The sequence below is a fragment of the Streptomyces luteolifulvus genome, from assembly GCF_008806595.1.
In the GTDB taxonomy this organism is placed as follows: domain Bacteria; phylum Actinomycetota; class Actinomycetes; order Streptomycetales; family Streptomycetaceae; genus Streptomyces; species Streptomyces luteolifulvus.
In genome coordinates this window covers 203,836-261,506 of sequence record NZ_VZRB01000005.1, presented here as the reverse complement: position 1 = coordinate 261,506, position 57,671 = coordinate 203,836, and the positions used below count along the sequence as shown (strand labels likewise).

47 protein-coding genes and 3 pseudogenes (1 of these 50 running past the window's edge) are annotated in these 57,671 nt (G+C 71.7%); 38 read left to right on the top strand and 12 right to left on the bottom strand.

Annotated elements, in window-relative coordinates; all coding sequences use genetic code 11:
• Positions 1-91, top strand: the 3' end of a protein-coding gene (locus tag F7R91_RS10015; protein WP_150946702.1) for a TerD family protein. It extends 1,265 nt beyond the left edge of the window; only the last 91 of its 1,356 coding nucleotides appear in the window; its start codon lies off the left edge, out of view; it ends in the stop codon at positions 89-91.
• Positions 92-95: 4 nt separating this feature from the next.
• Here the strand turns inward: F7R91_RS10015 and F7R91_RS10010 are convergent, their stop codons facing one another.
• Entirely contained in the window at positions 96-1,274 is a 1,179-nt protein-coding gene (locus F7R91_RS10010; protein ID WP_225320587.1) for a glycosyltransferase, read from the bottom strand.
• Between the two features lie 57 nt (positions 1,275-1,331).
• Here F7R91_RS10010 and F7R91_RS10005 point away from each other — a divergent pair, with 57 nt between their 5' ends.
• Entirely contained in the window at positions 1,332-2,117 is a 786-nt protein-coding gene (locus tag F7R91_RS10005; RefSeq protein ID WP_150946700.1) for a glutamate racemase, read from the top strand.
• Between the two features lie 115 nt (positions 2,118-2,232).
• Positions 2,233-2,778 (top strand): hypothetical protein, encoded by a 546-nt coding sequence (locus tag F7R91_RS10000; RefSeq protein ID WP_150946698.1) that lies wholly within the window; start codon positions 2,233-2,235, stop codon positions 2,776-2,778.
• A 285-nt stretch (positions 2,779-3,063) separates the two neighbouring features.
• Here the strand turns inward: F7R91_RS10000 and F7R91_RS09995 are convergent, their stop codons facing one another.
• Positions 3,064-4,131 carry an O-antigen ligase family protein gene (locus F7R91_RS09995; protein ID WP_408056022.1) on the bottom strand — a complete coding sequence of 356 codons (1,068 nt, stop codon included), beginning with the start codon at positions 4,129-4,131 and terminating at the stop codon, positions 3,064-3,066.
• A gap of 301 nt (positions 4,132-4,432) precedes the next feature.
• Here F7R91_RS09995 and lnt point away from each other — a divergent pair, with 301 nt between their 5' ends.
• From lnt to F7R91_RS09885, 22 genes and pseudogenes are all read left to right on the top strand, one after another.
• Positions 4,433-6,043, top strand: a complete 1,611-nt coding sequence (gene lnt / locus F7R91_RS09990; protein ID WP_150946694.1) for an apolipoprotein N-acyltransferase — start codon at positions 4,433-4,435, stop codon at positions 6,041-6,043.
• A gap of 69 nt (positions 6,044-6,112) precedes the next feature.
• Complete coding sequence (locus tag F7R91_RS09985; protein ID WP_150946692.1) at positions 6,113-6,592, top strand: NUDIX hydrolase; 480 nt, start codon at positions 6,113-6,115, stop codon at positions 6,590-6,592.
• A gap of 20 nt (positions 6,593-6,612) precedes the next feature.
• Positions 6,613-6,984: pseudogene (locus tag F7R91_RS09980) on the top strand (SDR family NAD(P)-dependent oxidoreductase); the annotation flags it as partial.
• A 160-nt stretch (positions 6,985-7,144) separates the two neighbouring features.
• Positions 7,145-8,185, top strand: coding sequence for an AfsR/SARP family transcriptional regulator (locus F7R91_RS09975; protein ID WP_191971421.1), 1,041 nt, complete (start codon positions 7,145-7,147; stop codon positions 8,183-8,185).
• Between the two features lie 125 nt (positions 8,186-8,310).
• Positions 8,311-8,850, top strand: a complete 540-nt coding sequence (locus F7R91_RS09970; protein ID WP_150946688.1) for a DUF4255 domain-containing protein — start codon at positions 8,311-8,313, stop codon at positions 8,848-8,850.
• Positions 8,847-9,425 carry a hypothetical protein gene (locus F7R91_RS09965; protein WP_150946686.1) on the top strand — a complete coding sequence of 193 codons (579 nt, stop codon included), beginning with the start codon at positions 8,847-8,849 and terminating at the stop codon, positions 9,423-9,425. The genes F7R91_RS09970 and F7R91_RS09965 overlap by 4 nt, the downstream gene beginning before the upstream one ends.
• A 19-nt stretch (positions 9,426-9,444) precedes the next feature.
• Positions 9,445-12,042 carry a phage tail sheath subtilisin-like domain-containing protein gene (locus F7R91_RS09960; protein ID WP_150946684.1) on the top strand — a complete coding sequence of 866 codons (2,598 nt, stop codon included), beginning with the start codon at positions 9,445-9,447 and terminating at the stop codon, positions 12,040-12,042.
• 46 nt (positions 12,043-12,088) lie between these two features.
• Positions 12,089-12,520 carry a phage tail protein gene (locus F7R91_RS09955; protein ID WP_150946683.1) on the top strand — a complete coding sequence of 144 codons (432 nt, stop codon included), beginning with the start codon at positions 12,089-12,091 and terminating at the stop codon, positions 12,518-12,520.
• 3 nt (positions 12,521-12,523) lie between these two features.
• Positions 12,524-12,976, top strand: coding sequence for a phage tail protein (locus F7R91_RS09950; protein WP_150946681.1), 453 nt, complete (start codon positions 12,524-12,526; stop codon positions 12,974-12,976).
• A 67-nt stretch (positions 12,977-13,043) separates the two neighbouring features.
• Entirely contained in the window at positions 13,044-13,229 is a 186-nt protein-coding gene (locus tag F7R91_RS09945; RefSeq protein WP_150946679.1) for a hypothetical protein, read from the top strand.
• Between the two features lies 1 nt (position 13,230).
• Positions 13,231-13,896 carry a CIS tube protein gene (locus tag F7R91_RS09940; RefSeq protein ID WP_150946677.1) on the top strand — a complete coding sequence of 222 codons (666 nt, stop codon included), beginning with the start codon at positions 13,231-13,233 and terminating at the stop codon, positions 13,894-13,896.
• 3 nt (positions 13,897-13,899) lie between these two features.
• Positions 13,900-15,666: a phage baseplate assembly protein V gene (locus tag F7R91_RS09935; protein ID WP_150946675.1), complete on the top strand. Its 1,767-nt coding sequence runs from the start codon at positions 13,900-13,902 to the stop codon at positions 15,664-15,666.
• Positions 15,667-15,745: 79 nt separating this feature from the next.
• The gene (locus F7R91_RS09930) at positions 15,746-16,018 is read left to right on the top strand and encodes a PAAR domain-containing protein (RefSeq protein WP_150946673.1); all 273 of its coding nucleotides are present in this window, start codon (positions 15,746-15,748) and stop codon (positions 16,016-16,018) included.
• Complete coding sequence (locus tag F7R91_RS09925; protein WP_150946671.1) at positions 16,015-16,428, top strand: GPW/gp25 family protein; 414 nt, start codon at positions 16,015-16,017, stop codon at positions 16,426-16,428. Before F7R91_RS09930 ends, F7R91_RS09925 begins: the two co-directional genes overlap by 4 nt.
• The gene (locus F7R91_RS09920; RefSeq protein ID WP_150946670.1) at positions 16,425-19,181 is read left to right on the top strand and encodes a baseplate J/gp47 family protein; all 2,757 of its coding nucleotides are present in this window, start codon (positions 16,425-16,427) and stop codon (positions 19,179-19,181) included. The genes F7R91_RS09925 and F7R91_RS09920 overlap by 4 nt, the downstream gene beginning before the upstream one ends.
• A complete protein-coding gene (locus F7R91_RS09915; RefSeq protein WP_150946668.1) occupies positions 19,178-20,911 on the top strand; it encodes a hypothetical protein in 1,734 nt (577 codons plus the stop codon). Before F7R91_RS09920 ends, F7R91_RS09915 begins: the two co-directional genes overlap by 4 nt.
• On the top strand, positions 20,901-21,752 hold the full coding sequence (locus F7R91_RS09910) for a hypothetical protein (RefSeq protein ID WP_150946666.1): 852 nt from the start codon (positions 20,901-20,903) through the stop codon (positions 21,750-21,752). Before F7R91_RS09915 ends, F7R91_RS09910 begins: the two co-directional genes overlap by 11 nt.
• 52 nt (positions 21,753-21,804) lie before the next feature.
• Positions 21,805-24,099 carry a hypothetical protein gene (locus F7R91_RS09905; protein WP_150946664.1) on the top strand — a complete coding sequence of 765 codons (2,295 nt, stop codon included), beginning with the start codon at positions 21,805-21,807 and terminating at the stop codon, positions 24,097-24,099.
• Complete coding sequence (locus F7R91_RS09900) at positions 24,096-25,499, top strand: contractile injection system tape measure protein (RefSeq protein WP_150946663.1); 1,404 nt, start codon at positions 24,096-24,098, stop codon at positions 25,497-25,499. Before F7R91_RS09905 ends, F7R91_RS09900 begins: the two co-directional genes overlap by 4 nt.
• The gene (locus F7R91_RS09895) at positions 25,496-26,863 is read left to right on the top strand and encodes an ATP-binding protein (RefSeq protein WP_150946661.1); all 1,368 of its coding nucleotides are present in this window, start codon (positions 25,496-25,498) and stop codon (positions 26,861-26,863) included. The genes F7R91_RS09900 and F7R91_RS09895 overlap by 4 nt, the downstream gene beginning before the upstream one ends.
• Positions 26,864-26,872: 9 nt before the next feature.
• Positions 26,873-31,960: a hypothetical protein gene (locus F7R91_RS09890; RefSeq protein WP_150946659.1), complete on the top strand. Its 5,088-nt coding sequence runs from the start codon at positions 26,873-26,875 to the stop codon at positions 31,958-31,960.
• Positions 31,961-32,178: 218 nt separating this feature from the next.
• Complete coding sequence (locus F7R91_RS09885) at positions 32,179-33,813, top strand: sigma-70 family RNA polymerase sigma factor (RefSeq protein ID WP_150946657.1); 1,635 nt, start codon at positions 32,179-32,181, stop codon at positions 33,811-33,813.
• Between the two features lie 47 nt (positions 33,814-33,860).
• Here the strand turns inward: F7R91_RS09885 and F7R91_RS09880 are convergent, their stop codons facing one another.
• Complete coding sequence (locus tag F7R91_RS09880) at positions 33,861-34,616, bottom strand: aldehyde dehydrogenase family protein (protein ID WP_230989790.1); 756 nt, start codon at positions 34,614-34,616, stop codon at positions 33,861-33,863.
• A 20-nt stretch (positions 34,617-34,636) separates the two neighbouring features.
• On the opposite strand from F7R91_RS09880, the pseudogene F7R91_RS09875 reads away from it, so the two are divergent.
• Together F7R91_RS09875 and F7R91_RS09870 are read left to right on the top strand one after the other, a co-directional pair.
• Positions 34,637-35,040, top strand: a pseudogene (locus F7R91_RS09875) (3-hydroxyacyl-CoA dehydrogenase family protein); the annotation flags it as partial.
• A gap of 47 nt (positions 35,041-35,087) precedes the next feature.
• Positions 35,088-35,699, top strand: a complete 612-nt coding sequence (locus F7R91_RS09870; RefSeq protein ID WP_150946653.1) for a TetR/AcrR family transcriptional regulator — start codon at positions 35,088-35,090, stop codon at positions 35,697-35,699.
• A 2-nt stretch (positions 35,700-35,701) separates the two neighbouring features.
• Here the strand turns inward: F7R91_RS09870 and F7R91_RS41950 are convergent.
• Together F7R91_RS41950 and F7R91_RS09860 are read right to left on the bottom strand one after the other, a co-directional pair.
• Positions 35,702-35,839 (bottom strand): annotated as a pseudogene (locus tag F7R91_RS41950) (BBE domain-containing protein); the annotation flags it as partial.
• Between the two features lie 418 nt (positions 35,840-36,257).
• A complete protein-coding gene (locus F7R91_RS09860) occupies positions 36,258-38,351 on the bottom strand; it encodes a SpoIIE family protein phosphatase (protein ID WP_225320585.1) in 2,094 nt (697 codons plus the stop codon).
• Positions 38,352-38,544: 193 nt separating this feature from the next.
• On the opposite strand from F7R91_RS09860, the gene F7R91_RS09855 reads away from it, so the two are divergent.
• From F7R91_RS09855 to F7R91_RS09845, 3 genes are all read left to right on the top strand, one after another.
• The gene (locus F7R91_RS09855) at positions 38,545-41,223 is read left to right on the top strand and encodes a LuxR C-terminal-related transcriptional regulator (RefSeq protein WP_150946650.1); all 2,679 of its coding nucleotides are present in this window, start codon (positions 38,545-38,547) and stop codon (positions 41,221-41,223) included.
• Positions 41,220-41,741, top strand: coding sequence for a hypothetical protein (locus F7R91_RS09850; protein ID WP_408056021.1), 522 nt, complete (start codon positions 41,220-41,222; stop codon positions 41,739-41,741). Before F7R91_RS09855 ends, F7R91_RS09850 begins: the two co-directional genes overlap by 4 nt.
• Before the next feature lie 145 nt (positions 41,742-41,886).
• Positions 41,887-42,090, top strand: coding sequence for a hypothetical protein (locus F7R91_RS09845; RefSeq protein WP_150946877.1), 204 nt, complete (start codon positions 41,887-41,889; stop codon positions 42,088-42,090).
• 56 nt (positions 42,091-42,146) lie between these two features.
• Here the strand turns inward: F7R91_RS09845 and F7R91_RS09840 are convergent, their stop codons facing one another.
• Together F7R91_RS09840 and F7R91_RS09835 are read right to left on the bottom strand one after the other, a co-directional pair.
• Positions 42,147-43,556 carry a DUF2252 domain-containing protein gene (locus F7R91_RS09840; RefSeq protein ID WP_150946648.1) on the bottom strand — a complete coding sequence of 470 codons (1,410 nt, stop codon included), beginning with the start codon at positions 43,554-43,556 and terminating at the stop codon, positions 42,147-42,149.
• Between the two features lie 42 nt (positions 43,557-43,598).
• A complete protein-coding gene (locus tag F7R91_RS09835; protein WP_150946646.1) occupies positions 43,599-44,171 on the bottom strand; it encodes a potassium channel family protein in 573 nt (190 codons plus the stop codon).
• Positions 44,172-44,324: 153 nt separating this feature from the next.
• Between F7R91_RS09835 and F7R91_RS09830 the strand changes: the two genes are divergently transcribed.
• The 5 genes from F7R91_RS09830 to F7R91_RS09810 all read left to right on the top strand — a co-directional run bounded on the left by F7R91_RS09830 (position 44,325) and on the right by F7R91_RS09810 (position 48,956).
• A complete protein-coding gene (locus F7R91_RS09830) occupies positions 44,325-44,981 on the top strand; it encodes an HdeD family acid-resistance protein (protein WP_150946644.1) in 657 nt (218 codons plus the stop codon).
• A gap of 103 nt (positions 44,982-45,084) precedes the next feature.
• Complete coding sequence (locus tag F7R91_RS09825; RefSeq protein ID WP_150946642.1) at positions 45,085-45,549, top strand: SHOCT domain-containing protein; 465 nt, start codon at positions 45,085-45,087, stop codon at positions 45,547-45,549.
• A gap of 31 nt (positions 45,550-45,580) precedes the next feature.
• The gene (locus F7R91_RS09820; protein WP_150946641.1) at positions 45,581-46,027 is read left to right on the top strand and encodes a DUF7144 family membrane protein; all 447 of its coding nucleotides are present in this window, start codon (positions 45,581-45,583) and stop codon (positions 46,025-46,027) included.
• A gap of 22 nt (positions 46,028-46,049) precedes the next feature.
• The gene (locus F7R91_RS09815; RefSeq protein ID WP_150946639.1) at positions 46,050-47,429 is read left to right on the top strand and encodes a diacylglycerol/lipid kinase family protein; all 1,380 of its coding nucleotides are present in this window, start codon (positions 46,050-46,052) and stop codon (positions 47,427-47,429) included.
• Positions 47,430-48,122: 693 nt separating this feature from the next.
• Positions 48,123-48,956 carry a class II glutamine amidotransferase gene (locus F7R91_RS09810; RefSeq protein ID WP_150946637.1) on the top strand — a complete coding sequence of 278 codons (834 nt, stop codon included), beginning with the start codon at positions 48,123-48,125 and terminating at the stop codon, positions 48,954-48,956.
• Positions 48,957-48,981: 25 nt separating this feature from the next.
• Here the strand turns inward: F7R91_RS09810 and F7R91_RS09805 are convergent, their stop codons facing one another.
• The 4 genes from F7R91_RS09805 to F7R91_RS09790 form a co-directional block, all read right to left on the bottom strand.
• A complete protein-coding gene (locus F7R91_RS09805) occupies positions 48,982-50,553 on the bottom strand; it encodes an oleate hydratase (protein ID WP_150946635.1) in 1,572 nt (523 codons plus the stop codon).
• 124 nt (positions 50,554-50,677) lie between these two features.
• Positions 50,678-51,097 (bottom strand): hypothetical protein, encoded by a 420-nt coding sequence (locus tag F7R91_RS09800; protein ID WP_191971420.1) that lies wholly within the window; start codon positions 51,095-51,097, stop codon positions 50,678-50,680.
• 32 nt (positions 51,098-51,129) lie between these two features.
• The gene (locus F7R91_RS09795; RefSeq protein WP_150946633.1) at positions 51,130-52,344 is read right to left on the bottom strand and encodes a globin domain-containing protein; all 1,215 of its coding nucleotides are present in this window, start codon (positions 52,342-52,344) and stop codon (positions 51,130-51,132) included.
• A 205-nt stretch (positions 52,345-52,549) separates the two neighbouring features.
• Positions 52,550-54,259: a SulP family inorganic anion transporter gene (locus F7R91_RS09790; RefSeq protein ID WP_150946631.1), complete on the bottom strand. Its 1,710-nt coding sequence runs from the start codon at positions 54,257-54,259 to the stop codon at positions 52,550-52,552.
• A 273-nt stretch (positions 54,260-54,532) separates the two neighbouring features.
• On the opposite strand from F7R91_RS09790, the gene F7R91_RS09785 reads away from it, so the two are divergent.
• Positions 54,533-55,438 (top strand): universal stress protein, encoded by a 906-nt coding sequence (locus tag F7R91_RS09785; RefSeq protein WP_150946630.1) that lies wholly within the window; start codon positions 54,533-54,535, stop codon positions 55,436-55,438.
• 18 nt (positions 55,439-55,456) lie between these two features.
• Here F7R91_RS09785 and ppk2 read toward each other — a convergent pair whose 3' ends face one another.
• Positions 55,457-56,260 carry a polyphosphate kinase 2 gene (gene ppk2 / locus F7R91_RS09780; protein WP_150946628.1) on the bottom strand — a complete coding sequence of 268 codons (804 nt, stop codon included), beginning with the start codon at positions 56,258-56,260 and terminating at the stop codon, positions 55,457-55,459.
• A 287-nt stretch (positions 56,261-56,547) separates the two neighbouring features.
• Between ppk2 and F7R91_RS09775 the strand changes: the two genes are divergently transcribed.
• Positions 56,548-57,000, top strand: coding sequence for an ATP-binding protein (locus tag F7R91_RS09775; protein ID WP_150946626.1), 453 nt, complete (start codon positions 56,548-56,550; stop codon positions 56,998-57,000).
• A gap of 118 nt (positions 57,001-57,118) precedes the next feature.
• Positions 57,119-57,475 (top strand): ArsR/SmtB family transcription factor, encoded by a 357-nt coding sequence (locus F7R91_RS09770; protein WP_150946624.1) that lies wholly within the window; start codon positions 57,119-57,121, stop codon positions 57,473-57,475.
• Positions 57,476-57,671 lie beyond the last annotated feature (196 nt).

The window sequence follows — 57,671 nt, the reverse complement described above, 5'->3', positions numbered from 1 at the left end:
TTACCTCGTGCCCGAGCGCGGGGTGAGCCCGCAGCGGACCGTCGACCACGCCTACGGCTGGGGCATGAACTGGACTCCCGGCAGGAAGTGAGCGCTCAGGGCTCGTCGCCGACGACGGCGTCGGGACGTGCGTAGGTGCGGCCCTTCCAGGCCGCGCCGCGCCCCCTGTAGTGCTGCACCGCGGAATCGACCGTCATGAGGAGATAGAGGAACGCGGTGAACGGCAGCAGCGGCGCGAGCCACAGCGGCTGACGGTAGTAGTGGAGCACCGGCACGTACGTCGCCGTCATCACGAGCCACGCGAGCCCCCCGACGACGGCCGCCGCCGCATGCCCCGTGACCGGGCCGGCCACCACGGCCGTCGGCGGCACCAGGTAGACGAGCGTGAGACCGGCGACCGTTCCGGCCAGCAGCAAGGGGTTGTGCCGCAGCTGTGCGTACGCGGTGCGCGAGACCATCCGCCACAGATCGTGCAGCCGGGGATAGGGGCGCACGCTGTCCACTCCCTCGGCCAGGCCCAGCCAGATGTGGCCGCCGCCGCGCTTGACGGCCCGGGCGAGCGCCACGTCGTCGATCACGGCATGCCGGATGGCGTCCGGGATCAGCGCCCGCTCGGCGGCCTCGGCACGCAGCAGTACGCAGCCGCCCGCGGCCGCCGCCGTCCGCGCGCCCCTCCTGCCGATCCTGCGGAACGGATAGAGCTGGGCGAAGAAGTAGACGAACGCCGGCACGACCAGCCGTTCCCACAGGGTCTCCACGCGCAGCCGGGCCATCTGGGAGACGACGTCGAAGCCTCCGGTGCGCGCCGCGGCGACGAGCCGGCGCAGACTGTCCGGCGCATGCGCGATGTCGGCGTCCGTCAGCAGCAGATATGCGGGCTCACGCGCGCGTGCCAGGCCGATGCCGTGCCGCACCGCCCATAGTTTGCCCGTCCAGCCCGCGGGTGGCTCGCCGGGCGAGTCCACGGTCAGCGGCAGCCCGCCGAGCCGCCGCGCGAGCTCGTGCGCCAGCTCCCCGGTGCCGTCCGTACTGCCGTCGTCGACGAGGAAGACCTCCGCCCGGCCCGGGTAGTCCTGGGCGAGGAGCGAGGGCAGGGCGGCCGGCAGTACGGCCGCCTCGTCGCGCGCGGGGACGACGACGCAGACGGACGGCCACTCCTCCGGTTCCCGCCGGGGCGGCAGCCTGACGTCCGTACGCCAGAAGAAGCCCTGACCGAGCAGCAGCCACAGCCAGGCGGCGAGTGATCCGGCGGCGGTCCACACAATCGCGCTCACGGGCGCAGTCTGCCCCACCGGACCGGCCGGCAAGGAGGCATCGTCTATCGTGGCCGGGTGAAGATCGCGCTCATGGACTCCGGAATCGGTCTGCTCGCGGCCACCGCGGCGGTACGGCGCCTGCGACCCGACGCCGATCTCGTACTCTCCCTGGACCCCGACGGCATGCCCTGGGGACCACGGACTCCGGAGGATCTGACAGGTCGTGCCCTCGCCGTCGCCGAGGCCGCCGCCGCGTACCGTCCCGACGCCCTGATTGTCGGCTGCAACACCGCGTCCGTGCACGCCCTGCCCGCCCTGCGCGCCCGCCTCGAACCCGGTCTGCCGGTCATCGGCACGGTCCCGGCGATCAAGCCGGCCGCGGCCGGCGGCGGCCCCGTCGCGATCTGGGCGACGCCCGCGACCACCGGCAGCGCATACCAGCGGGGCCTCATCGAGGAGTTCGCCGACGGGGTGCCGGTGACCGAGGTGCCGTGCCACGGGCTCGCCGAGGCCGTGGAACACGCGGACCAGGCGGCCATCGACGCCGCCGTCGCCGCGGCCGCCGCGCTGACCCCCGAGGACGTGACGACCGTGGTCCTCGGCTGCACCCACTACGAACTGGTCGCCGCCCGCATCCGGGCCGCCGTGCAGCGCCCTGGCCTGCCTCCGCTCGTCCTGCACGGCTCTGCGGGTGCCGTCGCCGCCCAGGCCCTGCGCCGGCTCGGCGAGCAGCCCGCCCCGGGGGCGGTGGCCGAGGGGACGCTGACCGTCCTGCTCAGCGGGCGTGAGGGCGCGCTGCCGGTGCCTGCCCTGACGTATCAGGAAGGGCAGCTCCTCCAGGCGGTCACCCCCGCCGGGTGACCCGCTGACCCGCGGTCACCGACCGGACGCTCTCGGTCCACCGCACGGGAAACCGGACGCTGTCACTCTGCGCGACGCGGTACACGCGCAGCGAAAGCTGAGTAATCTCAAAGGCATGAGGGACCACGGCCACGGCGGGCACACCCCGCCCCCTGACGTTTGGACCGGACGCGCCACCAACCGTTTCCAGTGGCTGCTCGCGCTCGTCGGAGCCGGCTGCATGGCACTGGGCATCGAACTCGCCGTCGACTCCGCCTGGACGTCCGGCACGGCTGCCCTCGTCATGTCCGTCGTCGGCTGCATTGCCGCCGGCCTCCTGGTCCTCTTCGGCACTCTCGCGTTCGTGCACGTCGCCCTGAAGGTCGACGAGGACGCCCTCGAAGTGCGCTGCGGCCACATCGGTGTGCCGCGCCGCCGCATCCCGCTCGCACATGTCGCGGGTGCCGAATTCGTCGCGGACGTCACCCCCCGCCACTGGGGCGGCTGGGGCTACCGCTGGCGCCCCGACAAGGGCACCGCGGTCGTGGTCCGCCGGGGCGAGGGCCTGGTGCTGCGCCTGTGGGACGGACATACCTTCACGATCACCGTGGACAACGCGGAGGCCGCGGTACGCGTCATCAAGGATCGCCTGCGGCCGACGACGCCCAGCGCTTCCCACTGACACCCTGTGTCACACCCGCGGCTCGATCGGCGCCGGTCGGCATGGGTCCCCGCCCGAGCGGCGCCGCGCCTGGGGGAGCGTGCGATCGCGGGGCGCCGGAGCAGCCTCACCGGGGTGACCCTGCCCGAGCCCAGTCGGGACGGGGGACAGGCTCGTGGGCCATTCGCCAACGGGGCAGGCGTGCGTGCCGAGCGGCGGGTGCCCAGACGTCCTTCCCGGGCGCGGGCGTGGCCCGGTCGTGGAGAGAGGGCGGGACACACGATCTGAGGTCCCGGCACGGGCGGTTCACGGTGCCGGCCGGTCACCGTACGCCCGTAGGTCCGTCTCCGTCCGGGACGGCTCCACGGGGAGGGGCCGGGCCGTGGCCAGGCCCGCGAGCAGTCCCGCGCCCACCGACACCGTCGTGAAGCTCAGTGCGTTGCCGACCGAGGCGATCGCCGCCAGTGCCGTCAGGGCAGCGCCCGCGGTGAGCGCCACCGGGGTGGGACGCCGGGACCGCCACAGTGCGTACAGCACCCAGCAGAAGGCGGCAGCCAGCAGGGCCACTCCGACGACGCCCTGTTCGGCCGCCTGCTGGAGCAAGGCCGAGTGAGGTTTGCCGTCCGAGGGCGTCGTCCCGGCCGCGGTCGGGCTGAGCTCCCCGAAGCGGCCCGGACTCACGCCCAGAACGGCGTCCCGGCGCGCCATGTCCAGGGCGTCCTGCCACAGCCCGACCCGGTGCGGCGTGAGCTGACCCTCCAGGGACACGAAGAGCCCGTGCGGCACCGCCTTCGCGGCGACCGCCCAGGTCAGACCGGTCACCGCGGCCGCGGCGAGCGCCAGCCCGGCGATCCCCGCGCCCCGGCGACGGACACGGCCCGCGGCCAGCGAGCACAGCAGCACCGCGGCGCAGGCGATGAACCCGGAGACCGAGCCGAGGACGGCCGCGGTCACCGCCGCCACGACCGCCAGCGCCCGCAGCAGGAGCCGGGGGAGCGCCGCCCCGGCGGCCCAGGCCGCACAGCAGGCCGCTCCGGCGGACAGGGTCAGCAGGGCGGGGGTGGCGCCGGCGTGACCCATCGGCACGGCGAGCTGGGGCGCCGGCGTGAGATGGGGGAGTGCGACTGCGGTACCGAGCCCGGCGAGGGCCCCGGCGCAGGGCGCCGCGACCGGCAGGAGCGCTCCGCAGATCCGCCCGACGGCATAGCCGGCGGCCACGGCCAGCACTGCGAGCAGCATGCCCTCGGGGCGGCCGTCGTGCACGGCCGCCGTGATCAGGGACCAGGCGGCAGAGGCCGCGAGCACCACCATGCCCGTCGCGTCAGAAACGTTTCGTCTGTCGCCGTCCTCATCCCGGCCGGCCACAGACGTCATCCCCGTGGAACCCAACCCGCTCCCCCCGACCCCGGTCCCCCGACCTTGTCACCGCCCCGGCCGCCCGGACCGGCACCGGCCCGGCGACTGAGGCTCCGGCACACCGTAACGGCTGATGGACGGTTTGTGGATGAGCCGGACCGAGTTGCGTGGGATCGGGGAGGCAGGTGCGGGGCCGGCGCTCACCGCCTCGCCGCGCCCCGCCCCGCTGGCCGCCGGGCAACGCCTCGTCGGCCGCCGTGGGCCCGGTGGGCGGCGACCGCGCTGTCCGTGCCAAGGTCACCCGCCGTACACTCCCGGAGTGACCGTCACCGCAACCACCGTGGGCGAATCGGACCAGCTGGAGCCGCAGAACGTGCCCGTAACGCGCAGGGCACGGCTCGTGCGCCTGGTCCCGGCCGCCGTCGCGGCGCTCTCCGGAGTGCTGCTCTACGTCAGTTTCCCGCCGCGCACCCTGTGGTGGCTGGCCCTGCCGGCCTTCGCCGCCTTCGCGTGGGTGCTGCGCGGCCGAAGCTGGAAGGCGGGTCTCGGTCTCGGCTATCTCTTCGGCCTCGGCTTCCTGCTGCCGCTGCTGGTGTGGACCGGTGTGGAGGTCGGCTCCGGCCCCTGGCTCGCGCTGGTCGCGGTCGAGGCGGTCTTCGTCGCGCTGGTCGGCGCGGGCGTCGCCGCGGTGTCGAAGCTGCCCGGCTGGCCGGTGTGGGCGGCCGCGGTGTGGATCGCCGGCGAGGCGGCACGCGCACGTGCGCCCTTCCACGGCTTCCCCTGGGGCAAGATCGCGTTCGGGCAGGCCGACGGCGCGTTCCTGCCGCTCGCCGCGGTGGGCGGCACCCCGGTGCTCGGCTTCGCGGTCGTCCTGTGCGGCTTCGGCCTGTACGAGATCGTCCGGCTGATCGTCGAAGGGCGCCGTACGCGCGCGGTACGGCGGTCGGCCGCCGCCGTGGCCCTGCTGAGCGTGGCGGTACCGGTCGCGGGCGCCGTGGCCGCGCGTCCGCTGATGAGCGACAAGGCCGAGGACGGCACCGTGACCGTCGCGGCGATCCAGGGCAACGTGCCCCGCGCCGGTCTGGACTTCAACGCCCAGCGGCGGGCCGTGCTCGACTTCCACGCGCGCGAGACCCGGCGACTGGCCGCCGAGGTCAAGGCGGGCAAGGCCGCCCAGCCCGACATCGTGCTGTGGCCCGAGAACTCCTCCGACATCGACCCGTTCGCCAACGCCGACGCGTACGCGGTCATCGACGGTGCGGCCAAGGCGATCGGGGCGCCCATCTCGGTCGGCGGTGTCGTCGCGAAGGACGGCAGGCTGCTCAACGAGCAGATCCTGTGGGACCCGGTGAAGGGCCCCACCGACAGTTACGACAAGCGGCAGATCCAGCCGTTCGGCGAGTACCTCCCGCTGCGCTCGCTCCTCGGGGCGATCAACAAGGACTGGACCTCGATGGTCAGCCAGGACTTCAGCCGCGGCTCCGAGCCGGGCGTGTTCGACATGGACGGCGCCAAGGTCGGACTCGTCACCTGCTACGAGGCCGCCTTCGACTGGGCCGTGCGCTCCGAGGTCACCGACGGCGCGCAGATGATCTCCGTGCCGAGCAACAATGCGACCTTCGACCGCAGCGAGATGACCTACCAGCAGCTCGCCATGTCCCGAGTCCGCGCCGTCGAACACAGCCGCACCGTCGTGGTGCCGGTGACCAGCGGCGTCAGCGCGGTCATCATGCCGGACGGGAAGATCACACAGCGCACCGGCATGTTCGTGGCCGACTCGCTGGTCCAGAAGGTGCCGCTGCGGTCCTCCGAGACACCGGCCACCCGGCTCGGCATCATGCCGGAGATCGCCCTGGTGCTGGTCGCGGCCGGCGGGCTGGGCTGGGCGATCGGGGCCGGGGTGCGCGGTCGGCGCGCCCGTGCGGTGTAGCCGTACGCCGGTCACACGCCCCTGGGAATGCTCGGGAGCGACCCGACCGGCCCGTTAGGGTCGGGGGCCATGGCTACTCCTGACTTCATCCGCACCCTCCGCGCCTCCGTCGGCCACGACCTGCTGTGGCTCCCCGGCGTGAGCGCCGTCGTCCTCGACGACGAGGGTCGCGTGCTGCTCAACCGCCGCTCGGACAACGGCAAGTGGTCGCTGATCGGCGGCATTCCGGAGCCGGGGGAGCAGCCGGCGGCCTGCGCCGTGCGGGAGATCCACGAGGAGACGGGGGTGCGGGCCGTGGTCGAGCGGCTGATCGTCGTCCAGGCGCTGCACCCCGTGCGGTACGACAACGGCGACATCTGCCAGTACATGGACATCTCGTTCCGCTGCCGGTCCGTCGGCGGCGAGGCGCGGGTCAACGACGACGAGTCGCTGGATGTGGGCTGGTTCGCGGTGGACGCGCTGCCCGACCTCAACGAGTTCGCGCTGCTGCGGATCAAGCAGGCGCTGTCCGACGCACCCACATGGTTCGACCCTGCGACTTCCAACTGAAGTATGGGCGGTGACCACATGTGGCGGGGCGGGGGCGCTGCCCAGGGTCGAGGCATGCCCCCAGCAGTGCGTCTGCGGCCTCCCGCACCCTCCCGCTCGACCTCGGCGGACCGCACCGCCCCGGTCACCGGCGCCGCCGACGGCATCGGCCGCACCTGCGCACTGCGACTCGCGGCCGCCGGGGCCGAGGTGAGAGCGGCCGACCGGTAGGCCGCGGGCCTGGCGGAGCGGCCCCGAGGGGTCCCGGGGCCTCGCGGTCACCGTCGAACCGCACGTTCTCGATCTCACCGACCTGGACGCCGCCGAACTCGCCGCCGCGGGCACCCCGTCTCGTCAACAACGCGGGACTGCAACTGGTGCGGCCCATCGAGCAGTTCCCGCCCGAAGTCTTCCCTTGCTGCGGAGGCCATGTGGTGCTGAAACGTCTGCGGAACCGCTCGTGTCCCGGATAGCCTGAGACGGCACAATCTAGGATGGAACGGACGGATCAGTGGGCAGAGGCCGGGCTGGAACGGCAGTTCCGACATGCGGCCTGAACTACGGGGGTTCCGCATGCTCGAAATCACGCTGTTCGGCCCGCGCCGGACCTCCGGCGGGACGCGCCGTGTCACGGCCGAGGGTCATGTGTCCACCCTGCCGCTGCCGCCGGCTGCGGCCGACCTGCTCGCGTATCTGGTGCTGAACCGCAGCCTTCCGCGGCCCAGGGAGGAAATCGCCTCCACCTTCTGGGGGGAACTCCCCACATCGCAGGCCCGTCGACGGCTGAACACCGCCCTGTGGCGGCTACGCCAGGCGATCGAACCGCCTGACACGCCCCGCGGTACCTATCTGGTCATCGAGGCCGCCGAGACCCTGGGTTTCAACCCCGACAGTGATGCGGTCATCGATGTGGAACGGTTCGAGACCACGGTCGCCCCGCTCTCCCGCGGGTGTGGCCGCCCCCTGCCGGGTACGGCACGCAGGCCAGGAACGGTCCAGGAGCTCGACGAGGAAGCCGCCGCACAACTCGCCGACGCGGTACTGCTCTACCGAGGCGACTTACTCGAAGGCACCTATCACGACTGGATCATCACGGAACGTGAGAGGCTGCTGCGTCTCTATCTCTCCGCGCTGTCCCGACTGGTCGGCTGGCACCGGCGCACGGGCGACGACGACAGCGCGCTGCACTACGCGCACCTCATCCTCGACAGGGACCCGCTGTGCGAGGACGCCCATCGGGCCGTCATTCAGATCCATGCCGCCGCCGGACGCCGCACCCACGCTGTGCGCCAGTACCAGATGTGCCGTCAGCTGCTCGCGGACGAGCTGGGCGTCGATCCCATGCCGGAGACGCTCGCGGCCGCGCATGCGGCCACGGGGCAGGAGGATCGGCGGCAGCCCGGGAACAGGGCTCAGGGTAACCAGGTGGAGGCTTTGACCGAGCGGCTGTCGAAGGCGCAGCGCGAACTGCACGACCTCACCGGGGTGCTGACCCAGCTCGTCACCGAACTGCGCGAGATGGCCGAGTCGGCAGCTCGCCGCGAAGCACGGCTCATGCGGGGACCGGGCGTCCCGCCGGGTCCCCGCAGGGCGACGAACATCGCCCGGAGATAGCGCGGCGACGGCGTCGAGACAGTCTCCCCCTACAACGGTCGGCGAACCTCACCACCGTCACCATGCCTGCCCACCGAGGTGCGGGAGACGGGATCGATCCGGGTCGCTGACGGGAGAGCCATTACGTGATCGACGACGTGACCTCCACCCTCAAGGACGTGATCGAGAACCGTTCCGGTTTCCCCGCGGGCTGGGTCGAGGTGACCTCGCTGGACTCCGGAACCAATCTCACCGTGGGGAAGCTGCACATCTGCTTGTATGCCGTCGAGGAACACGGTCATGTGCGCAACGCCCCCTTGGTCAGCACGCCCGCCGGATACGAGCGGCCGCCGCTCGGACTGGTGCTGTCCTATGTGATGACCTACACCGGGGAGCACCTGGAGTGCCAGAAACGCCTCGCCCGGGTCGCGCAGGTCTTCCACTCGACACCACGGCTCGGCGCCGCCGACATCGACCCGGCGCTCCAGCCACGGATCCAGCAACTCACGGTGAGGCTGCTCTCTCCCACGCCGGAGGAGCGGACCGGCCTGTGGACCGCGTACGGCCGGGACTTCCGCCTTTCCCTGTACTACGGCGTCGAAACGGTCCCGTTGCCCCTGCTCGAATCCGCAGGCATCGACCGGGTCAGGGAGCACCGCATCACCTACGGGGAGGTCCGGGGGTGAGCGCCGTCAGGCCGGTCGGTGAGTCCGCCCGCCGAGTGCTCCGGCACGAAGTGCGCGCCGTGCACGGGACATCCGGGGCGCCGGTTCCCGTTGCGGCGGCCTTTGTCGACCGGCCACCGAGGGGCTGGGAGTTGCGCATCGCCTCGGGCGGCGCCGTCGTCCTCACAGGGCCGGACCCCGGGAATCCGGTGGCCCCCGTCAGGCTGCGGCTCACCGTCGTCGATGCGGCTGCGGCGATGCATCTGGCGGCACCCGAAGCGGTGATCGCGCTCGACCAGGGCGTGGTGACACATCGCTTCGTCCCCCTGCCGACGACTCTGGAACTCCTGCTTGTCACAGCGCAGGGGCCCAGCTCGGGTCGCACCGTCGCCGCGCACCCGACCAGGGACGGCGGCCCGGGCGTACCCCTGCCCGAACAGCCCGACGAACCGGGGTGTTACCGCTCGGCGCCCACGGTCTGGACGGAGGACTTCCACCGGTTCGAGATCCGCGTCGACGGCAACCTGCTGCGCAGGGCCTTCATCGACACCGGACGCCGGACCACCCGTATCCGGCTCATCGACACCACAGGGTGAGCAACGCTGGAGGCCAGTCGTGATCAGCTATCAGTCACCCGGCGTCTACATCGAAGAGGTTGCCGCCGGCCCCCAACCCGTCACGGCCGCGCCGACGAGCGTGGTCGCGATCGTCGGCGCGACGCGGCGAGGGCCCGTCCAGGAGCCGACACGGATCACCGGATGGTCCGAATTCCAGACGGTCTTCGGCTCACGTCCGGTGGCCGGCGGATACACGGCACAGGCCGTGTACGGGTTCTTCGAGAACGGGGGTCCCGCAGCCTACGTCGTGCGGGCCGACGACTCGGTACGCGCCACCTGGGAGGTGCTCCGCGCCGACGACACGACGGTCGAGTTCGGTGTCGAGGCGACGTCCCCCGGGAGCTGGGCCAACGAACTCGGTGTCGCCGTCACGCTCGACACCACCGCCGGCAGCGGTGTGCTCTACGCGAGCGGTGTGGTGCTCGCGACGGACGGCACCCTCACTGCCGGGGAGCAGCAGAAGACCCTGACGGTGCAATCGGTCGTCGGCGTGGCTGCGGGTGACCCGGTCCAGATCGTGACCGTGGCCGGCGCGCCCCGGCCGGCCACGGTCGACTCGGTGGACACCCCGGGTTCCAGGCTCACCCTTTCCGTGCCCGCCGGCGAAGAGCTTGCCCTGCCCGCGAAGGCAACGTGGGTCGTGGCCGCCGTGCCGTCGACGGCCCTTACCCTGCGGCTGGCCGCGGGCGCGGGGTTCCAGCGCGGCGACGTCCTGAGTGCGGTGACCCCCTCGATGGCCAGGGTCTCCGCGGTCGTCGACGGTATGACGGCCGGCGCGCCCGGCCTGACGCTCACCTTGGCGTCGCAGGTGAACCAGGTGGTGCCCGGTGGCGAGTTCGCGGTGCGGGTCGTCCGCCTCACCGCCGATCTGCCCCAGCCCACCTCACCGGACCCGAAGGTGGTGCCGCTGAGCGCACTGTCATGGAAGGACACTCCGGTACCGGAGACCGGCGACCTGGAGACCGGCCACCAGGCGGTCGCGGCCGGGGGGTTGACCGGCGCCTGGGAGAAGGCCCGAACCCGCCTGGAGTTCCCGGCGGCGGTACCGGCCGGGCCCGTCGAGATCGATGTACGGCTGGCGGCCAGGCAGTTCCGGGAGACGGTGACGCTGGACCATCCCTCGCGCGCGTCGCTCGCCGAGAGGTACTCGTTCGTGCCGAACGGCACAGTCCTGAAACTCTCCGGCGCGGGGGGCGCCACGCTGTCCCTCACCCGTGACTCCGCCGCGGCCGACGGCTGGGCCACCGCAGCGAGCGACCCGGAGGACAAGGTCTGGACCGAGGTCGAGGTCCTGAAACCGGCCGACGCGACCAAGGGCATCGTGGTGCGGTGCGTACGGCCCCCGGAGCCGGGCAGTGACTTCATCGAGCTCGCACCGGGCAAACGGCACGCCATCGCCCGCGCCGAACACCAGGGCGGAAACGTCCATGTCATCGCCGTCGAGGGGACGTCACCCGTCACGGTGGGGGACACGGGCCGCTACCCGCTGTTCGCGTTCCGGACCACCACGCTCAGTCCCCTGCGTTTCGCCCTGAAGGTCACGGAGCGCGGCACGGAGGTGGAGAGCTACACCCAGCTGGCCGTGCACCCCGACCATCCCCGCTTCTACCAGAAGGACGGGTTCGTCAACGGGGTGTCGCCGCGGATCACGGTGGGGCCGCCGACCGGTGGGGCCCTGACACCCCAGGTACTTCCCCGATTCGTCCGGCCCAAGGTCGCCGGTTCCGACCGCCCGATCACCACCGCCGGACTCAAGAAGGGTTTCGACCAGCTCGAGCGCGTCGCCGAGCCGGCGATGGTGATCTGCCCCGATGTGCTGACCTTCACCGACACCCTGCTCCAGGCCGATGTGGTGGGGGCGATGACCCGGCACTGCGAGGAGTTTCGCCGGTTCGCGATCATCGACGCACCCGCGTACCGCGACGAAGCACTGGCCGAGTGGCGCAGCTCGGTCGTCAACAGCGTCCAGGCCGCCACCTATGCCCCCCATCTGAAGATGGTCAACCTCGAAGCGGATTCCGTCGAGCGCATCGTCACGGTGCCGCCCAGCGGGTTCGTCGCGGGCGTGTTCGCCCGTACCGACCGGGAGCGGGGAGTGCACAAGGCCCCGGCCAACGAGCGGGTCAGCGGCATCGTGGGGTCGGTCGAGGACTACACACAGCGGCGTCAGGACCTGCTGAACCCGGCGGGCGTGAACCTGATCCGGGCCTTCCCGGGCCGGGGAACGCGCGTCTGGGGTGCCCGGACCTCCTCCGACGACGTGCTGTGGCGGTACGTCAATGTCCGGAGGCTGTTCAACCTGATCGAGACGTCCGTCGAGCGCAGTACCAACTGGGTCGTCTTCGAACCGAACACCCAGGACACCTGGCTGCGCATCAGGGTCTCCGTGGAGAACTTCCTGGACCAGCTCTTCCGCAGCGGGGCGCTCGCCGGCACGAGTCCGGAGCAGGCGTACCGGGTGCGGGTCGGGCTCGGCGAGACGATGACCGAGACCGATGTCGACCTGGGGCTGGTGATCACCGAGGTGGCTGTGGCCCCGGCCAAGCCCGCGGAGTTCGTGATCTTCCGGTTCAGCCACAAGAGGCTGACGGAGTGACCCCCCGTGCCCTGCGAACCGATCGGCGTACAGAGGAGGACAGGCCATGGGCTACCCGATGACAGCCCTCAACTTCAAGGTGGGATGGGGGGATGCCACGTCGAGTTTCTCCGAGGTGAGCGGCCTCACCCTGGAGACGGAGACGGTCGAGTACCGCGGCGGCGCACATCCCGAGCAGACGGTGCAGAAGATGCCCGGGCTTCGCAAGTACGGCAGCGTGACGCTCAAACGCGGGATCGTACCGACGGACGGCAACGGACTGTTCGCCTGGTTCAACCAGGTTCAGGCGGGCGGGGAGTTCCGGCGCGTGGTGACCGTGAGTCTCTGCAACGAACAGCAGGAGATCGTGATGACCTGGACCATGAAGAGCGCCTGGCCGGTCAAGCTCGAAGGTCCCGGCCTCAAGGCGACAGGCACCGAAGTGGCCATCGAGTCACTGGAGTTCGCCCACGAAGGCATCACGGTCACGATCCCCTGACCCATGGACGTCATCGGACACCCCTACACCACCGCCTGCTTCCGGCTGCGGATCGACGGTCTGACGATGGCCGACTTCAGCGAGTGCACCGGGCTGGCGGCGGAGACCGGGGTCGAGGAGTACGCCGAGGGCGGTGAGAACCGCTTCACGCACCGCTTCCCGTCCCGGGGTTCGGCACCCAACCTGGTGCTCAAGCGGGGCTCCACCGCGGACCAGGGGCTGTGGGACTGGTACTCCGAGTACCAGCGCCTCGGCCGGGTCGGCCCTCGTGACGGCCAGGTGCAGTTGCTCGGCACCGTGCGTGGCCGGCCCACGCCCGTGCGCGTGTGGTCGTTCCGGCGCGGCTGGCCGGTGAAGATCGCCGGCCCCGACCTCAACGCGATGTCCGCCGCCGTGGCCATCGAGTCCGTCGAGATCGCCCACCACGGACTGACCCTGGTCACCCTGCCCGGCTGATCGCCGCCCCGCTCCGCCCACGGGCCGGAGCGCCCGCCCCGCAAACACAGATGACCAAGGAGGTCCGATGGCTGTGGTGATCGGCGAGATCGTGAGCGAGGTGACGCTCACCGGCTCGCCCGCCGTCGCGGGCCCGTCCGCTGGTACCACCGGTGGCGTCGCCGGTCCGCCGGAGGAGGAACTGGTCGAGCGGGTGGTACGCCGGGCCACCGAGCGTGTGCTCGAACAACTGCGCCGCGACTGGGAGGCCTGAGGTGATCCTCGAGGAGAACCAACTCGCCAAACTCACCCTCGACGTCTTCCGCGACCAGCGGTTCACACAGCCGGTCGGCAGGTGGCAGGCCCAGTTCAACCCGACCGAGCTGTCCTTCGGCCTCAAGAACCGCTACACCAATGAGCAGCCCGCCGGCGCCAGCAAGCCCGCCACCTCGTACGCGGGCGGCGAACCCGACGAACTCACCGTCGAGTTCTTCTTCGACGGCACGGGCGTGGTGGAGGCCGCCGAGACCGTCCGCGCCCGCCTTCAGGCGCTGCTCGCACTGACCCGGTTCCAGCCCGAGAGCCACGCCCCCTACTACGTGCGGCTGCACTGGGGAGACTTCGTCTTCCCCGGCGTCATGCTGAGCGCCGATGTCACCTACCACCTCTTCGACCGCCAGGGCGAGCCGGTCCGGGCCCGGGTCAAGGCGACGTTCCAGGAGGTCGTCGAGCCGGACGACCTCGCCAAGACAGAACGACGGGAATCCTCGGACCTGTACCAGACCTGGCTCGTACGCGCGGGCGACACCATCGACGGCATCGCCCACCGGGTGTACGGCGCCGTGGAGTTCTGGCGGCCGGTGGCCGAAGCGAACCGCCTGGCCAACCCGCGTTCCCTGGTCCCGGGCACCGTACTGGTGCTGCCTCCGAAGGCGGGGTGAGGCATGGCCGCCACCGCGACCGACCTCGTCGGCGGCATCCCCGACGTGCCGGACTTCGCGCTGAAGCTGGACGGGCGGGACGTCGATGCCCAGGTGCGTCTCGACGTGCTCGAGATCGACGTCAGCGCAGAGGTCCTGCGCCACGGGCGGGCCGAACTGCTCGTCCGGAACTGGAACACCGACAGCCGGCAGGTCCGCTACTCCGACGCGGACCTCTTCGCGCCGGGCACCGCGGTGGAGATCGCGCTCGGGTGGCGCGGGATGCTGCATCCGGTGTTCTCGGGTGTCGTCACCGGTGTGACGGCCCGATTCGGTGCGGCCTCGGGTCCCGTGCTGGAGCTCGCCTGCCGTACCCGCAGCGCGCTCCTGGCAGTCGTGCCCCGCGCGCGTGTGTACGAGGACTCGACCGACGGGGACGTCGTCGCCGACATCGCGGCCGCCTACGGGCTCACGGCCGATGCGGCCGACGGCGTCCCCCAGCCGCTGGTGGCCTTCTCCGCAGCCTCCGACTGGGACTGGCTGGCCGGGCGTGCCGCCGAACTGGGCTATGTGGCATACGTCGAGGGCGATCGTCTCGTCTTCCGGCCCCCCGCCGAACCGGCCGAGGACGACCTCGTGCTCGAGTACGGCTCCACATTGCGCGAACTGAAGCTCACCCGGGAGCTGTCCGGCCGGGCCGATCCGGTCTCGGTCACCGGGTTCGACTCCTCGACTCTGGAGGCCGTGGTGTCGGAGGCCGGGAGCGACCGTGCCGAGCCGGGAACGCAGGGCCGCGCGACACCGGCCGAGGACCTCGGGAAGGCCGGTTGGCCGCTGCGCGAGGCCCACCTCGGCACATCCGCCGGAATCTCCCCCGAGGAGGCGGATCGACGGGCCGTCGCCGTCGTCTCCGGAGAAGTGCTGCGTCACTTCCACGGCAACGGCAGCACGGTGGGGCTGCCACGGCTGCGTGCCGACTCCTGGCTGACGTTCACGGGGATCGGCTCCGCGTTCGGCGGCCGCCACTACGTCAGCGCCGTACGCCATCGGCTGGGCCGGCGAGGCTACACCACGGAGTTCCAGCTCGGCTCGCCCCCTGCGTTGCGACCGCCTGCGCACAGGGCCACGGTCGGCGGCAGGTGCGCGCAGGACGACGGACTGCTGCTCGGCATCGTGGAGGACCTGGACGACGACCAGGGTCTGGGCCAGGTGAAGGTGGCGTTCCCCTGGCTGGCGCCCGCGCTCGAACCTGTCTGGGCGAGACTGAGCACACTGTCGGCCGGTGCGGACCACGGCACCTGGTTCGTCCCTGACGTCGGTCAGGAGGTGCTGGTCGGGTTCGTCGACCACGACCGCAGGTTCCCGGTCGTGCTCGGTGCCCTGTGGAACGGCAAGGCGGCGCCACCCGAGCAGATGGACCCCGAGACCAACGCGGTCCGGTCCGTCGTCACCCCTGCCGGTCACCGGCTCGGCTTCGACGACTCCGAGGGGGGCCGGATCAGCCTGACCACTGCGGCGGGACACCGGATCGAACTGGACGACGGCAACGGGGAGATCGTGCTGGCCGAGCAGTCCGGGGGCTGCTCGCTCACGCTTTCCGCGGACGGAGTGTCGATCGTCGCGCGGCAGGGCGATGTCGTCCTGTCCGCCCCGGCCGGGACGGTGAAGGTGGAGGCCGCGACCCTCACCGCCAAGGCCACCGGGTCCTCGACCGTGGAGAGCACGGCCGGCCTGGAACTCAAGGCGGCGGGCTCGCTGACCGTCTCCGGTGCACTGGTAAAGATCAACTAGGGGGTACGGCTGTGATGACGGTTGCCCGGCGCTCGTCCGGCCCGCGGGGTGCCGCGGATTCCCGGAACGGAGGCCGCTGATGCCTTCCGCGGCCAGGGTCACCGATCTCACCGTGCACGGCGGCACGGTGGCCGGGCCGGGCGTGGCCACCGTACTCGTCGCCGGGCTTCCCGCAGCCGTTCTCGGGGACCTGCACGCCTGCCCCGTCCAGCCGGGCCACCCGCCGAGCACCCCTTTCACCTCCGGCAGTCCCACCGTGCTCATCGGGGGACGCCCCGCCCTGCGTGTGGGGGACTTGGCCGGCTGCGGGGCATCGGTCGGCGTGGGTGCTCCCACGGTGGTGATCGGATGAGGGACCACCCACACCTCGGCACCGGCTGGGAGTTCCCCGTCCGCTGGCACCAGGACGCGGACGGCGGCGGCCGCGTGGCGACCGCCGACGGTGAGCAGGCCGTGGCGCAGTCGATCCGTCTCATCGTGCGCACCGCCTTCGGCGAGCGGGTGATGAGGCCGGAATTCGGATCGACCGCCGAGGACCAGGTGTTCGGGACACGGGAGGCGGCGTCCTGCCACCGGCTCGCCCACGAACTGCGCACAGCACTGCTGCGTTTCGAGCCACGGGCCATCGTGGACCGGGTCGAAGCGGTCGCGGCCGGTGATGACCAGGACAACCGGGTGGACGTGACAGTGGAGTTCAGGATCGATCCGCACCGCCGCCCCACCAGTCTTGTGCTCCCCTTCTATCTGGAGGGCAACGCGTGAGCGGCACCGCCGGGGCAGAACCCGGTTCGAACGGTGTCTCCTCGGAAGAGGTCATCACCGAGATGGCGCGATCGGCGGCCGCGGCCAGGCCGGTACCTCATCTGCCGCCCGCTGCCGCGGGTCCGCCGGCGACCTGGGCCGATCTGCTGTTCCACGACCCGCCGTCGCCGCGTCGGCCGTCGGCGGTGCTGCGCTCCCCGGACGACCCCTCGCAGGCAGTGCTGCTGGCCGTCGCGGCCCTGCACGAGGGCCTCGCACAGCATTTCGCGGAGCTGCCGCGCCGGGCCCGGCTCGACTGGCTCTCCGAGCGGCTCGGCATCCCACGCCGCCCCATGGAACCCGACGAGGTGGTGGCCGCCTTCACCGTCGCCCGGCCACGGCGCGCCGAACCCGCAGGGCCACTGATCGTCCTGCCGACGGGCACGGAACTGCGCGGAGGCCGCACCGCCGCTGGGACCGAACGGCTTTACGCGACGACCGACACCCTCACCCTCCAGGGCGCCGAGATCTCCGGCATCATGGGCACCCTGGCCACACCGGACGGCGACTGGACGGCCGTCCGGCGCGACCGGGACGCGTCCTTCGCGCCCTTCACACGGCAGGCGGCCGTCCACCGGCTCGACATCGTCACCGACGTGCTCGCGTTCACCGCAGGTGCCGCGACCGTGACCGTCACCTTCCCCGGCCAGGACGCCACCGCGCTGGCGGGGTCGACCTGGCAGTGGTCGACCCCCGACGGTCTGGCCACGGTGCTGCCGGGCTCGGCGGTGTACGAGAACGAGAGCGTGACGCTCGCCCTCACAGGCACATGCGGCCCCCTGATGGTCGACGGTGAGCCCCTGACGTTCCTGCGCGTCTCCTTCGACGGGGACAGCGCCCCGGCCCGCGCCTTTGTCTTCGAGACCGGCGCGGTGCAGGTGCGGATGGAACGTGACGGCGTCCTGCCGGACGGCGGCGCCACCGGGAACGGCTCGGTCGACATCACCCGCGAGTTCCAGCCCTTCGGGCCCACACCACGACGCGGTGACAGCTTCTATCTGCGTTCGGACGAAACCTTCGGGAAGCCGCTGGACCGGCTGACCCTCACCTTCGAGCTGCTTGACGACAGCGGCAACGGCCTCATGGCCGTGGACTACGCCGCGCCGCTCCAGCAGTGGTACGCGGAAGGGCTGCTCGCCAAGGGCATCGACGTCATCGGCAAGATCCCGTACAAGGAACCCGACCCCGGCATCCAGTGGCAGCGTCGGGCCGGCGGCGCCTGGCAGACCTTCAGCACGGCCGGCAGGAAGCTCCACGGCAGCAGGACCGCCGACATCGCGGTCGGCGGCACACCGCTGTCCGATCCCGCCGACATCGCGGGCACCGTGGGGCGTTTCGTCCGGCTGTTCCTGAGCGGCGGCGACTTCGGCTGGGAAGATCATCTTCGCCGGGTCGCCCGGTTCGCCGAGGAAGTCGCAACGGCCAAGAAACCGCGGGCGGGTGACCTCATCGCCCCCACCCCGCCCACCGCTTCACGGCTGACGATCGGGTATCGCACCCTGACGGTCACGGTGCGGGACCTGCGCACCCGCAACGGCCACGCCGTCCGGCGGCTGGATCTGCCCGGACCGGTGGCACGGCCCTTCCGGCAGCCCCTGGACACGTCCGCCGGAGCACAGGGCACTGTGGCTCTCGGCTTCGCGAAGCTCCGCCCGGACGCCGTCGGCGGACTCTCCTTCCATGTGCGCGTCACTCAGGCGCCCGCCTGTGCCTCCTTGGGCCGGGTCCACAACGTGACCTGGGAGTACTGGAGCCGGGCTGATTCCTGGATGCCGCTGGCCGTACTCGACGGCACCAAGGGGCTGCGGCAGAGCGGGGTCGTCAGGACGCTTGTGCCGGCCGACTGGGCGGAGGGCTGCGCGGACCAGGGAACAGAGACGGACCGCTGGCTCCGGCTGCGCACCTCGACGCCCCAACTGGTGGGCGAGGTCCTGGACATCCGGACGGATGCGGTGACCGCCACGTACCGCAGCACAACCGATCCAACGGTGGACCGCGGCCCCCTGACGCCGCCGGCGGCGGGAGAGCTCAAGGGACTTCTCCGGCCCGTCCCGGGTGTGAAGGTGTCGAACCCCGTCGCGGGAACGCCGGGCCGCGCCGCGGAGACGGACGAGGAGTATCTGCACCGTGCCACGGGCCTGGTGCGGCATCGGGGCCGGGCGATCCAGCCGTGGGACTACGAGCGGATCGTCAAGGACACATTCCCCGAAGTCGCCGCCGTACGTTGCCTTCCGCACACCGGCGCGGAAAGCTGCGCCGAACCCGGCTCGGTCGCCCTGGTGGTCGTGCCTCGCAGCGGCGAGCGGCTGCCGTATCCGGGTGTGACGCTGGCCGAGCGCATCCTCGCCCGCCTGGACTCCGTTCGATCGGCACATGCCCGGCCGGTGGTGCTGTGTCCGCTGTACGAACAGGTGGGGGTGCACGCGCGGATTGCCCTGGCTTCAGGCGTCGCCGCCGCCGAAGCCCGGGAGAGCCTGACCGCCGCGCTTGATGCCCGTCTGCACCCGGGCAGTCGCGGCTTCGCCGATTTCGGCCGTGCGCTCTATCCCTCGTCGCTGACCGTCTTCCTGGAAGAGCGACCCGAAGTGGATCACGTGCGGGATCTGCGGCTGCTCCCCCCGCACGCAGAGCTGCCCAGGGTCGTCACCGACGCATGTCGTGGCCTGATCGCGTCGGCCGGGAACCATGAACTCGTCCTCGAGGAGGTCCTGTGACGCAGCCGAATCCCGGCGCGGCCCCGTCCGCGGTGCCGTCCGCAGCGCCGTCCCTCCCCGAGCCGCTGCGAGCCACCACCGCCGCCGCTCCCGACGGTGACTTCGCCGGGCTTCTCGAGCGGGCGATGAAGACCGTCCGGGAGTACGCCGTCGGCTGGACCGACCACAACCCGAGCGACCCCGGCATCACCTTGCTCGAATCCGTGGTCTGGTCGATCGCCGACCTGCACTACCGCACCGGGAACCGTCCGTTGTCCGGATGGTCGGCCGAAACGGGACTCTTCCGTGACGTCGACGAGCTCCACTGGAGCCGCATTCCGATGCCGAACAGCCCTGACCGCCTCAAGGCCCTGGGCGACCTGCTGGCCGAGCTGACGGCGGACGACCGCCAGGCCGTGCGGGCGGCGCCGACGCGGCAAGCCGCGGACAAACACCTCAGCGGCGTAAGGGCTCCCGATGACGATCCGGTCGCCGAACGGGCCCTGCGTGCGGCGGCCATCCGCCTGCTGCGTGCTCCGCTCGTACAGCAGACGATGCTGGACGCGCCCGAACCACGGGAAGACCCACCGGGCCCCGGAGTGGTGCTCTTCGCCGAGGAACAGGCCGCCATCGAGGAGCGTCATCGGCGCACGAGCGCGGCGGAACGCCTGCGCTCCGCCGAGGACCGGGTCCGCGAGCTGGTGTCCCGAGCGGCTGACCGTGCTTCCGCTCAAGCCGCGCTGGCCGAGGAGTTCGGCCTTGACGCGGCGGTCGCGGCGGATGCCGTGGGCGTCCACCCCGCGCCTCCTGGTACCGGTCCGGAGGACTGGGAGCGAGCCGACGGCAGCACCATGTCCTGGCCGCCGCACCCCCTCCAGACCCGTACGGTCGAGCCCGTCACCACCGGCGACTACGCCCGCCTCGCCGTCGGCCTGTCACACGATGTCACCGGTGCTCCGGACGGCAGCGGGATGGTGACCGTGAGCCGGGCGTGGGCGGTGCCCGGAGTACTGCCCGGGATCGGGTTCGACGGCCGTGAGACCGACGACGAGGCGAACGGCGCAGCGGCGACGCGACCGGGAGCGATCACGCTGCTGGTGGAGCCCGACAGGCCGGACGTACTGACCACCCGGGCCGAGCGCCGCGGATTCCTGCACCGGGTGCTGGCCCTTGCCCTGTCCGGGCCGGGCGAGACGGCCGAGATCGACGCGCCGTACGAGAACGTCCACCACGACCTCGGCCGGCTCGCACCCCGCCGCCTCATCGGTGACGAGATCGGTGCGGCCCTGCTGGGGACCTGCTCGGTGATCCTGCGCGGTGTCGTGTACGTGCCGGTGACGGCATCCCGGGAGCGCGTTCTGCGTGATGCGCTGACGCGGGTCGGGGCGCTGCTGAGGACCGGTCGCAAGGAGAATGCGGACCTCGCCGCCGAGCAGGTCCATCCCCGCGACACGGACGGTCCCTGGCCGCGCCCGGACCGCCTCGCGGCCGCACCCGCCGCAGGATGGCGTCCCGGCGAGCCGGTCCGGCTGGCCGAGCTGGTCCAGGTGATCTCGGACGACCCCGAGGTGCTCGGAGTGGAGGACCTGGCGGCGGCAGTGGTGCCGGACGCCGCGGGCGGTGGCCCGCGCGCATGGCACGTGGGTGAACTGCCCCTTCCCCGGCACTGCGTGCCCATGACGGCCCCGGACGAGCAGCACTGTCTGACCGTCCGCCTGGAAGTGCGCGAGGGGTGCGCCGATGGCAGCTGAGTACACGCGGATCGCCGCGCATCTGCCGGCCGTGTTCGCCGCCGACCGGGAGAGCTTCGAACAGGTGGAGGGGTTCCTCGCGCTCGCGGACGAGCTGAACCGGACGTATCTGGAGCGGCTGTCGGAACTCCCCGCCTGGTACAGCCCGGCCGGCTCGGCCTGGCCACCGGGGCTGCCCACCGACGCCGGCGGCGACGCCTTGCTGGCCCGCATCTCCGCGCTCCACGACGAACTGGCCGACTGGTACGGCTTCGTCTTCCCGGGTTCATGGCGGATCCCCGAAGGGCTCACTCGCAAACGGGAGTTTCTGCTGCGGGCCGCCCGGCTGTGGCGGCGCCGCGGTACACCCCGCGGATTCGTCGACTGGTTCTGCCTCTGGTTCGGCATCAGCGAACCCTCGCAACGGCCGGTGCTGGTGGAACATTTCAAGTACGCCACGGCCGGCGAGCGCGCAGGGACGCCCCAGACCGATGACGACGGGCGCCCCCGCCCGCTTCCCTGGCTTCGCGCCACGCTGTTCGTACCGGTCTCGGCCGCGTTCCCCGACGCGGCCGCCCGGACGGAGGCATCCCTGGTCGTCGAACGCTATGCGCCTGCCCACCTGTTGGTACGGCTGTGCTGGGTCCCCGGTGACTTCGTCCTGGAGCGGCGGCAGGGTCCGGACGAGGACGACCCCGAGACCGAGGAACAGTTCCTGGCGAGGGTGCGCGTGCTGTTGTGCGAACTGGTCGATCTCATCGAGCACAAGGACGGTCTGCGGCTGGGGAACTGCATCGACGAGGGCGCGGCCACCGACCGGCTGGACGTCGGGCGGCTGCCCACCGACGTGACGGAGGGATGAGAGCGGATGACCAGGAACGACCACGACCGCGCCCGGCCGGGAAGGAACGGCGATGGCTGACCGCCGCTATCCGCTGTTCACCGGCGGACAGACTCTCACCAGGGACGACCTCAATCTGCTGCGCGACTTCCTCGACGGGCAGGACCAGGTCCTCGCTCGGGCGATCGGCTTCGGGATCGTCGCCGGCCTCACCGGCACACTGGGCGCTCCGGACGACGCGGGCCGGAGAAAACTTACCGTCGCCCACGGGCTGGCTGTCGACCAGCCGGGCCGGATGCTGATGCTGGAGGCCGACTCGGTCATCGAGGACGCGGCCAACGCGACCGGCACAGCCTCGTTCGACTTCGTCGACCCCGCCCAAGGCGGTGTCACACCGGTACTGGTGTTCTTCGAAGGAGAACCACAGGCGCCGCAGTGCGACGAGACCGGATGTGCCGGACACTCGGCCATCCGCACCCGCAGCGCCACGGTGGTGCTCGCGGCGGGCCGGCTGAAGACCCCGCAGACGGACTTCGCCACCGAGCCGCTGCTCCGCGACGAGTCCCCGCTGACCATCGATGCCGACGGAAGCGTGCAGGGGAACTTCGACCGCCTGCGCGACGCGATCCGCGCCCGGCTCGCGGCGGCCGGAGTGACCCTCTCCCAGCCGTCGGCCGAGCGACTGGCGCAGCTCACCATCAGCGGCGCCCTGCTGCCGGCCATCAGGCAGTACCGGGCGGCGTTCCTCAACCACGTGCTCTTCGCGGCCCTCGACCTGCTGCGGGTCCTGGCGCTCAGCACACCGTCGCCCCGCGATGCCACCGCCCCCGGGGTCGCGCTGGGCTGGATCACGGTGGAAGCGGGCACGCCCACGTGGAGGCCGGAATACCGGCACGACTTCGAGCCACCCGAAGGGCTGTCCAACGCACTGTTCGGTTCCGGCGCCCTCGACCCGCCGACGCTGATGCTCAACCGGCTGGAGTCGCTCGTCCGCAGCTACGCCGAACCCGCCGTCCCCGCACCGCAGGACCCGCCGAAACCCGCCCCCGACAAGGACGACTTCCACAAGTGCCCCAAGGGGAAGAAGGCACTCGCCAGGCTCAGGATGAACCTGGGGCTGAAGGTGGACTGCATCGACCTCGTCTACCCACCCGCCCAGATCCGCGACGACTGGCGGAACATCTACCTGGAGGAAGCCCCCGTCCTCAAAGGCCCCGGCCACGGGGTGATCGACCCCGTGGAGATCGACGTCCTCTATGACATCGACCCGCTCGACTTCGCGCAGGCGGGGGTGTTCTCGCTCCATCCCGCCCTGGGCGGCAAGGCGGACACCACCCGGGCCTCGATCGAACAGTTCATCAGGGACCGTGGGGTGAGGCCGGATGTGCTGGTGCGCACGCAGGCGGAGGCGCACGGCATCGAGGGGTTCCGCGTCCAGGGCGCGATCAGCCTCGGCGACACCCTCGTACTGGTCAAGGATCAGCACGGCAAGATCGTCGAGATCGGGCGGGTACCCAACCAGCAGGCGCTCAAGAGCGCCGGAGGCGTCCTCGCGGAGGTGGGCACCGAGGCGAAGAACGCCGCCGCCAGCGCGCTGAAGGCCGAACAGGCGGCCGGCGGCGCGATGAGCAAGGTGCAGATTCTGGAGACGAGCCTCACCCACCTCAAGAGCGGTGAGCTGACGGAGTTTCCCGCACTGGGCGGCCTGGCCCAGCAGGTGGCGAACATGGTCACCAGGAGCGACGTCGACGTCGTGCGCAAGGACCTGCGGGCCGAGTTCGACCTCAAGCTGGCCGCACAGGACACCAAGGTCGTCAGCAAGGTCCAAGCGCTGGAGGACAGGACGCAGGACCTTCAGGGCGACATCCGTCGCACGGGCGAGCACGTCGAGAAGTTCCAGCAGAGCATCCTCGATTCCGTCGCCAAGGTCACCGCTGTGGAGGAGGTGAACCGTGAGCTCACCCGCAACGTCGACAAGGCACTGGAGATGGTCAAGATCTCCCACCAGCGGGTGGACGACATCCTCCGGCCACGGGCCGTCACCCCGCGCTCCGTGGAGGCATCGCGGCTCAACGCGAGCATGGTCGACTTCCTGGGGACGATGCGCCGCTCTCTCGTGGAATCGGCGCCCGTGGACCGTCGCGATGCCGTGCGGGCGGAACTGGCCGGAGGCGAAGAGGCGTTCGACGAGCTGAGCAGGCACATCGAGCGGGATCAGCCGCTGACGGTGTCCCACGGCGCGGAGCTCTCCGCCCTGGTGGAGTCCCTGGTGGCAGCGGCGGAGGCGGCCCGTCTGCCCGCAGGGGAGCTCGCTCGGCTCCGGGGCGCGGCCGATGCCCTCACCGAGCGGCTGCGCGGGCCGTCATGACGGGGCCGGTCGGGGTGGATCTGCGGCTGGAACGCTTCACCATCCGGTGCCGCACGACCCCGCAGGACCAGGAGCGGGCTCTTGCCGTACGGGGCCGGCTCGCCCGACTCGCCACCGAGCGGCTGCCCGCGGCACTGGCCCGTGCTCTGGGTGCGCCGCCCGGATCGGAGTCCGGCGACGGTGGGCCGGACATCCGGGTGGACCGGCTGGTCGTACCCCTCGGTTTTGATCCCGCGGACCACGACGACGAAACCGTTGTGCTGCTGTGGGCCGAACACATCCGCGCCGCACTCGCCGCGCGGCTGCCCGTTGCGCACCCGGCACCGACGGGCGAACCGCCTGCAGAGGCGCCCGCAGAACCGCCGGGCACCGCGGCAGGCCACGGCTCCCGGCCGCTCGATGCCGCACAGCAGAAGGCTGTCGCAGGCCTTCCGGCAGATCTGGTCCACCGGCTGATGGGCCTCTCGCCTGCCGCGCTCAGCAGGGTTGCGCGCAGGCCGGCAACACGCCCGGACGCGCTTGCCGCACTGTGGTCGGCCCTCGACCCGGACGAGCGGCAGGCCGTACGCACCGCCTTGGCGGGCACGCCCGCCGACTGCTTCGGCGCGCCACCTGCCGGACAACTCCCGGCGCAGCCCGATCCATCCGAGGGACCCGCCGCTTCGGGCACCACACCCGTCCCCGGCAGCCCCCATGTCGACACCGCCTCCGTCTCCCCGGCCGACCGGGTTGCCGGCCGACGGGCCCACGCCGCCGAGGACACAGCCGGTACCCGCGCGGACGCCGCAGACGTCGAGGCTCTCCTCGCATCGCTCCTGGCATCGACCGGGTCCCCGGCTTCCGGCCGTCCGCTCCTGTCCAGGGCGGGCGGGCTCGTCCTTCTGTATCCGTGGCTTGCCGACTACCTCGACGAGGCGGCGAGGGCACTCGGCCGCGACGCGTCCCGTGCTCTCGGGGACGCCACAGAGGCAGATCTGCGCCGTGTCGCCCTCGCCGTGCTCGCCGACCCGGCCGACACAGATCTCCAGTGCGACCCGCTGGTCATGGTGCTGGCCGGCCGGAATCCGGCCGCGCAGGCGCCACTGATGCCCGACGGGGCTGCCGCGGCTCGCCCGGCAGAGGCGGCTCTGCGCCGATTCGCCGCCTCACTGCCCGGGTTCGCCCGGTCGAGTGCCGCATACCTGAGGACCGGCTTCCTGCTGCGCCCGGCCCTGCTGGAGGAAGACACGGACGGCCTGGGCACGGTAGGGGTGGAGCTGGGAGAGCTGCCGCTCGACATCGCACTGGCCAGGCTGCCCTACCCGCTGGGCCTGTTCACGCTTCCCTGGTCGCCACCGGTCCGCATGCGGTTCGCGGCAGGTTCCCTCGCCCCGCCGCCCTCACCCGAGCGCGGGGCATGATGCTGACACCAGGCCATATGGGGGAACTGCAACGGGCGCTGACCGCACTCGAGGCCGTGATCGGGTTGCGACTGGAGGAGCGGCGCGCGTTCGCCGTCCACGCGGGACCGGGTACCGAGCCCGAGCGCGCCGTCGCCGCCCTCATGGCCAGGCCGTTGGGCCTGGAAGGGACGGAGGGGCTGCCCGGCACGGCCACCTACTCGGGTGACGGGCCCCTGGCCCGTGTGGTCAGGGACTGCGCGCTCGATCCGGCCGAGGCGCTCACCGTGGTGGCCGCTGTCGCCCCGGAGATCGACGAGAAGTTCGGCCTGTACTACGGGCTGCTGAGCGACCGTCCCGGTGTCCTGCATCTCACCGGGGAAGTGGTGCGCAACCTGTGCGGCCGTACCTTCACGGGCCGGCTGGCCGCCCGGGACCTGCTGGCCGCGCACGGACGGTTGCGCGGCGCCCGCCTGCTCGACCTCCAGCCGGCCGAGACGACCGCGCTCGCCGGAAGGGTGACCCCGCACCGCAGCCTGGTCGCCTTCCTCACCGGCGGGTCGGTCGCCGGCGGTCCGTCGGCAGACCTGCCGGTCGACCGCATGGACACGGTCCACACCCTGGACGACATCGTCGTACCCGGCCAGGTACGACGACAGCTGGGGACCGTTCTGGAACGCGTCCGGCACAAGCACACCGTGCTGGAGGAGTGGGGCTTCGCCCGGAAGCACGACGGGGTGCGCGGCACCCTGGTGCTGTTCCACGGGCCGCCCGGCACGGGCAAGTCGATGACCGCGGCGGTGCTGGGCCGCACGGTGGGCGTACCCGCGTACCGGGTCGATGTCTCGGCCCTGGTCAGCAAGTACATCGGTGAGACGGAGAAAAATCTCGCGCGGCTGTTCGACTGGGCCGAGGAAGAGGAGTGCTTTCTCGTCTTCGACGAGGCGGACGCCGTCTTCGGCCGCCGCACCGAGGTGTCCGACGCACGCGACCGCTACGCCAACCAGGAAGTGAGCTATCTCCTCCAACGGGTGGAACGCCATCCGGGTGTGGTGGTGCTGACGACCAATCTGCTGGGCAACCTCGACGATGCCTTCTCCCGCCGGATCGACCTGCGCGTCGAGTTCCCGCCCCCCGGGGTCGCGGAGCGGCTGGCCATCTGGCGCGGTGTGCTGCCCGCCGCCGTGCCCGTCGCCCCGGACATCGACCTCGTCGGCCTGGCCGAGCGTTATCAGCTGACCGGGGCGGAGATCCGGGACGCCGCACTCGCCGCCGCCTACGCCGCGGCGGCGAACGGGCGGACGGTGACAACGGAGCATCTGGCGTCCGGCATCCATGCGGCCTTCGCCAAGAGCGGGCGTACGCCTCCACCGGCATCGGGCTGAGGAGCAGGTGTGGAACGTACACGGGCCGGCCACGAGCAGCGGGCGAGCGCCGCCGAGCACGCGGCCCGGGCGGTCGGCCCCGCGCGGCGTCGCTCCACCGGGCAGGCCCCTGGCGGGGAGCCGCTCCGCCGCACGCCGGGCGCGGTCCGGGACACGGCGGCCGGGGGCCGCGCGGCAGGGCGGTTCTCCCCGCAGGACGGCTCGGGTGCGGGCCGGGGATGGGTGGCCGAGCCTGTCGAGTCCCCGTTCGTACGCGGTACGGCGCACTTCGAGGTGACCGAGGACGGCACCCCCACCGGGCGCATCTCGGTGGAGGCCACCGTGACCGTCCTCGGCACCGTCCTCGCGCGGTTGAGCTACACGGACGATGCCTGGCGGGGACGTACGGCGCTGGACGGAGCACGGACCGGTACCGGCGCCCTGGGCCTCGCAGGCGGCAACACAACGGTGCCGCTGCCGTCGGTGGCCGTGGACGAGGGCGTGGTGGGCATCAGGCTGGACGCCGGGATCAACCCGGGCCGGCTGGCGGTCGACACGGGCGACGGGGCCCGGCCCATGGACGTTCTGTCTCTGACGATGCCGGTCCCGGGGCCGAAGACCGCGGCCGGAGCGACCGGTGCCGCGACTGCCGGACGGGACAACGGCCTTCCGCCCGGGCCCCCGGCCACCGTGCCGGTCGTACCGCAGCCGGTGGAGTCCGCCGACGGGCAGGTCACGACCACCGACGACCGGGCCGCGGACCACCTCGTCATCAGCCCTGACGTGTCCTACGGCGAGCCCGAACTCCCCCTCACCGCGGGGGAGACCGGTGCTGTCGGGACAGCGCCGGCTCCCGCGTCCCCCGTCCTCGAACAGGCCCCGGCGGAGGAGGCCCCGGGCCGGGCAGCACCGGGCGAGCCTGCCCCTGCCCCGACCGGCGAGCCACCCGGCGGGCTCCCGGCGGAGGAGGCCCCGGGTGCCCTGCCGGAGGTCGCGCTCCGCATTCCGCCCGCGCCCGACGCTCCTTCCCCCGCTCAGCAGGAGCGCATCACCGCAGTGGCCAAGGGCGCCCGGCGGGCGGCCCGTTCCGCCGGCTCCCTCCCGGATGCGCAGTCCACCACCGCGGCAGCCCGCGGAGCCGTGACAGAGCCGCCGGTGGAAACCGCCGCACGGGCCGGTGCGGCGCTCGCGGACGCCCTCGGTACGCAGCCGGCCCCGCGCCCGCAGATCCTTCAGCTGTGCGACGACATCCGCCGCGCCATCCGCAGCAAGCGCCCGCTCGACGAGAAACACCTCGTCGAAGCCGATCCGAAGGCCATGGCCAAGGACGCCGGGCAATCGCTCAGCACCTCGGTCGAAGGCGACGCCGCGCGGGCCGCGGGGGGCTACGACGGCCTCCAGGAGCAGCCCACCGGCACACCGGAGACCACCCCGCAGCCGCTCGTAGCGCCGACGGGCCAAGTGACCGACCCGGGAATCGGGGCGCCCGGTGCTGCTCCCGACCCGATCCCGCCGCAGAACGTGTCCCTGGACGCCGACAAGGCGGACCTGGACAAGAAGGTCGCCGATGCGAGGATCGACCGGCCCTCGTCCGCTCCCATCCCGCAGCCGCCGTTCTCCACGGTGCGTGAGGGGCAGCAAGAACTCGGTGAGTTGGCGGCGACGCGACCGGCCGACGTACTGGCCAAGCAGGACGAGGCGCTGGCGCAGGCCCGGACCGGCATGGCCGATCTCCAGACCAAGGCGCTGGAGGCGCTCAACTCCTCACGAGCGGCCGCCGTCACCGATGTCACGGGGCGGCAGAGCGCGATGGTCGGCACCGAGCAGCAGACACGGGAGTCCGTCAGCCGCCGGGCCCAGCAGATCTTCACCGAGACGCAGACCCGGGTGGACGGCCTGCTCACACCGCTCACACGGACGGCGATGGAGAAGTGGGGCGCCGGGGTGGAGCGTCACTCCACGGAGTTCCGGCAGTCGCTGGACCGGGTGGCGCGGTGGATCGAGGAGCGTCACTCGGGAGCCGGCGGTCTGCTCCTGGAGGGATGGGATGCCGTCGCGGGGCTGCCGGCCTGGGTGACCGAGGAATACGACAGTGCGGAGCGGCTGTTCGGCGACCGCGTCTGTGACCTGCTGCTGGAGATCTCGGCCGACGTCGAATCGGTGATCGCGGCCGCCAAAGCCGTCATCGACGACGCCCGGCGACAGCTCGGCCTGCTGTTCGGCGACCTCCCCGCCGAGTTGCGCGCCTGGGCGGCGACGGAGCAGGCGGCGTTCACCGAGAAGCTCAACGGCCTCGACGCCAAGGTGGACCGGACCCGTGACGACTTCACCAAGGACCTCACCCAGCAGGCGGTGACGGCGGTCGCGCAGGTGCAGCGGGAAGTCGAACAGCTCCGCGAGGCGGCAGGCGGGCTCATCGGCAAAGTCCTGAGCGCGGTCGAGCAGTTCCTCGACGATCCGGTCAAGGCCATCATCGAGGGGCTGCTGCTGCTCGTCGGTATTCCGCCGCCCGCGTTCTGGGCGCTGGTGGACCGTGTCCAGCAGGTCGTGGCGGGCATCGCCGATGACCCGCAGAAGTTCGGCAACAACCTCGTCGCGGCCCTGGCCCAGGGGTTTCAGCAGTTCTTCGACCATTTCCCCGACCACCTGCTCAAGGGGTTCTTCAACTGGCTGTTCCGGGGACTGGGTTCGGTGGGTGTCCAGATTCCCACCGACTTCGGCATTCCGAGCATCATCACCTTCGCCCTCCAGCTCATGGGCCTCACCTGGGCGCGGATGAGAGGGATCCTGGTCAAGCACATCGGCGAGAAGGACGTCGCGCTGATCGAGAAGGCCTGGGACCTGGTCTCGGCGCTGATCAAGAAAGGGCCCCAGGGCATCCTCGAGATGCTCAAGGAGAAACTCGATCCCGGAGCCCTGTTCCAGCAGATCCTCGACGCCGCCATCGCCTATGTCACCGAGACGCTGGTCAAGCAGGTGGCCCTGCGCATCCTCGGCATGCTCAACCCCGTCGGTGCCGTTCTGCAGGCCATCGAGCTGATCTACAAGGTGCTGCGCTGGATCTTCGAGAACGCGGCCTCGATCTTCAAGTTGGTCGAAACCGTGGTCAACGGTGCCGCCGACATCCTGGCCGGCAACATCGGCGGGATGGCCAAGGCGGTCGAGGGCGCCCTGTCGCAGCTGCTGCCGATCGTGATCGACCTCTTGGCGGGCATGGTGGGACTGGGCGACCTGCCCGAGCAGGTGGTCGCCGTCATCAAGCGACTTCAGGACTACGTCTTCGGTATTGCCGAGGCCGTGATCGGCTGGTTGGTGACCAAGGGCCGTGCGCTCCTCGCCACCCTCGGATTCGGTGGGGCGGACGGGAAGCAGACAACCGCCAAGGGCGCCGACGCAGAGATCGGCCAGACCGTCACGTTCAGCGCGGCCGGTGAGTCGCACCGGCACTGGATCAAGATCACCGGCGCGACGGCCGACCTGATGGTCGCCAGCACGCCCACTCTCCTCGAAACGAAGCTGACCGAGTGGGAGCAGGCCGCACCGACGAAGTTCACGAACAACCAACAGAGGGCTGAGGTACTCGCGAACATCGCCACGCTGCGCACCCTGGTGTCGAATGCCGACATCGAGGCGGACCGGCTGGCGCGACAGCAGGCGGCCGAAGCCGCCGCACAGCGCCCGGGGGGTCCGGGAGCACAGCCCGCACCTCGCTCCGACGACGAGGCGCTCGAACAGCGGCAGAGAGACATCGCCCGCGTCCTGGGGCTGCTCTTCAAGGCGTTCGGTGAATCGCGGGACGCGGACCTGGAGACTCTGCTCGTCGAGATCTCCGCCCAACTTCCGCTCCATGGACGACGCTTCGCCGCACGTGTGCACCAGGCGTGGTGGGAACGGCAGATCAGAAAGCCGGTGATCTACGTACCGTCGGCCGGAGCGGAGGAGCGCATCTGGTGGGAGGGTGTGACCAACGGGACCGAGGACGAGGCCATCGCGTTCCTCGGCCACCCCGACATTCCCAGGCTGGTGCGGTCCTACTTCTACGGGGAGGACCCCACGAGCGGGTCGTCCAAGGGCCCGGTCAGCAAGCGGCAGCCCAGCGCCCAGGCCTTCGGCGACTACCTGTTCACCCTGCCGAGGACGCGGCCCCCCTCGATGGTGAGGGCTGCCTTCCTGACCAGGCTCGGCGAACCGGCCGCCAAAAAACTCAGGCTGGCGGGCGAAGCGCGCCTCGCGCCGGACGCGGATGCCCATGTCCGCGCGGAGATCGGGACGATCGCCTTCAGGCATTCTCTCACCGCGGAAGGCGAAGCCCAGTACGGCCGGTTCGACCCCTTCGTCGGCTCCAGTCTTCACCCGGGCCTGGCGGCGGCCGTACGCGCCTACGGCAAGGGCGATCCGACCGTCGGCGTGGTGCCGTTCCTCGCTGCCCTGGTCGTGCAGCCGAAGGCGGGCGGACTCACCTTCGAGCAGTTCAGCGCCCTGTGGAACACAGGGGGTGCCACGCGGTCGTGGATCAAAGACTGCTTCCGCGACGCGACCCCCAGTCACCACGAGTGGCTGCCCGTCGACCGCATCCGCGACGTCATGGTCACCGCCGTCGACAGAGCGCGCAAAAAGGACATCGCCCGCGCCAACGATTGGATGAGGGTGCTGCACGAGCTGAGGACTCCCACCCATCACGTGGTGTGGTCGATCGGCGAGATCGTGGGATTCCGGTACGCACCCGGCGAGGAGCCGAAGCCGATCGTAGAGATCAGGGCAGGCCTTCACGTGGGGGGTGGTTCTGTCCCGGGAGAGCCGACACGCCCGGCGGGCACCGCCAACTCCGCCGCTTTCCACGACCTGCTGCGTCAGTTCCTCGCCGACTACATGTCCTTCGGCGCAACGCCCCGCGAGTTCGTCACCGACCTGCGCGCAAACATCGACCAGTTCGTCTGGGACGGCAGTACCGCACACCTCGAAGAGTGGCAGCTGGGCCTGCGCCTCGGCATCGACATCCGCGTGGACGGCGTCGGCTGGCGCCAGGGGATGACGGTCGGGGAACTGGCGGAGGTGCAGAGGAAGCGGTTCCAGCAGATTCTGAAGGATTTCGACGCACTTGCGCAGACATTGCCGTAACCGCGGAATTGTCCTGCCATGACCACGGATTGCCCGTGAGGCCGAGGCGGTCCGCCTCGGCTCAGTGACCCAGATGTGACGTCCTCCATTGCGCCGCCGGGCCGGTCCGTGAAGGCTCTCGTCGAGCGAATGTCCGAAGAACTGTTATCCGAGCCTCATCGAGAGATCTCCCATGCATCGGACAGCACCGTTCGACGTCGAGGACAGGGAAGCTTTTGATGAGCACACAGCACGGGGTGGAGTCGGCGGCACTGGTGACCGCCGCCCGGGAAGGCGACCCGCAGGCGCAGGACGCCCTGGTCAGTGCCTATCTCCCGCTCGTCTACAACATCGTGGGACGGGCGCTGAACGGCTCCGTCGACGTCGACGACGTCGTGCAGGACACCATGCTCCGTGCCCTCGACTCGCTGGGCGGTCTGCGGACGCCCGAGAGCTTCCGCTCCTGGCTCGTGGCGATCGCGATGAACCAGGTCCGCAGGCACTGGCAGGACCGGCAGGTCTCCTCGGGCGCGGTGGAGCAGGCCGAGGACCTCGCCGATCCGGGCGCCGACTTCGTGGATCTGACCATGGTGCAGCTGCAGCTGTCCGGCCAGCGCCAGGAGACCGTGCGGGCGACGCGCTGGCTGGAGCCGGACGACCGGGGGCTGCTGTCGCTGTGGTGGCTGGAGTGCGCCGGTGAGCTGACGCGGGCCGAGGTCGCCGCGGCCCTGGAGCTGTCGCCCGAGCACACGGCCGTCCGGGTGCAGCGGATGAAGGCCCAACTGGAGGCGGCGCGCGTGGTGGTGCGGGCGCTCGACGCGCGGCCGCGCTGCGAGGAACTGCGCGATGTGCTGGCGTCCTGGGACGGCCGGCCCTCGGCGCTGTGGCGCAAGCGAATAGCCCGGCACGCCCGTGGCTGCACCCGCTGCTCCGGCCTGTGGAGCGGACTGATGCCCGCGGAGGGGCTGCTGGCGGGTCTGGCGCTGGTCGCGGCGTCGCCCGCGCTGCTCGCGAGCGTGCGCTCCGCCTCCGGGTGGATGGCCCCGGCCGACTCGGCGTCCCGGCCCGGCGATTCGGCAGGCCACACCGGATCGGGCCCGGGAGCCGGACATCGTGCCTCGGGCGGACGGGCGACCTCCCGCGGCGAGGCCCGTCGACGACGGCGCATCCGGCGCCGGGCCGTCGGCGGTGCCGTCGTGGCGGCCTGTGTGGTGGGCGGCGGCCTCTGGTACTTCGGCACCGACCCGGGGACCGGCACCGAGGAGGCGACCGCCGCACGCACCGCCGGCGCACCCGTCGTGGATCTGTCGGAATCCGGTCCCCTCGAGTCGCCCTCGGCCTCCCCGTCTCCGTCGCCGTCCGCGTCGAAGTCGAAGAAGGCGACGGCTTCCAAGAGCCCGCGCGCCACGAAGACGAGCGAGCCGGCTCCCCGGCCGTCCCCTCGGCCGACCCGGACCGCGACCGCCGCACCGCAGTCGCAGCCGGCCCCGTCGGGCACCGTCGGGCAGGTGGTCGCGCTGGTGAACAAGGAGCGGGCGGCCGCCGGCTGCGGTCCGCTCACCGAGGACGCACAGCTGAACAAGGCCGCACAGGGCCACTCCGACGACATGGCCGCCCGCGACTTCTTCGACCACACCAACCCCGACGGCGCCGACCCCGGCCAGCGCATCACCGCGGCCGGTTACCGCTGGTCCACGTACGGGGAGAACATCGCCATGGGCCAGCAGACGCCGGAATCGGTAATGGACTCCTGGATGAACAGCCCCGGCCACCGCGCCAACATCCTCAACTGCTCGTTCAAGAACATCGGCGTGGGCGTCCACAACGGTGGGGGCGGCCCGTGGTGGACGCAGGCCTTCGGTGCCAAACTCTGAGGTGAGCGCCGCTGCGAGGTGTGCGGCGCTTGGACGTCGGCGGCACCTCAGAGCATGACGTGCTTGACCTGTGTGTAGTCCAGCAGGCCGGTGAGGGAGAGGTCGCTGCCGTAGCCGGAGTGGCGTACACCGCCGTGCGGCATCTCCGACACCGTCGTGCCGTGGGTGTTGACCCAGACGATGCCCGTGTGCAGCGCACGGCTCGCGCGCATGGCGCGGTCGTGGTCCCGCGTCCAGACACTCGCCGCGAGTCCCTGGGGGACGGAGTTCGCCATCTCGAAGGCCTCGGACTCGTCCGTGAACGGCTGGACGGTGACGACCGGCCCGAACACCTCGCTGCGGACGATCTCGTCGCCCTGCCGCGCCCCGGCGACCACCGTGGTCTGGTGGAAGTAGCCGGGACGGTCCAGTGCCATGCCCCCGGTGACGACCTCGGTGTGCCCGGGCAGGCGCTCCAGCAGACCGCGTACGGTGGCGAGTTGGCCCGCGTTGGCGAGCGGGCCGAAGTCGGCGTCGGCGTCGTCGAAGGCTCCGGGCCGCAGCCGGGCGGCGCGGTCGGCGAAGGCGTCCAGGAAGGCGTCGTGGATCCGGTGGTGCACCAGGATTCTGGTGGCGGCCGTGCAGTCCTGACCCGCGTTGTAGAAGGCCAGCGACGACAACTGCTCCACCGCTTCGTCGAGATCGGCGTCCTCGTGGATCAACACCGGCGCGTTGCCGCCGAGTTCCAGGTGCAGCCGCTTCAGGTCGGCGGCCGCCGCGGCGGCGATCTCCTGTCCGGCGCGGACACTGCCGGTGACGGCCACCAGCCGCACCTGCGGGTGGGCGGGCCGAGGACTTCGTGACCGGCACCCTCGGCAAGGAGGTCGTGCGCACCCGGGGCAAGGCAGGCTTCGTCGTCAACGCGCTGCTCGTCCCGTATCTCCTCGCCGCGATCCGCATGGTGGAGTCGGGCAGCGCCTCCGTCGAGGACGTCGACCGGGGCATGGTCCTCGGCTGCGCGCACCCGCTCGGCCCGCTGGCGCTGACGGACCTGATCGGCCTGGACACCACGCGGGCCATCGCCGAGTCGCTGTACACCGAGTTCCGCGAACCCCAGTACTCGCCGCCCCCGCTGCTGTCCAGGATGGTGGAGGCGGGCCTGCTGGGACGGAAGTCCGGGCGGGCGGCTTCCACAGCTACGACAGTCGGCCGCGGGGCGAGGGGGCGACACCGGTGAGGCAGCGGTGAGGGAAGATGGTCACGGCGTACGACCACCGAACGAGGGGAGCCGCAGGGTGTCCACCAAGGTGCGCACGGCCGACACACGCGAGCGCATCCTGACCGCGGCGTGCGAGGTCATCGCCGAGATCGGTTTCGAGAAGATCCGGATGCGCATGGTCGCCGAGCGGGCCGGTGTGTCGACGGCGCTGCTGCACTACCACTTCGACACGCGCGAGAAGCTGTTCACCGAGGCGATGACCCACTCCTTCGCCAACACCGCCGTCGACGTCGAACGCGACGCGGGAACAGCGTCGGCGGCGGTCATCCTGGCCCGCATCGTGCGCAATCTGCTGCCGACCGATCCGCAACTGCACCAGGACTGGAGGCTGTGGCAGGAGCTGTGGGTCCGGGCGCTGCGCGACGAGACCACCCGGGTCTTCGCCGTGGACCTGTACGCGCAACTGCACGCCTGGGTGGCCGGCGCACTGCGGCGCGGCATCGCGTCCGGCGAGTTCACGCCCACCGATGTGGACGACCTCAGCACCCTCGTCCTGTCCCTGAGCGACGGCTACGGCATCCGTCTGATGCTGCGCGATCCGACGGTCACCCTGGAGACGGCGCTCATGTCCGTCTGGCGCCCCGTGTCCGCGGCGCTCGGCCTGCCGGACACGGTGCCGACGGGCTGAGGTCACGGCACGATGTTGTGGTTGAGGCGGAACAGGTTCCCCGGGTCGTGGCGCCGCTTCAGCGCCGTCAGACGAGCGTGGTTCCCGCGGTAGTTGGCCCGTACGCGGTGCTGGTCGTCGGCGTCCATGAAGTTCACATAGGCCACGGCATCTCGTCCTGCCGGCTGGTGCTCGGAGAAGAGCATCCACGCGCAGTACACGGCCCGCCGGGCGGCGCCCGCCGCCGCATACCCGGAGTACGCCCTCGTCCGCTGGACGATCGACTCCTCGATGCGGCTCGTCCACCAGGCGGCATCGGCGAACCCGGCGCAGTCGTCGGGGGTGAGACGAGCGGCGTCCAGACCGCGCAAGAGGCCGTACGCGTCGGCCCATGCCTCCCGGGTCACGGCGTCCCGGGCCTGCCTGAGCGGGACGGCCCGCTCGGCTGCCGGTGCCGGCTGCCGGCCGGTGCCGATGCTCCACTCGGTCACACGCCGCTCCCTTCTCGTTCCGGGCGAGCGGGAGGACCCTTCCTCAGGATAGGTACCGGGCGCGGCGTCGGCGCCGCCTTGCTCGCACTCAGGGCGGCGGGTGGTCGGGCAGGGCCTGCTCGGTCCAGAGCGTCTTGCCGGGAGGCGTGAAGCGGGTGCCCCAGGCCCGCGACAGCTGCGCGGTGATGAAAAGGCCCCGTCCGCCCTCGTCGGCCGTGGCCGCGTGCCGCAGATGCGGCGCGGCAGCGCCGGCGTCCCGCACCTCGCAGGTCAGGGTGCGGTCATGGATCAGGCGGAGTTCGAGCGGGGGGCTGCCGTAGCGGACGGCGTTGGTGACGAGTTCGCTGACGATGAGCTCGGTGTTGGATGCGGTCTCCTCGTCCACGCCCCATGCTTCGAGCTGAGCGCGGGCGCGGCGCCGGGCGAGGGCCACGGCCGCGGGTTCGCAGTCGAGCGGCCACACGGCGATCCGGTCGGCGGGAAAGGACCGGGTACGCGCGACGATCACCGCGGCGTCACCGGCGCCCAGACCCTCCGGGAGGGCGTAGACGAGAGCGTCGCAGAGCTCCTGCAGCGGACGTTCGCGGAAATCGCCCGCCGGCGGCAGCAGCTCAGGGGATCCGGCGAGATACGACGTGACCAGCGGATCACTGGTGAACACCAGCACGCTGCCGTCCGGCACCTCCACGTCGACGGCCGCGAAGGGCGTGCCCTCCGTGGCGCCCAGCCGGGGGCCGGCCAGGGTGGGGGGGACGGTGACGGCGCGGTCCGGGCACACGACGAGCGGGGCCAGATGGCCGGCCGCCGCCATCGCGCATCTGCCGGTCAGGGGGTCGTGCACCGCGAACACGCAATCGGCTTCGAGCGGTTCGCGGCGCAGCGGATCGCCCTGCGGGAGGCGCTCCCGTTCGGCGGCGAGCTGACTCGCCGTGTCGTGCAGCCGGGCGAGGAGCTCGTCGGGGGCGAGATCGAACGCCGACAGGGAGCGTACGGCGGTGCGCAGCTGCCCCATGGTCGCGGCCGCGTTCAGTCCGCGCCCCGACACCCTGCCCACGACGAGGGCGGTGCGGGCGCTGGACAGCGGGATGGTGTCGTACCAGGCGCCGGGCTCGGCACCGGTGACGGAGAGGTAGGCGGTCTCCAGCGACGCATGCGTCTCCGGGCGGCGGGGCAGCAGCTGGCGCTGGACCGTGGCGGCGATGGTGTGCTCCCGGGTGTAGCGCCGCGCGTTGTCGATGCACAGCGCCGTGTGTGCGGCCAGCTCCACCGCGAGCTCCCGGTCGTCCTCGTCGAAGGGAGCCGCGTCCTCGGTGCGGTACAGACTCACGATGCCGAGGGCGGCGTCGCGCAGCGCCAGGGGAACCACGAGGAGGGAATGGGCCCGGGACGAGCGGATCGCCGCCGCGCGCGGGGCATCGACGGACAGCCAGGGAGCGTCCGCTCGCAGCGGGACCACCCGGGGCCGCAGGTCGGTCAGGGCCTGGGTGTAGGGGGTCGGAGCCGGCAGCCGGCGGACGTCGCCCACCGGATGGGCCTGCGGCAGCCGGTCACGGGCGCCGCGGAACGCGGTGCGCATGAGGGGCGTGCCCGTGGGCAGCGGGGCCGGCGGCGGCTCGTCGCCGCGCAGCACGGCGTCCACCACCTCGACGATCGCGACATCGGCGAACGCGGGGACCACGGCCCCGACGAGTTCCTCGCCCGTCACGACCGGATCCAGCGTGCGCCCCACATGCCGTCGTACGGCGTCCAGCACCAGGGTGCGGCTACGGGCCCGTTCCCGTTCGGTGACGTCCACCGCGGTGACCGCCACTCCCAGCACCGAGCCGCTCGGGCTCTCCAGGCGCAGCGCACTGACCTCGAAGTGCCGTACCTGCCGCTCCTGCGGCGGATCCCCGGGGACGCGCGCCCTGATGATGCGCCGCAGCAGGGGCGCTCCGGTGTCCAGCACCTTGCGCAGGAGCACATCCACGTCGTCCTCAAGGGGTTCGTAGACGTCGCGGGCCCGGCGCCCTCTCAAGTCCTCCCACCGACGCCCTCGCATTCCGGGCGCGCCGGTGTTGACGCGGACCACCCGCAGATCCGTGTCCAGCAGATGGAGCCCGACCGGTGACTGCGTGAACAGCGCCTCCAGCATCGAGGCCGCCCGCTCGTCAACGCCCCGGCCGGGATCGCTGTGCGCCACACGGACCACCTCCGAGCTCCGTCCTGTGCCTGCTCCGGCGCACGGCTGCCCCGCTTCCGGGCATGCCTCAAGCGTGCTCCGGGGTCGCCGTGAGCGCACCCGCAGAGCGTCTCGCAGAGCAGATCCGCCGGAACGCTGGGATGCTGAGGAAGGAGCGCTACCCATGACCTGACGACGTGTGGCGGTGAGCGCCATGGCCGGGCTCGACGACAACGGTCCGCGATCGAAGGGACCGGAGGCTGATCCCCAAGGGGATCCCTTTCTGCGCACCCGGTTCGCCGTCCCCACGCGCCCGGCGACGTTCCTGAGGCGCAACCGGCTGGTCAGGCATCTCGACCAGGCCCTGCGGACACCGCTGACGATGGTCAACGGCGCAGCCGGCGCGGGCAAGACCCTGCTGGTCGCCGACTGGGCCGCGCGGCGGGAGCCCGTCGCCTGGCTCACCACCGACGCCGGAATCCAGGGCCCCGGGATGTTCTGGGCGTACCTGCTCCAGGCCCTGCGGGTGTCCGGACTGCCGCTGTCGGAGGGGGTCGGCTCCCCGGCGGAGGCCGGCCGTGTGGACCGGACGCTGCTGACGCGGCTCGCGACCGATCTGAGCACCCGGGACCGGCCGGTGATCGTGGTCCTCGACGAGTTCGACCGGGTCACCGACCCGGAGATCGCGGAGCAGCTGGAGTTCGTCCTGCACCACACGGGACGCGGCATGCGCCTGATCCTCGTCACCCGCACCGAACCCCTGCTGCCCCTGCACCGGTACCGGGCGGTGGGCGACATGACGGAGATCAGGGACGCCGAGCTGGCCTTCACCCCCGAGGAGGCGGCCGCACTGATGGAACGGCACGGGCTGCACCTCCCGGTGCCCGCCGCGCGCACGCTCGTCGAGCGCACCCGGGGATGGGCCGCCGGTCTGCGGCTGTGCGCCCTGGCCGCGCAGGAGAGCCCGGATCCGGCGACGTATCTGAAGGAGTTCGAGGCCGACCGCACCACCGTCGCCGACTTCCTGCTCGCGGAGGTCCTCAAGCGGCAGACCCCGGAGACACAGGACCTCCTGCTGCGGGTGAGTGTCCTGGAGCGCTTCAGTCCGGAGCTGGCGAACGCGCTGACGGAGCGCGCCGACGCCGAGCCCATCCTCGCGGGGCTGCACCGCGAGAACGCGTTCGTCGAGCACCTCGGGCACGGCTGGTACCGCCTTCACCCCCTGTTCAGGGAGATCCTTCAAGCCCATCTGCGGGTGCGCTCCCCCGGCCTGGAGCCAGAACTCCACCGACGGGCCGCCGCATGGCTACGGCGCTCCGGTTCCCTCGCGGAGACCCTCGGCCACGGTGCCGCCGCGGGGGACTGGGAGTTCACCGCGGCCGCACTCGTCGACGACCTCGCCATCGGCCAGCTCTTCACCGGCCTGCGCTCCGACGACCTCGCCGAGCTGTTCTCCCGTATGGGGCCCGAGGCCACGAGCCCGGCCACGGACCTCGTCCGCGCGGCCCGTGAGCTGTCCCGCAGCGACCTCGACCGCGGCCTGACCCATCTGCAGCATGCGAAGCAGAGCCTGGCGGGGGAGGAGCGCGCGGCGGGCGACACACCCGGCCTGGCGGCGGCCAGGCTGAGCTGTGCCCTGCTGGAAGCCCTGGCGGCCCGGCTGGCCGGATCGCCGGAACAGGCGGAGAGGGCGGCGGCCGAGGCCGAGAGACTGCGGGAGAAGGTCCCGGCCCACCTCCTGGACAAGCATCCCGAACTGACCGCCCTGCTGCTGGTGCATCTGGGCTCCGCACGACTGTGGGCCGGACGCTTCGACGACGCGCGCACCGCCCTGACCGCGGTCGCCGACTGCTCCGGCGGAGCGTCCACGGCGCTGCCGCGCGAGGACTCGCTGGGCCGCCTGGCGCTGATCGACTATCTGAACGGCTGGCTGGACAGGGCGGAGCGCAAGGCCCGGGCGGCGATCGCCGAGACGGAGCGGTTCGGCCTGTCGCAGCCGTCGGGCTCCGGTGTCGGGCGACTGGTCCTGGCCGCGGTGGCCGTGGACCGCAACGAACTGGACCAGGCCCAGGCCCTCCTCGACGTGGCGGCCGACGACCCCGCGATGCGGGACCCGGTGACGGAAGCGGGCCGGGCCATCGCCACCGCACGTCTGCTGCTGGCCCGCGGTGACACCCGGGCCGCGCTCCAGGCGGTGGAACCGGATCTCGGCGCCGACGTCGTCTCCCCCTGGGCGCAGGGGCACACGGCGCTGGTCGCCTCCGCCGCCCATCTGGCCGAAGGCCGGCCGGAGACCGCCGTCGAACTGCTGGATGCCGTGTCCGAGGGGCAGGTGGCGTGCGCCGTGGAAGCCGCGCGCGCCCGGCTCGCCGCGGGCAGGCCCGCGGAAGCCATCGACCTCCTCGACAGGGTGCACCCCGACGGCCGCAGCGGCCCCGCGGTCACCGTCCGGGCCGCTCTGGTGAGAGCGCAGGCCGCGGACCGGGCCGGGGACGCCGTCACCTCACGCAGGCTCGTCGCCCAGGCGCTCCACGAGGCACGGCGGGAGCGGCTGCGCCGTCCCTTCGTCGAGGCGGGACCGTGGATCCGGCCGTTCCTGGGCATGGCTCCGCTGCGGGGGCTGGCGGCCGGCTGGCTCACCCCCGGCCCGCCGTCGCACGGTGCGGCGCCCCGGCCGGCCGACCAGCCGCCGCCGGTCGTGGAGGAGCTGAGCGAGCGGGAGCGCGATGTGCTGCAACGGCTGGCGCAGATGATGTCGACGGAGGAGATAGCCGCCGATCTGTACGTGTCGGTGAACACGGTCAAGACCCACCTCAAGAGCGTCTACCGGAAGCTGGCGGTCAACCGGCGCAACGACGCGGTGCGCCGCGCACGCGAATTGCGGCTGCTGTGACCACGCCGGCCTCCCGCGGATCCGGGAGCACCGGCATCGCCGAACGCCGGGTCCATACCGACTACACCGGCGGCGTCTACGGATCCATGCTCGCCGCCTCGGTGGTCGTCGGCGCGGGCACCCTGGAGTCGTTCGACCGGCTGCACCTGGTGCTGCTCCTGCTGGTCACCGGCCTGGTGTTCTGGATCGCGCATGTACACGCCCAGCTGTTCGGAGCGCGCCTTGCGCAGCGGGCGCTGGACCGGCGGATCGTGTTCGACGTGTGCCGTGACGAGTGGCCGATCGTCAAGGCGGCCGTCCCGCCTGCCGCCGCCGTGGCCGTCAGCCCCCTCCTGGGCCTCGATGTGCCGGGCACCCTCTGGCTGGCGCTGTCGGTCGCCGTGGCGGGCCAGGTGGGCTGGTCGGCGGCCGCGGCACGACGGGCGGGTGCCTCGTGGGGTCTGGTGGCCATGACCGCGTCGGTGAACGTGGTGCTGGGTCTGCTGATCATCGCGTTCAAGCTCTATCTGACGCATTGAGGCTCTGTCTGGCGCATGGAGACCGGCGGCGCGTGCACGGGCGACGTTTCACCTCTGCCGGGTGAGGCCGGGCGGCGTGCCGCGACGGATGATCGCAGACAAGGGTGCATCCCGCCTGTCCCAGGACATCGGGGGAGAGCAGTTCATGCGCTACGAGATCCGCGTCGACGGACATATGTCGGAGACGCTGACGAGAGCCTTTCCGGAGCTGGACCATGTGCTGATGGCCGGCCAGACGGTTCTGTTCGGCACCGTCCTCGACGAGGCGCACCTGTACGGGCTGCTGGCGCGCTGCCAGTCGCTGGGACTGCGGGTCCTGGAGATGCGCCAGCTGCCCGAGACGGGCTGAACCCCCCGGCCGATCCCCCCCCGGCCGATCCCCCCACGCGAGACCGGCTGCTGTTCTCAGAGGCTCTCGGCCCGGACCCGGCCGGTGCGCACGGCGGCCGCCAACTCCTCGAAGTCCCGCTCGTTCCGGTCGGCGTAGTCCTGGGCGAACCCGGTGAGCGCGCGGTCGAAGCGGTCGCTCCCGCCCAGATACGCGGCGATGGCGACGGGGTCGCCGGAACGGGCATGCGCCCGCGCCAGACTGCCTCCGCACACCTGCCCGAACAGGCGGAGCTGGGCGGGATCCATGGTTTCCGGCCGTGCGATGCCCTTCCAGTCCCGCAGTTGGCGTACATAGAAGTCCCGGCCCTGCCCGTCGATGCCGGTGACATGGGTCCAGCCCAGGAAGATGTCGCTGGTCGTCTGGATCAGCCGCTGTCCCGTGACCACACGGCGGCCCTGGTTGTCGAAGCTCTCGGCGCCCGTGTGGGCCGCCAGGACCGACTGCTGGGCCTCCTTGGCCTGCAGCAGCAGGGGGTCGCTGTCGTCCCTGCCCAGCAGGAGCAGGATCCAGCAGCGCGTTCCGACGCTGCCGACGCCCACCACCTTGCGGGCGATGTCGACCAGCCGGTAGTGGTGCAGCAGATGCCGGCGCTCGGACGACAGGGTCCGCGCGTACTCCTCCAGAACGGTCTGGAGTTCCTTCTCCGTGCTGTCGTCGGACGACTCCGCCAGAAGGTCCCGGAGCGGAGTGATCAGCGGCGGGTCCGGTGCGATCTGCCGGCCTTCCTCCGTGACGTGGGTGAGTTTCTCGACAGCCTGCATATAGGTGTGCTTGCGGGCACGCTCCGACGCCTCGGCGGCACGGCGCCTTGACTCCTTGTCCATCGACGAGGCCATCAGCCGGCGCATGCTGTCGACATCGTCCTGCGCGTACCAGATGTCCAGGGTGCGCATGCCGGCGAACTCCCGCATGCGCTCCCGGTAGGCCTGCACGCAGTCCCGCACCGCGCTGTTCTGCTCCTTGACCGAGAAACCGTTGGCGCGGCCGGCGATCACGAAGCTGGAGGCCAGTCGCTTGACGTCCCATTCGAACGGACCGGCCAGGGTCTCGTCGAAGTCGTTGATGTCGAAGACCAGATGACGCTCGGGCGAGGCCAGCAGCCGGAAGTTGAGCAGGTGGGCGTCCCCGCACAGCTGCACCGCCAGGCCGCTGTTCGGGGCGGGTCCGAGGTCCGTGGCCATGATCGCTGCCGCACCCCGGTAGAAACGGAACGGGGACTCGGTCATGCGGCCGTACCGGATCGGCACCAACTCCTGGACACGCGTGGCGGACTGACGCTCTATCACATCGATCGGGTCGGGCCGGTCGCTCGCCGCCTCGAACGAACCGTGGGACGAACGCGGCGCGCGCGTGCGCGCGTTCCTGCCGTACGCCGCCCTCTCGGCCGGGGGCAGGGACACGGTGAATGCATTCGGTGCGGTCATGGTTCAAACCTCCTGGAGGGATGTCCTGGTGCCGGGGGAGTCCTACTGCAGCGGCTCCCGTCCCTGCCGGCGCAGTCCGGTCCGGACCGCATTGGCGAGCACTCGGGCGGCGACGCCCACGAGCAGCAGCCCGCTGGCCATCTGAAGCATCGTCAGCACCCGGCCGGTCTGGGAGCGGGCGGTGATGTCGCCGAACCCGACCGTGGTGAAGGTGGTCAGCGTGAAGTACAGGGCGTCCGTTCTCGTCAGCGGCTCGCTGAGCGAACCCGGGGAGGACCGCTCCAGCAGGTAGTAGGAGCTGGCGAAGAGCACGAGATACAGCGACAGCGTGACGGTCAGGGTCTCGACGGCCCTCAGCAGGGGCCAGGGAGAGCGCACGATGACCCGCACGGCCCCGGAGAAGAACAGGACCAGCGCCAGCAGTCCGGACGCGAGCAGGGTCCAGCTGCCGGTGTCGCCCCCGTTCACGGGCAGCAGGAAGTAGGCGGCGACAAGGGCCGCGGTGATGCACAGGGCTCGCGCGAGGGCGACAGCGGCCGTCCGCCGCCCCGGACCCGGCCGTCTGCGGTGCGACGCACGTCCCGACCGGCCGGAGTCTGCCACTGGATCGTTCATCGTGTGTCTCTTCGTCCGTTCCGTGGCTCGCCGACGCATGTGTCCGCTCCCAGCTCATCGCCCGGGTCACGCGCGCGGATCACCCGCCAGGGGTGATCCGCGGGGCCGAGCGCCGGCGGGAGGCTGGCCGGGCAGCCAGCGCGAGGAGGAGCCATGACCGTGCCGCGAGGTCCGGCACCGCGTACCGGACCGGAACACCTGCCCGACGGGGCGGCTTCCCGGGCAGCCGAGGACCCCGCGGACGTGCTGGCGAGACTCGGGCGCTCCTGGACCTGGATCCTCGCTTCCGCGGTCACCACGCTCGTGCCGGGCATCCTGATCCTGGTCTGGCCGGACGAGACCCTGCACGTCCTGGCGGTCCTCCTCGGCCTGTACCTGCTGGTGACCGGGGCGTTCCGGTTCGTCGAGGTCTTCGCCCGGGACGAGGCCGGTGAACGGCTGCCCGGGCTGCTCGTCGCGGTGCTGTACGTCCTGGCCGGGGTGCTGTGCCTGAGGAACCCGCTGCAGACCGTCGCCGCGCTCTCGCTGGTCGTCGGGATCGTCTGGCTGGTGTCCGGCATCCTCACCCTCTTCACGGCCCTCGCTGCCAAGGGCATGCCGCACCGCGGCTTCGTCCTCGGCGCCGCTGTGATCGGCATCCTCGCCGGAATCGTGGTGCTGGCCCTGCCGTTCGAGTCGGCGCGCGCGCTGACCCGGATGCTCGGTCTGTGGCTGGTCCTGCTGGGCCTGGTCGAGGTGGTGGTCGCCCTCGCCTGGCGATCCGCGCTCGCCCGGGCACGCGCCACAGAGCCGCGGGGGCCCACGGTCTGAGGCAGTCTCACCCGCCTCGGGTGATGCCGGGGCGCACTTGCCGTGCGCACGCTGAGAACGTCACGGAACGCCTGCGGGCGAATGCCCGGGACGGAGGAGAGACATGAGTGGGCAGTACCTCGCGTACGACTATCCGCTGCTGAGCGTCTTCTGGTCCATGCTGTGGTTCTTCCTGTGGATCATGTGGTTCATCCTGCTCTTCCGGGTCGTCGTCGACATCTTCCGTGACGACGACATGAGCGGGTGGGCCAAGACCGGCTGGCTGCTGTTCTGCATCTGCCTGCCCTTCCTGGGCGTGCTGGTCTACGTGATCGCCCGCGGCAGGGGCATGGGCCGCCGCGAGGTTGCACAGGCGCGCGAGCAGCAGCGCCAGTTCGACTCCTACATCCGGGAGACCGCCAAGAGCGGCGGAGGGACCAGTAGCGCCGACGAGCTCGCCAAGCTGTCCGAGATCCGGGCCCGCGGCGACATCTCGGACGAGGAGTTCCGCCGGGCGAAGGAAATGGTACTGAGCGGCCACGGCTCGTCGCAGAGCACGGGTGCCGCCACCTCCACCTCCGGTCACTGAGGGCACCGTACGACTGAATCGAGGCAGCAGGATGACCGCGACACACACTCCCCGCGCACACACGGCCAGGCGGCAATGGGCCCAGGGACTGACGGTCTTCGCAGCCGTCATGCTCATGATCGCAGGCCTGCTCGACATCTTCCGGGGCATCATGGGCATCGCCGAGGACGACGTCTTCGTCGCGACCCGCAATTACGTCTTCGAGTTCGACCTCACCGGCTGGGGCTGGATCCACGTCATCCTGGGCGCCGTCGCCGTGATCGTCAGTCTGGGACTGTTCCAGGCGGCGATGTGGGCGCGGGTCATCGGCGTGGGCATCGCCGGACTGATCATCATCGCCAACTTCCTCGACCTGCCGTACTACCCGGTCTGGTCGATCGTGATGATCGCCATGTCGGGGTTCATCATCTGGGCCCTGTGCGTGGCCCGGCAGGACGTGACCGCCGACTCGTTCGAGCAACCGCCGCGCAACGTGTGAGTCAGGCGGGGGAGGGCGTCGCGTGGATGCACACAGCGCCGAGGCGGAGCGGCCGAACGGCCGCTCCGTTTCGGCTGCCGGTGAGGGCCGGGCCGGATGGGCGCGGCTGGCCCTGCTCGCCCTGCTCGCGGCCGCGCTGGTACCGCTCGTGGCCGCCGGTCTGCGGAGCGTGCTGTGGGCGCTGGTCGGCATCGCCGGACTGGCGCTCGCGGCCGCCGGGGTGTGGTGGGCCCTGGCCCACACCGGCGTGGTGAGACTGGCCGGCGTGGCCCTCTGCGTGGCCGCACCCGCCGTGGTCCTGGCGCTGTACGGCGCGTCGGGCATGCTGGTACCGGCCCTGCTGTCCCTGGCCCTGTGGCTGGTGGCCACGGTCGCGGCCCGGGTCGCCGTGATACCCCGTCATGCTCCCTCCGCACCCGAGCGTGCCCCCGCGGCGGCACCCCAGCACCCCTGGATCCTCATGAACCCGCGCTCCGGCGGCGGCAAGGTGGACCGTTTCCACCTGGTGGACAAGGCACGGGCGGCGGGCGCCCGAGTCGTCCTGCTCGGCGCCGGACGGCAGGACGTCGCCGAACTGGCCCGGCAGGCCGTGTCCGAGGGGGCCGACCTGCTGGCGGTGGCGGGCGGAGACGGCACCCAGGCCCTGGTGGCCGAGGTGGCCGCCCAGCACGACCTGCCCTTCCTGGTGATCCCGGCCGGCACCCGCAACCACTTCGCGCTCGACCTCGGCCTCGACCGCGACGACCCCGCGGCGGCCCTCGACGGCCTCGCCGACGGCGTCGAGCTCCGCGTCGACCTGGGGTTCGCGGCCGACCGGGTGTTCGTCAACAACGCCTCGTTCGGAACGTACGCGGCCGTCGTCAGCGACCCGGCCTACCGCGACGAGAAGGTCCAGACGACCCTGCAGACCCTGCCCGGACTCCTCAGCGGCCCCGACGCCCCGAAGCTGCGGATGCGGGCCGGTGACACAAGCGCCGACGGGCTGCAGGCGCTGCTCGTCAGCAACAACCCCTATCTGCGAGCCGTCGACTCGGCCCATCCGGGGCGCAGGGAGCGGCTGGACTCCGGACTGCTCGGACTGCTGTGTGTGCGGGTCGGCAGCGCGGCGCAGGCGGCGCAGCTGCTGCGCGGCCCCCGTTCCGGGAGCCTGCTGCGGCTCACCGCGCGGGAGGCGGTCGTGGAGGCGGACACGGACACCGTCCCGGCCGGCATCGACGGGGAGCATGTGCTGCTGCCGGCACCCGTGGTGTGCCGGATCGCGCCGGGTGCCCTACGGATCCGGGTGCCACGCCACCGCCCCGGCACGGCCCTGAGCCGAACGTCGGCCGACTGGCCCCGCATCACCCGACTCGCACTGGGCCGCCCGGGGACGGGCGGGCAGGGGGCGGCAGAGGCCGCTTGATCCTCGGCGGAGGCCGGGGCCACGAGTGCGCGGCAGCCAGCGGCTGGCGGTGGGCGGGCGGCGGTTCGGGTGGCTGCTTGACCGGCCCGGCTCGCAGTTGGTGGGTGCTTTCGCGGGGCATGTGCCGTTCCCGCGTGGGCGGAGGCTGGGGTCACGGTCGCGCGGCAGTCCCCGACCGGCCGCGGGTGGGAGCCGGGCCCGGGAGGCCGCCGGACCCGAGCGGTTCGCGGTCGGTGGAGCCGCTCGGGGGCAATGACCCGCGCGGCTCGGGGTCGGTGGGTGCGTTCGCGGGGCATCTGCCGCTCCCGCGTCGAAGGACGCTGGGGTCACAGTGCGCGGCAGTCGCTGGTCGGGCTGTGGGGGCGTCGTACGGCGGAAGCCGCCTGACCCGCCCGGCCCGGGGCGGGTTGAGGCGCTGCGGGCCACAGCCGTCGGTCGGCCGCGGGCGGGCGCCGGGATCCGCCCGGCCCGGGGCCGGCGGAGGCGCTTGCAGGCCGCATGCCGCGTGCCGCTCCCGCCTCCCCGGACCCGCGGAAGTCGTCCGGGGAATGCTCCAGACGATGCGGGATGCCGGCCGCGGAAGCGGAAATCACCCGTCGCAGGCGATGTCCCGCCAGCCGGTGTCGGGGTGAGCTGGGCGGGACGTACATGACGAGACGGGGCTGGAACCCCGCGGCAGGAAGGCGGAATCCGATGTGCAGGTGGCTCGCTTACTCGGGAACGCCCGTCCTGCTCGACACTATCCTCTACAAGCCGTCCCACTCGCTGATCGACCAGAGCCTGCACTCCCGACTGGGCGTCGAGACGACCAACGGTGACGGGTTCGGCATCGGCTGGTACGGGCAGGACCTCGACACTCCCGGAGTCTTCCGGGACATCGGCCCGGCATGGAGCAACCGCAACCTGAGGGAGATCGCCGATCACGTCCGCTCCCATCTGTTCTTCGCCCACATCCGGGCCACGACCGGCACCGCGGTGCAGCAGACCAACTGCCACCCCTTCCGCCACGGCCGCTGGATGTGGATGCACAACGGCGCGATCGCCGACTTCCACCGCATCCGGAGGGACCTCGCGCTGGCCGTCGATCCGCAACTGTTCCTCGACATGGAGGGCTCGACGGACTCCGAGATGATGTTCTTCCTGGCCATGACCTTCGGGCTGGAGAAGGACCCGCCGAGCGCCGTCGCCCGGATGGCGGGCCTGGTGGAGCAGGTCGGCCACGAGCACGGAGTGGAGTTCCCGCTCCAGATGACGGTCGCCGTGACCGACGGGGAGCGGCTGTGGGCCTTCCGCTACTCCAGCGAGGGCCATTCGCGCTCGCTGTTCTACAGCACCGCGGTGGAGACACTGCGGGCGCTCCACCCCGACCTGGAGTTCCTGCGGGAGGTCTCCGACGAGACCCGTCTCATCGTGTCCGAGCCGCTGGGCGAGATGCCCGGCGCCTGGAACGAGGTCCCCGAGAGCAGCTACGGCGTCGTGCAGCACGGAGAGGACGAACTGCGCTCCTTCGTGCCGCAGGCCGCGTGAGGCGCCCGGGCCCCGGTCTCCCCGGTCAGCGGCGGTGCATGGTCTCCAGTGCGGCGGCCAGCACATGGGGGTCGTGGTGGCCCTTGTAGACCGCGGGCGGATGCTTGTTGAGGCCGAGGAGCCGGGCCACCGCCGTCCAGGCGGTGCGTACGGAGTACTCGACGGTGAAGACGACGTCGTCCGGCACTTCGGCGAACTGCCCGATGAAGGCGAGGTTGACCGAGCCCTCGGGGACGACATGGGGCCGGTCGTCGCGGCGGCGGACCAGGAACTGGCTGGTGATGTACGGCATCACACAGGGCACGACGGTGGACGTGGCCAGGACGCGGTCCACGACCTGCTCGTCGAACGGCAGATGGTGCAGGACCTCCTCGAGGATCTCCCGGCCCGAGCACATCGTCATCGGCTTGGGCGTGTGATGGCCCGCGCGGCCGGGGAACATGCCGTAGCCCCACCAGACCGAGACGCCTTCGGGCTGGTCGCGGTAGACCGGCTGACGGTTGGCCACGATGGTGAGCAGCCAGTTGGAGTCGGTGAACGTCATCAGGCCGCCCCGGCCGGTCTCGCGTCCGCTGAATTTCTCCAGCGCGTCCAGGAAGGCCGGATCCTTCGCGGTGACGGTGAAGGACTCCCAGCGGGACTCCTTGATGTGCTTGTCGAAGGCGGCCGGGTCGCCGAAGTCCTCACGGCCCCGGGCCAGCCGGTGCCAGAGCAGCCAGGCGTCCGAACGACGGGGATGCGGGGGCGGCGCGCTCGTGTGCGAGCCGAGGCTGGAGGCGTCCGTCATGGAGCCGTTGGTGACCAGGACCAGGTCCTCGGGGGACACCGGGATCTTCTCCTCGCGGCCGCCCCGGTACAGACAGATCGTCTCGACCGTGGTGCTCCGGTGCCCGGGCGCCAGCGGCAGGTCGGTGACCTGGCAGCCGGTGTGGAAGACGACGCCGCGCTCGCGGAGCCAGGCGGTCAGCGGCAGCACGATGGAGTCGTACTGGTTGTAGCGGGTCCGGTGGAAGCCCGACAGGGAGGCGAACTCGGGGAAGAGATGCACGAACCGCCGGAGATAGCGGCGGAACTCGACCGCGCTGTGCCAGGGCTGGAAGGCGAACGTGGTGCACCACATGAACCAGAAGTTCGTGGTGAAGAAGTGCTCGCCGAAGCAGTCCGTGATCCGCTTGCCGTCCAGATGTCCCTCGGGGGTCGCCAGACAGCGGACCAGGTCCAGCCGGTCGCGCTCGGAGAGCCCCATCGACCGGGTATCGATGATCTTCCCGTCGCCGTCGACGAGGCGTGCGATGTCGTCCCAGGCAAATTCCTCGCGCCCGGCGAGGATCTCCTGCGTGACCGAAATCGACGGGTCGTCCAGGGTGGGGATGCCGGACAGGAGGTCGTAGGTGCAGCGGTACTCCGCCTCGAACATCCGCCCGCCGCGCATGGTGAAGCCCGTGTCGGCCGTGCCGCCGGCATCGAGACTGCCGCCGGTCTGCCGCTGCTGCTCGAAGAGCTGGATGTCCGGCCCGGCGAAACCGCCGTCACGGATCAGGAACGCCGCCGCGGCCAGTGCCGCGATGCCGCTGCCCACCAGATACGCCTTCGCCATCAGAACTCCTCGTTGCCCGGACCGGGAACCGCACCTCCACCCTTTCGCGTGACCGCGGGCGGCGTCAGTGGGCCGTCCGGTACCCGTGGGGTCCGGACGGCCCGGGGGAACGCGACCGCTCGGCTCACGCGGAGCGGGGGCCCTCCGCGTCCTCGCCCCCGCCGACGGGCCGGGACGTCCGGAAGGCGCCGCGCCACGGCGGGACATCGGACCGGTGGCCCTGGTGCCAGGCGCGGGTGACCTTGTCGGTCTGGCGGCGCAGCCGGTCCTGGAGCCGGTCGACGAGCTCGTGACCGGTGGCCTCCTCGGCGACGACGACCACCTCGTGCCTGCCGATGTGCAGGGCGGCCGTCGCCGACCACGGATGGTCGGCATGATGGGCGGCCGCCTTGGTGATCCGCACCTCGCCGGTCACCGCGGGCAGACCCGACCGGGCCACCACGGCGTCGATCTTCGTACGGGCGTACGTGAGGGTCTCCTCGTCCACGGGGCCGGTCGAACGGAGCAGAACGGCGGGAGCACCCTGGGTGTTGTCGCTGGTCATGTCGGTTCCTTTCGCGCGGAGTTCGATGTGGTTCAGGCCGCCTCGGCGGGCAGCCACAGGTCGGGTCCGAAGACCTCGTAGCGGATGTTCCGGGCGGGAACACCGGCGTCCAGCAGCTGTCCGCGTACCTCGCGCATGAAGGGCAGCGGGCCGCACAGGAACACCGTGGCGCCGTCCGGCAGTTCGATCCCGTTCAGGTCCATCAGGCCGGCGCGGGCGTCGGCCTCCTCCACCCCGGGGCGTTCGTACCAGAAGACGGCACGGGCGCCCGGCAGCCCCTCGACGAGCTGCCGTGTCTCGGTGCGCAGGGCGTGGTCCTCGGGGGAGCGGTCGGCGTGCAGGACCAGCACGGGGCGGGCCGAACCGGTGGCGGCGAGGTGGGCCAGCATGCCCGTCATGGGCGTGCAGCCGATGCCCGCCGAGACCAGCACGACCGGGTCGGCGGCGTCGGCCGGGTCGTCGAGGACGATGTCGCCGAAGGGCGCGGAGAGAGTCAGTTCGTCCCCCTCGCGGACCTGCTCGTGCAGGAGGTTGGAGACCTCGCCGCCCGGTGCCTCGTCGGTGCCGTCGACCCGCTTCACCGTGATCCGCCGCAGCTCCCCGCCCGGATCGGCGGACAGGCTGTACTGACGCAGCTGGAGTATCCCGTCGGTCATACGGACGCGGACGCTCACGTACTGGCCCGCGCGCGCCCGCGGCGCCGGTGCGCCGTCGGCCGGGCGGAGCAGGAAGGACACCACGTCCGGGGTCTCGGTGCGGCGCTCGACGACCGTCCACCGCTGCCAGATGCGGCCCGGCTGCGTGCCCGCGTCCTGGTAGAGGCGGGCCTCCTGCGCGATGAGGGCACCGGCCATCAGCCAGTACACCTCGTCCCAGGCGGCCGCCACCTCCGGGGTGACCGCGTCGCCCAGGACCTCGGCGATCGCGCCGAACAGGTACTTGTGCACGATCGTGTACTGGTCGTCGGTGACCCCGACCGCGGCGTGTTTGTGCGCGATCCGTCCCAGCAGGGCGTCCGGGCGCGTCTCGGGATGGTCGAGGAGCGCGGTCGCGAAGCCGGCGATCGACCCGGCCAGCGCGCGGCGCTGGGCGCCACTGGCCTGGTTGCCGCGGTTGAACATGCCGTCGAGCAGCTCCGGCCGGTCCCGGAACATCGCCCGGTAGAAGCGCGTGGTGATCTCGTCGAGCGCTCCGCCCACGGCGGGGAGGGTGGCACGCACGACGGCGGCGGATTCTGCGGACAGCATGAGGCCTCCTGGGCACGGAATCGGAGGGGAAGGTCACCGCGTCTCAGGGGCGGCGATCTCCTGTCTAGCAGGCGACCGACCGCGTTTCGGCGCCGTTTTGCCGCCCTCCGCCGAGCCGGGACCAACGGCTTACCGACTCGGGACCTTCGGGTCGGCGGACGGTGCCGGAACAGGGCCGGACGGCCCTTTGGGACGACCCGGGGGCCTACTGGCCGCCGTTCCACTCCCGGTACGCCTCGACCGCCGTGGGCAGGGTGGGGAAGATCCGGTCGTTGCCGACGCTGTCCGCGAGGCCGTAGGCCTTCAGGTCGTCCAGCAGGTCCTGCTTGACCCGGGCGAGGGCGAAGACGATGCCGCGGTCGGTGAGTTCGCGGCGGAGCTCGTCCACGGCGTCCAGCGCGGTGATGTCGACCTCGACGTTCGCCTCCGTGTTGAGGACGAACCAGCGCACCGGCTCCGTCTGCCCGTCGACGGCCGCCCGTGCCCGGCGCCCGAAGTCCTCCGCGTTGGCGAAGAACAGCGGGGAGTCATAGCGGTAGATCAGCAGGCCGGGAATGGTGCGGGCCTGCGGATAGTCGTCGACGTCGTGCATGCCCGCCAGGCCCGGCACCAGCCCCTCTACGGCGTCGTGCGGCCGGGCCACCCGGGTGAGCAGCTCGGCCACCGACAGACCGACGGCGACCAGCACGCCGTACAGGATGTCGAGGACGAGCACGCCGGCCAGACAGCCGAGCGCCAGCAGCAGTTCCCTGCGGCGGAAGGACGCCAGTTTGCGGAATCCCGCCAGGTCGATCATGCGCAGGGCGGCGTAGACGACGAGCGCGCCGAGGATCGCGGTCGGGGTGCGGGTGAGCAACTGGCTCAGGAACAGCAGGACGGAGAGGACGGCCGCGCCGGCGACCAGTGAGTACGCCTGGCTGCGGGCGCCCGCGGAGGAGGCGAGCGCGGTGCGGCTGGCGCTGCTGCTGACCGGGAAGCCGTGCAGTGTGCCGGCGCCGAAGTTGGCGGCGCCCAGGGCGAGGAACTCCTGGTTGGCGTCCAGCTCGGTGCCGTCGTCGGCGCCGGTGAAGGCCCGTGCGGTGAGGATGAAGTCGGTGTAGCCGACGATGAGGACGCCGAGGGCGGGCAGCAGCAGCTGCGGCAGATCGGTCAGGTCCGGCACATCGAACTCCGGCAGCCCGGCCGGGACCTCGCCGATCACCTTGATGTCGTAGCGGTCCTCGAGCTCGAAGACCACCACCGCCGCCGTGCCCAGCACCAGGGCGAGCAGCGGGCCGGGTACGACGGGGAAGTACCGGGTGACGGCGAGCAGGAAGGCGAGTTCGACGGCCGAAAAGAGCAGGGTGGGCCAATGGATGTCCGCCAGGTTCGTCACGAACGACCACAGCTGGGCGAAGAAGGCGTCGCCCTCGGTGTCCACGCCTGTCAGCTTGGGCAGCTGGTCCACGATCATGATCATCGCCACGCCGGCCAGATAGCCGATGAGGACCGGACGGGACAGCAGATCCGCGACGAAGCCGAGCCGCGCCGCCCACGCCACCACGCACAGCAGACCGACCGCGATCGCGAGCGCCGCCGCCAGCGCGGCGTACCGGCCCGGATCGCCGGCCGCGAGGGGGCCCACCACCGTCGCCGTCATCAGCGCGGTCGTCGACTCGGGCCCGACGGACAGCAGGCGCGAGGAGCCGAGCACCGCGTACAGCCCGAGCGCGGGCAGGATCGCCCACAGCCCGGTGACCGGCGGCAGCCCGGCGACCCCCGCGTACGCCATCACCTGGGGCACGAGATACGCGGCCACCGTCACTCCGGCCAGTACGTCGCCCTTCAGCCACGAGCGGCGGTAACCGATGAGCGGGACGAGGCCGGGCGTCAGACGGCGCCACTTGACGACACGGGCGCCCCAGCCCTGGGCCATGACTCTCCTTCCACCGGGTGATCACAGGATCCACCGCCGGACCCGCGACCGCGAGCGGGAACCCGACCGGATTGCCAACACGCCGTGCCGACAGGGCCGTTCAGCCCTCGGCCGCGGACCTTCGGCACGGCGCGAAGGGGGTGCCCGTGCCGGGAGAGTGGGGTGGTGTCGGACGGGGCCCGTCGGGCCCCGCCGGGGACCTGCGGCCCCTGTCCGGCACACCCCCGCACCACCACCCTGGAAGCAGAACCAGAGTTCAGGAGGCACATCATCATGGTCCGCACCGTAGTCGCCGGTATCGACGGCTCGCCCGAGAGCCGTGCCGCCGCTGAATGGGCAGCCCGCGAGGCGAAGTTGCGCGCCCTGCCCCTGAAGCTCGTCAACGTCTGGGAACCCGTCCCCGAGCCCATGGCCCAGGCGCCGCTGCTCGGTGCCGAGACCCAGGCGCACTGGACCGAGCGCATCCCCCGCGAGACGGCCGAGGGTCTGCGCCTGCGCCACCCCGGCGTCGACATCACACAGCAGCAGATCAACGGCCGGCCCGCCGAGATACTGGCGGACGCGGCGAAGGACGCCGAGCTGCTGGTCCTCGGTTCCCGCGCGCTGGGCGGGCTCGGCGGCTTCCTCGTCGGATCCGTGGGCCTGGCCGTGATCGCGCACACCGAGGTGCCCGTGGTGCTCGTACGAGCCGGTGAGCAGGCAGCCGACGAGCACGCCATGGACCCGGCGGGCATCCCGTCCGCGGCGACCCCGTACCGCCCCGTGCTCCTCGGCCTGGACACCGACCACCCCGACGACACGGTGATCGCCTTCGCCTTCGAGGAGGCCGCCCGCCGTGGCACCGCCCTGCGGGTCGTGCACGGCTGGAACCTGCCGCCGTACTTCGCCTACGGCCTGCCCGCCGACCCCGGGCTCAACGCGGAACTGGCCCGGCAGGACGCCGCCGCCCTCACCGCGATGCTGCGCCCCTGGCGGCAGAAGTACCCGGACGTCGAGGTGGTCGAGGTCTCCCACGCCGGCAGCTCCTCCCAGCAGCTGATCGACGCCTCCCGTGAGGCCTCCCTCGTCGTGGTCGGCCGCAGGATCCGCCGCAGCCCGATCGGGGCGCACATCGGTCCTGTCACGCACGCCGTGCTGCACCACGCCGCCGCCCCCGTCGCCGTCGTCGCGCACGACTGAGGCGCGAGCAGGCGTGCGTCACAGGCTCGCCGCGTGGTCCGGGACATAGGTCTGCAGATCGCGCGGCGGGCGCTGGTAGCCGGTCGACGCGGGCCGCTCCGGCAGCTCCAGCACCGGCGGCGGCACCTCGTGGTAGGGGAAGGTGCCCAGCAGATGGGCGATCATGTTCAGCCGGGCCCGGCGCTTGTCGTCGCTCTCGACGACGTACCAGGGCGCCTCCGAGATGTCGGTGTGCACCAGCATCTCGTCCTTGGCCCGGGAGTACGCCTCCCAGCGGGTGATCGACTCCAGGTCCATCGGCGACAGCTTCCAGCGCCGCACCGGATCGTCCAGCCGGCGCCTGAACCGCTCCTGCTGCACCGCGTCGCTCACCGAGAACCAGTACTTGCGCAGCAGGATGCCGTCCTCCACCAGCATCCGCTCGAAGATCGGGCACTGGCGCAGGAAGAGCTGGTGCTCCTCCTTGGTGCAGTAACCCATCACATGCTCGACACCGGCCCGGTTGTACCAGGACCGGTCGAACAGGACGATCTCCCCGGCGGCCGGCAGATGCTCGACGTACCGCTGGAAGTACCACTGGGTGCGTTCGCGCTCGGTCGGCTTGGGGAGGGCCGCGATCCGCGCCAGCCGGGGGTTGAGGTGTTCCGCGACCCGCTTGATGGTGCCGCCCTTGCCCGCCGCGTCGCGCCCCTCGAAGATCACGACCAGCCGGGCGCCCTCCGCCCGCACCCACTCCTGAAGCCTCACCAACTCCGTCTGCAGACGCAGCAGTTCCTTCTCGTACACCTTGCGCGGCAGCGTCGCCGCTTTGTCCTCGGCCATGCCGCCTCCCCGTTTCGCACCTGGACGGTGATCCGTTCCAGCACCGTAACCGTCCGGCGGGGAACCGCGCACCAGGTACGTCCCCGGGAAGATGCTGTATCGGGCAGATGCCGAATTGCAAAATTTGGCAACTCGCTGGATGCTGGTGCGGCTGTGCCTGCCGCCGGGAGTCGCGGGCGCGGCCTCCTGGTGCCCCTGGCGGGCGTCCGCAGCAGCAGAGTCGAGGGGGCTCGCGTGTCCGTTCCGCTGTACGGCCCTGCGGTCCCGGTCGGCGAGGAGCCCGGCGTATGACCGGCTCCCCCTTCGGCGGAACCGCGCGCTGGGCCGAACGGCTGGCGCCACTGCCGCACCGCCATGTGCTCACGCTGCCGGTGGCGCCGTCCGCCGTCCGTACGGCACGTCAGACCGCGGAACGCGCCCTCGCCGAGTGGGGCATCGGCCTGACCCACCCCGTGGTCGGTCCGGCCCTGCTGATCCTCTGCGAGCTGGTCACCAACAGCGTCCGGCACGCCGCAGAGCCGTCCGGGGAGCTGACGGTGATCTACGCCTCCGGCGGTGACTGCCTGGTGCTCGCCGTGCACGACCGCGACCCGCGCGTGCCGACGCTGTACGGCCCCGCCGTGGGCGCCGGGGGACTGGCGACGGTCATGGAACTCACGCATGGCCTCGGTGGCACCGCGGTCGTACGGGCGGACGCCGACGGCGAGGGCAAGAGCATCTGGATCACGCTGCCCCTGTGACCGGGTCTGCCCTGTTTCGGCCGGACTCCCGGTCGGATTTCCGGGCCGCCGATTCGGTCCGGGCGGCGGCGCAGGCGAGGATGGTCCCCATGCGTGTGACGAGTGAGGGGACGCCCCGGTGAGTACCCCCCTGTACCAGCTCAAGGCCGAGTTCTTCAAAACGCTCGGCCATCCGGCCCGCATCCGCGTCCTGGAACTGCTCAGCGAACGCGAGCACGCGGTGTCCGAGATGCTGCCCGAGGTGGGCATCGAGCCCGCGCACCTGTCCCAGCAGCTGGCCGTGCTGCGCCGCGCGAACCTGGTCGTCTCCCGCAAGGAGGGCTCGACCGTGTACTACTCCCTGACCAGCCCCCACGTCGCCGAACTCCTCAGGATCGCCCGCACGATCCTGACGGGGGTGCTGGCCGGCCAGGCAGAACTCCTGGCGGACCTGCGCTCCGCACAGGGCGAAACGGGCCGGCAGCGCTCGGACTAGTTCCTGCCGGCCAACTTCCCCACCGCACGCGACGCCTGACACACGCGCTGCCCGCGTACCGCCCACGCGGGCGCCGCGGCGGCTTGCGATTGCGGGCTCGGCGTCGCTCGCGCGGGGCCCTGCTCTGCTCAGAGGCGAGGGCGTCCGCCCGTCGGATCGGGGCCTGCCTGCCCAGTCGCGGTCTGTCGCGGCGACG

What these genes read in the sequence shown, in the direction of transcription:
- F7R91_RS10000 (WP_150946698.1), top strand. Translation starts at nt 2,233, where the DNA reads ATGAGGGACCACGGCCACGGCGGGCACACCCCGCCCCCTGACGTTTGG.
- F7R91_RS09995 (WP_408056022.1), bottom strand. Translation starts at nt 4,131, where the DNA reads ATGACGTCTGTGGCCGGCCGGGATGAGGACGGCGACAGACGAAACGTT.
- F7R91_RS09985 (WP_150946692.1), top strand. Translation starts at nt 6,113, where the DNA reads ATGGCTACTCCTGACTTCATCCGCACCCTCCGCGCCTCCGTCGGCCAC.
- F7R91_RS09975 (WP_191971421.1), top strand. Translation starts at nt 7,145, where the DNA reads ATGCTCGAAATCACGCTGTTCGGCCCGCGCCGGACCTCCGGCGGGACG.
- F7R91_RS09955 (WP_150946683.1), top strand. Translation starts at nt 12,089, where the DNA reads ATGGGCTACCCGATGACAGCCCTCAACTTCAAGGTGGGATGGGGGGAT.
- F7R91_RS09950 (WP_150946681.1), top strand. Translation starts at nt 12,524, where the DNA reads ATGGACGTCATCGGACACCCCTACACCACCGCCTGCTTCCGGCTGCGG.
- F7R91_RS09945 (WP_150946679.1), top strand. Translation starts at nt 13,044, where the DNA reads ATGGCTGTGGTGATCGGCGAGATCGTGAGCGAGGTGACGCTCACCGGC.
- F7R91_RS09935 (WP_150946675.1), top strand. Translation starts at nt 13,900, where the DNA reads ATGGCCGCCACCGCGACCGACCTCGTCGGCGGCATCCCCGACGTGCCG.
- F7R91_RS09930 (WP_150946673.1), top strand. Translation starts at nt 15,746, where the DNA reads ATGCCTTCCGCGGCCAGGGTCACCGATCTCACCGTGCACGGCGGCACG.
- F7R91_RS09925 (WP_150946671.1), top strand. Translation starts at nt 16,015, where the DNA reads ATGAGGGACCACCCACACCTCGGCACCGGCTGGGAGTTCCCCGTCCGC.
- F7R91_RS09910 (WP_150946666.1), top strand. Translation starts at nt 20,901, where the DNA reads ATGGCAGCTGAGTACACGCGGATCGCCGCGCATCTGCCGGCCGTGTTC.
- F7R91_RS09905 (WP_150946664.1), top strand. Translation starts at nt 21,805, where the DNA reads ATGGCTGACCGCCGCTATCCGCTGTTCACCGGCGGACAGACTCTCACC.
- F7R91_RS09900 (WP_150946663.1), top strand. Translation starts at nt 24,096, where the DNA reads ATGACGGGGCCGGTCGGGGTGGATCTGCGGCTGGAACGCTTCACCATC.
- F7R91_RS09895 (WP_150946661.1), top strand. Translation starts at nt 25,496, where the DNA reads ATGATGCTGACACCAGGCCATATGGGGGAACTGCAACGGGCGCTGACC.
- F7R91_RS09885 (WP_150946657.1), top strand. Translation starts at nt 32,179, where the DNA reads ATGAGCACACAGCACGGGGTGGAGTCGGCGGCACTGGTGACCGCCGCC.
- F7R91_RS09855 (WP_150946650.1), top strand. Translation starts at nt 38,545, where the DNA reads ATGGCCGGGCTCGACGACAACGGTCCGCGATCGAAGGGACCGGAGGCT.
- F7R91_RS09845 (WP_150946877.1), top strand. Translation starts at nt 41,887, where the DNA reads ATGCGCTACGAGATCCGCGTCGACGGACATATGTCGGAGACGCTGACG.
- F7R91_RS09840 (WP_150946648.1), bottom strand. Translation starts at nt 43,556, where the DNA reads ATGACCGCACCGAATGCATTCACCGTGTCCCTGCCCCCGGCCGAGAGG.
- F7R91_RS09835 (WP_150946646.1), bottom strand. Translation starts at nt 44,171, where the DNA reads ATGAACGATCCAGTGGCAGACTCCGGCCGGTCGGGACGTGCGTCGCAC.
- F7R91_RS09830 (WP_150946644.1), top strand. Translation starts at nt 44,325, where the DNA reads ATGACCGTGCCGCGAGGTCCGGCACCGCGTACCGGACCGGAACACCTG.
- F7R91_RS09825 (WP_150946642.1), top strand. Translation starts at nt 45,085, where the DNA reads ATGAGTGGGCAGTACCTCGCGTACGACTATCCGCTGCTGAGCGTCTTC.
- F7R91_RS09820 (WP_150946641.1), top strand. Translation starts at nt 45,581, where the DNA reads ATGACCGCGACACACACTCCCCGCGCACACACGGCCAGGCGGCAATGG.
- F7R91_RS09810 (WP_150946637.1), top strand. Translation starts at nt 48,123, where the DNA reads ATGTGCAGGTGGCTCGCTTACTCGGGAACGCCCGTCCTGCTCGACACT.
- F7R91_RS09805 (WP_150946635.1), bottom strand. Translation starts at nt 50,553, where the DNA reads ATGGCGAAGGCGTATCTGGTGGGCAGCGGCATCGCGGCACTGGCCGCG.
- F7R91_RS09800 (WP_191971420.1), bottom strand. Translation starts at nt 51,097, where the DNA reads ATGACCAGCGACAACACCCAGGGTGCTCCCGCCGTTCTGCTCCGTTCG.
- F7R91_RS09795 (WP_150946633.1), bottom strand. Translation starts at nt 52,344, where the DNA reads ATGCTGTCCGCAGAATCCGCCGCCGTCGTGCGTGCCACCCTCCCCGCC.
- F7R91_RS09790 (WP_150946631.1), bottom strand. Translation starts at nt 54,259, where the DNA reads ATGGCCCAGGGCTGGGGCGCCCGTGTCGTCAAGTGGCGCCGTCTGACG.
- F7R91_RS09785 (WP_150946630.1), top strand. Translation starts at nt 54,533, where the DNA reads ATGGTCCGCACCGTAGTCGCCGGTATCGACGGCTCGCCCGAGAGCCGT.
- ppk2 (WP_150946628.1), bottom strand. Translation starts at nt 56,260, where the DNA reads ATGGCCGAGGACAAAGCGGCGACGCTGCCGCGCAAGGTGTACGAGAAG.
- F7R91_RS09775 (WP_150946626.1), top strand. Translation starts at nt 56,548, where the DNA reads ATGACCGGCTCCCCCTTCGGCGGAACCGCGCGCTGGGCCGAACGGCTG.